The sequence below is a fragment of the Desulforhopalus singaporensis genome (assembly GCF_900104445.1).
GTDB lineage: Bacteria > Desulfobacterota > Desulfobulbia > Desulfobulbales > Desulfocapsaceae > Desulforhopalus_A > Desulforhopalus_A singaporensis.
The window spans coordinates 57,672-115,342 of sequence record NZ_FNJI01000003.1; the positions used below are offsets into that span (position 1 = coordinate 57,672).

At 54.8% G+C, this 57,671-nt stretch carries 49 protein-coding genes (2 of these 49 cut by a window edge); 30 read left to right on the forward strand and 19 right to left on the reverse strand.

Annotated features, from left to right (window positions below; translation table 11 throughout):
• The 4 genes in view from BLQ17_RS02380 to BLQ17_RS02395 are tightly spaced (at most 42 nt apart) and all read right to left on the reverse strand, a layout consistent with a single transcriptional unit that may run on beyond the window.
• Nucleotides 1–517: the 5' portion of an aldehyde ferredoxin oxidoreductase C-terminal domain-containing protein gene (locus tag BLQ17_RS02380; protein ID WP_092219418.1), read on the reverse strand. The gene continues 458 nt to the left of window position 1, outside the view; 517 of the gene's 975 nt are visible here — the first part of the coding sequence; the start codon lies at nt 515–517; its stop codon lies off the left edge, out of view.
• 42 nt (nt 518–559) lie between these two features.
• Nucleotides 560–1,492, reverse strand: a complete 933-nt coding sequence (locus tag BLQ17_RS02385; RefSeq protein WP_176761046.1) for an aldehyde ferredoxin oxidoreductase N-terminal domain-containing protein — start codon at nt 1,490–1,492, stop codon at nt 560–562.
• Nucleotides 1,493–1,520: 28 nt separating this feature from the next.
• A complete protein-coding gene (locus tag BLQ17_RS02390) occupies nt 1,521–2,972 on the reverse strand; it encodes an aldehyde dehydrogenase family protein (protein WP_092219422.1) in 1,452 nt (483 codons plus the stop codon).
• A 41-nt stretch (nt 2,973–3,013) separates the two neighbouring features.
• Nucleotides 3,014–3,748 (reverse strand): aspartate/glutamate racemase family protein, encoded by a 735-nt coding sequence (locus BLQ17_RS02395; RefSeq protein ID WP_092219424.1) that lies wholly within the window; start codon nt 3,746–3,748, stop codon nt 3,014–3,016.
• Nucleotides 3,749–4,124: 376 nt separating this feature from the next.
• On the opposite strand from BLQ17_RS02395, the gene BLQ17_RS02405 reads away from it, so the two are divergent.
• The 7 genes from BLQ17_RS02405 (at nt 4,125) to BLQ17_RS02435 (ending at nt 13,625) form a co-directional block, all read left to right on the forward strand.
• Nucleotides 4,125–6,551, forward strand: a complete 2,427-nt coding sequence (locus BLQ17_RS02405; RefSeq protein ID WP_218121698.1) for a glycyl radical protein — start codon at nt 4,125–4,127, stop codon at nt 6,549–6,551.
• 38 nt (nt 6,552–6,589) lie between these two features.
• On the forward strand, nt 6,590–7,600 hold the full coding sequence (locus tag BLQ17_RS02410) for a glycyl-radical enzyme activating protein (RefSeq protein ID WP_176761047.1): 1,011 nt from the start codon (nt 6,590–6,592) through the stop codon (nt 7,598–7,600).
• A gap of 57 nt (nt 7,601–7,657) precedes the next feature.
• Nucleotides 7,658–7,999: a phenylpyruvate tautomerase MIF-related protein gene (locus tag BLQ17_RS02415; protein ID WP_092219430.1), complete on the forward strand. Its 342-nt coding sequence runs from the start codon at nt 7,658–7,660 to the stop codon at nt 7,997–7,999.
• Nucleotides 8,000–8,035: 36 nt separating this feature from the next.
• Nucleotides 8,036–10,480: a glycyl radical protein gene (locus tag BLQ17_RS02420; RefSeq protein WP_092219432.1), complete on the forward strand. Its 2,445-nt coding sequence runs from the start codon at nt 8,036–8,038 to the stop codon at nt 10,478–10,480.
• A gap of 13 nt (nt 10,481–10,493) precedes the next feature.
• Complete coding sequence (locus BLQ17_RS02425) at nt 10,494–11,507, forward strand: glycyl-radical enzyme activating protein (protein WP_092219434.1); 1,014 nt, start codon at nt 10,494–10,496, stop codon at nt 11,505–11,507.
• Entirely contained in the window at nt 11,494–12,903 is a 1,410-nt protein-coding gene (locus tag BLQ17_RS02430; RefSeq protein ID WP_176761048.1) for a trimethylamine methyltransferase family protein, read from the forward strand. Before BLQ17_RS02425 ends, BLQ17_RS02430 begins: the two co-directional genes overlap by 14 nt.
• 233 nt (nt 12,904–13,136) lie before the next feature.
• Nucleotides 13,137–13,625, forward strand: coding sequence for a prolyl-tRNA synthetase associated domain-containing protein (locus BLQ17_RS02435; RefSeq protein ID WP_092219438.1), 489 nt, complete (start codon nt 13,137–13,139; stop codon nt 13,623–13,625).
• 34 nt (nt 13,626–13,659) lie between these two features.
• On the opposite strand, the gene BLQ17_RS02440 is transcribed toward BLQ17_RS02435, so the two are convergent.
• Both BLQ17_RS02440 and BLQ17_RS02445 read right to left on the reverse strand, forming a co-directional pair.
• The gene (locus BLQ17_RS02440; RefSeq protein WP_092219440.1) at nt 13,660–15,063 is read right to left on the reverse strand and encodes a sigma-54-dependent transcriptional regulator; all 1,404 of its coding nucleotides are present in this window, start codon (nt 15,061–15,063) and stop codon (nt 13,660–13,662) included.
• Entirely contained in the window at nt 15,060–16,277 is a 1,218-nt protein-coding gene (locus BLQ17_RS02445) for a sensor histidine kinase (protein ID WP_092219442.1), read from the reverse strand. The genes BLQ17_RS02440 and BLQ17_RS02445 overlap by 4 nt, the downstream gene beginning before the upstream one ends.
• Nucleotides 16,278–16,762: 485 nt before the next feature.
• Here BLQ17_RS02445 and BLQ17_RS02450 point away from each other — a divergent pair, with 485 nt between their 5' ends.
• From BLQ17_RS02450 to BLQ17_RS02480, 7 genes are all read left to right on the forward strand, one after another.
• Nucleotides 16,763–17,284, forward strand: a complete 522-nt coding sequence (locus tag BLQ17_RS02450; protein ID WP_092219444.1) for a TroA family protein — start codon at nt 16,763–16,765, stop codon at nt 17,282–17,284.
• A gap of 2 nt (nt 17,285–17,286) precedes the next feature.
• Nucleotides 17,287–18,960 (forward strand): sensor histidine kinase, encoded by a 1,674-nt coding sequence (locus BLQ17_RS02455; RefSeq protein ID WP_092219446.1) that lies wholly within the window; start codon nt 17,287–17,289, stop codon nt 18,958–18,960.
• On the forward strand, nt 18,957–19,385 hold the full coding sequence (locus BLQ17_RS02460) for a response regulator (RefSeq protein WP_092219448.1): 429 nt from the start codon (nt 18,957–18,959) through the stop codon (nt 19,383–19,385). The genes BLQ17_RS02455 and BLQ17_RS02460 overlap by 4 nt, the downstream gene beginning before the upstream one ends.
• A gap of 55 nt (nt 19,386–19,440) precedes the next feature.
• Nucleotides 19,441–20,754 (forward strand): sulfite exporter TauE/SafE family protein, encoded by a 1,314-nt coding sequence (locus BLQ17_RS02465; RefSeq protein ID WP_092219449.1) that lies wholly within the window; start codon nt 19,441–19,443, stop codon nt 20,752–20,754.
• On the forward strand, nt 20,733–21,437 hold the full coding sequence (locus tag BLQ17_RS02470; RefSeq protein WP_092219451.1) for a hypothetical protein: 705 nt from the start codon (nt 20,733–20,735) through the stop codon (nt 21,435–21,437). Before BLQ17_RS02465 ends, BLQ17_RS02470 begins: the two co-directional genes overlap by 22 nt.
• Before the next feature lie 74 nt (nt 21,438–21,511).
• Nucleotides 21,512–24,046, forward strand: a complete 2,535-nt coding sequence (locus BLQ17_RS02475; protein ID WP_092219453.1) for a PEP/pyruvate-binding domain-containing protein — start codon at nt 21,512–21,514, stop codon at nt 24,044–24,046.
• A complete protein-coding gene (locus tag BLQ17_RS02480; RefSeq protein ID WP_092219455.1) occupies nt 24,027–24,446 on the forward strand; it encodes a response regulator in 420 nt (139 codons plus the stop codon). Before BLQ17_RS02475 ends, BLQ17_RS02480 begins: the two co-directional genes overlap by 20 nt.
• Before the next feature lie 72 nt (nt 24,447–24,518).
• Here the strand turns inward: BLQ17_RS02480 and BLQ17_RS02485 are convergent, their stop codons facing one another.
• The 6 genes from BLQ17_RS02485 to BLQ17_RS02510 all read right to left on the reverse strand — a co-directional run bounded on the left by BLQ17_RS02485 (nt 24,519) and on the right by BLQ17_RS02510 (nt 34,746).
• Nucleotides 24,519–25,154 carry a GntR family transcriptional regulator gene (locus BLQ17_RS02485; RefSeq protein ID WP_092219457.1) on the reverse strand — a complete coding sequence of 212 codons (636 nt, stop codon included), beginning with the start codon at nt 25,152–25,154 and terminating at the stop codon, nt 24,519–24,521.
• 14 nt (nt 25,155–25,168) lie between these two features.
• Nucleotides 25,169–26,911: a sigma 54-interacting transcriptional regulator gene (locus BLQ17_RS02490; RefSeq protein WP_092219459.1), complete on the reverse strand. Its 1,743-nt coding sequence runs from the start codon at nt 26,909–26,911 to the stop codon at nt 25,169–25,171.
• Between the two features lie 227 nt (nt 26,912–27,138).
• Nucleotides 27,139–29,958, reverse strand: coding sequence for a DUF1638 domain-containing protein (locus tag BLQ17_RS02495; protein WP_092219461.1), 2,820 nt, complete (start codon nt 29,956–29,958; stop codon nt 27,139–27,141).
• A gap of 16 nt (nt 29,959–29,974) precedes the next feature.
• Nucleotides 29,975–31,624 (reverse strand): dihydroxy-acid dehydratase, encoded by a 1,650-nt coding sequence (gene ilvD, locus BLQ17_RS02500; RefSeq protein WP_092219463.1) that lies wholly within the window; start codon nt 31,622–31,624, stop codon nt 29,975–29,977.
• A gap of 18 nt (nt 31,625–31,642) precedes the next feature.
• Nucleotides 31,643–32,746 carry a mandelate racemase/muconate lactonizing enzyme family protein gene (locus BLQ17_RS02505; RefSeq protein ID WP_092219465.1) on the reverse strand — a complete coding sequence of 368 codons (1,104 nt, stop codon included), beginning with the start codon at nt 32,744–32,746 and terminating at the stop codon, nt 31,643–31,645.
• Entirely contained in the window at nt 32,746–34,746 is a 2,001-nt protein-coding gene (locus tag BLQ17_RS02510) for an oxidoreductase (protein WP_092219467.1), read from the reverse strand. The genes BLQ17_RS02505 and BLQ17_RS02510 overlap by 1 nt, the downstream gene beginning before the upstream one ends.
• 367 nt (nt 34,747–35,113) lie before the next feature.
• On the opposite strand from BLQ17_RS02510, the gene pylC reads away from it, so the two are divergent.
• The 7 genes from pylC to BLQ17_RS02545 are packed head-to-tail and all read left to right on the forward strand — an operon-like array spanning nt 35,114 to nt 41,800.
• Nucleotides 35,114–36,286, forward strand: coding sequence for a 3-methylornithine--L-lysine ligase PylC (gene pylC / locus BLQ17_RS02515; RefSeq protein ID WP_176761049.1), 1,173 nt, complete (start codon nt 35,114–35,116; stop codon nt 36,284–36,286).
• Complete coding sequence (pylD, locus tag BLQ17_RS02520) at nt 36,283–37,101, forward strand: 3-methylornithyl-N6-L-lysine dehydrogenase PylD (protein WP_092219471.1); 819 nt, start codon at nt 36,283–36,285, stop codon at nt 37,099–37,101. Before pylC ends, pylD begins: the two co-directional genes overlap by 4 nt.
• A 20-nt stretch (nt 37,102–37,121) precedes the next feature.
• The gene (gene pylSc, locus BLQ17_RS02525) at nt 37,122–37,967 is read left to right on the forward strand and encodes a pyrrolysine--tRNA(Pyl) ligase large subunit (RefSeq protein ID WP_092219473.1); all 846 of its coding nucleotides are present in this window, start codon (nt 37,122–37,124) and stop codon (nt 37,965–37,967) included.
• Between the two features lie 6 nt (nt 37,968–37,973).
• A complete protein-coding gene (locus BLQ17_RS02530; RefSeq protein WP_092219475.1) occupies nt 37,974–38,690 on the forward strand; it encodes a hypothetical protein in 717 nt (238 codons plus the stop codon).
• A gap of 12 nt (nt 38,691–38,702) precedes the next feature.
• Entirely contained in the window at nt 38,703–40,301 is a 1,599-nt protein-coding gene (locus BLQ17_RS02535; protein WP_092219477.1) for an ASKHA domain-containing protein, read from the forward strand.
• 15 nt (nt 40,302–40,316) lie between these two features.
• Nucleotides 40,317–41,186 carry an HD domain-containing protein gene (locus BLQ17_RS02540; RefSeq protein ID WP_092219478.1) on the forward strand — a complete coding sequence of 290 codons (870 nt, stop codon included), beginning with the start codon at nt 40,317–40,319 and terminating at the stop codon, nt 41,184–41,186.
• Between the two features lie 2 nt (nt 41,187–41,188).
• Nucleotides 41,189–41,800: a nucleotidyltransferase family protein gene (locus BLQ17_RS02545; protein WP_176761051.1), complete on the forward strand. Its 612-nt coding sequence runs from the start codon at nt 41,189–41,191 to the stop codon at nt 41,798–41,800.
• 7 nt (nt 41,801–41,807) lie between these two features.
• Here BLQ17_RS02545 and BLQ17_RS02550 read toward each other — a convergent pair whose 3' ends face one another.
• Genes BLQ17_RS02550 through BLQ17_RS22145 form a run of 3 tightly spaced genes read right to left on the reverse strand, consistent with a single transcriptional unit; the run spans nt 41,808 to nt 43,607 of the window.
• On the reverse strand, nt 41,808–42,809 hold the full coding sequence (locus BLQ17_RS02550; RefSeq protein ID WP_092219482.1) for an arsenic resistance protein: 1,002 nt from the start codon (nt 42,807–42,809) through the stop codon (nt 41,808–41,810).
• A 34-nt stretch (nt 42,810–42,843) separates the two neighbouring features.
• Nucleotides 42,844–43,263, reverse strand: coding sequence for a DUF302 domain-containing protein (locus tag BLQ17_RS02555; RefSeq protein ID WP_092219484.1), 420 nt, complete (start codon nt 43,261–43,263; stop codon nt 42,844–42,846).
• Nucleotides 43,264–43,307: 44 nt separating this feature from the next.
• Nucleotides 43,308–43,607, reverse strand: a complete 300-nt coding sequence (locus tag BLQ17_RS22145; protein ID WP_143005417.1) for a hypothetical protein — start codon at nt 43,605–43,607, stop codon at nt 43,308–43,310.
• A gap of 155 nt (nt 43,608–43,762) precedes the next feature.
• Between BLQ17_RS22145 and BLQ17_RS02560 the strand changes: the two genes are divergently transcribed.
• On the forward strand, nt 43,763–45,205 hold the full coding sequence (locus BLQ17_RS02560; RefSeq protein WP_092219486.1) for a sigma-54 interaction domain-containing protein: 1,443 nt from the start codon (nt 43,763–43,765) through the stop codon (nt 45,203–45,205).
• A 36-nt stretch (nt 45,206–45,241) separates the two neighbouring features.
• Here the strand turns inward: BLQ17_RS02560 and BLQ17_RS02565 are convergent, their stop codons facing one another.
• Nucleotides 45,242–46,594, reverse strand: coding sequence for an MATE family efflux transporter (locus tag BLQ17_RS02565; RefSeq protein ID WP_092219488.1), 1,353 nt, complete (start codon nt 46,592–46,594; stop codon nt 45,242–45,244).
• Between the two features lie 480 nt (nt 46,595–47,074).
• Between BLQ17_RS02565 and BLQ17_RS02570 the strand changes: the two genes are divergently transcribed.
• From BLQ17_RS02570 to dctP (BLQ17_RS02605), 8 genes are all read left to right on the forward strand, one after another.
• Nucleotides 47,075–48,196 (forward strand): NAD(P)/FAD-dependent oxidoreductase, encoded by a 1,122-nt coding sequence (locus BLQ17_RS02570; RefSeq protein ID WP_092219490.1) that lies wholly within the window; start codon nt 47,075–47,077, stop codon nt 48,194–48,196.
• Nucleotides 48,189–48,479, forward strand: coding sequence for a 2Fe-2S iron-sulfur cluster-binding protein (locus tag BLQ17_RS02575; RefSeq protein WP_092219492.1), 291 nt, complete (start codon nt 48,189–48,191; stop codon nt 48,477–48,479). The genes BLQ17_RS02570 and BLQ17_RS02575 overlap by 8 nt, the downstream gene beginning before the upstream one ends.
• A 1-nt stretch (nt 48,480) precedes the next feature.
• Nucleotides 48,481–49,908: an FAD/NAD(P)-dependent oxidoreductase gene (locus BLQ17_RS02580; protein WP_092219494.1), complete on the forward strand. Its 1,428-nt coding sequence runs from the start codon at nt 48,481–48,483 to the stop codon at nt 49,906–49,908.
• 15 nt (nt 49,909–49,923) lie between these two features.
• Nucleotides 49,924–50,274 (forward strand): RidA family protein, encoded by a 351-nt coding sequence (locus BLQ17_RS02585; protein WP_092219496.1) that lies wholly within the window; start codon nt 49,924–49,926, stop codon nt 50,272–50,274.
• Between the two features lie 28 nt (nt 50,275–50,302).
• Entirely contained in the window at nt 50,303–50,785 is a 483-nt protein-coding gene (locus BLQ17_RS02590; protein WP_092219498.1) for a TRAP transporter small permease, read from the forward strand.
• 2 nt (nt 50,786–50,787) lie between these two features.
• A complete protein-coding gene (locus BLQ17_RS02595) occupies nt 50,788–52,092 on the forward strand; it encodes a TRAP transporter large permease (protein ID WP_218121699.1) in 1,305 nt (434 codons plus the stop codon).
• Between the two features lie 95 nt (nt 52,093–52,187).
• On the forward strand, nt 52,188–53,189 hold the full coding sequence (gene dctP / locus BLQ17_RS02600; RefSeq protein ID WP_092219500.1) for a TRAP transporter substrate-binding protein DctP: 1,002 nt from the start codon (nt 52,188–52,190) through the stop codon (nt 53,187–53,189).
• A gap of 71 nt (nt 53,190–53,260) precedes the next feature.
• Nucleotides 53,261–54,259 carry a TRAP transporter substrate-binding protein DctP gene (dctP, locus tag BLQ17_RS02605; RefSeq protein ID WP_092219502.1) on the forward strand — a complete coding sequence of 333 codons (999 nt, stop codon included), beginning with the start codon at nt 53,261–53,263 and terminating at the stop codon, nt 54,257–54,259.
• Nucleotides 54,260–54,333: 74 nt separating this feature from the next.
• On the opposite strand, the gene BLQ17_RS02610 is transcribed toward dctP (BLQ17_RS02605), so the two are convergent.
• From BLQ17_RS02610 to BLQ17_RS02620, 3 genes are all read right to left on the reverse strand, one after another.
• Nucleotides 54,334–56,247, reverse strand: a complete 1,914-nt coding sequence (locus BLQ17_RS02610) for a sigma-54-dependent Fis family transcriptional regulator (protein WP_092219504.1) — start codon at nt 56,245–56,247, stop codon at nt 54,334–54,336.
• Between the two features lie 100 nt (nt 56,248–56,347).
• On the reverse strand, nt 56,348–56,743 hold the full coding sequence (locus BLQ17_RS02615) for a response regulator (RefSeq protein WP_092219506.1): 396 nt from the start codon (nt 56,741–56,743) through the stop codon (nt 56,348–56,350).
• Nucleotides 56,736–57,671, reverse strand: the end of a protein-coding gene (locus BLQ17_RS02620) for a PEP/pyruvate-binding domain-containing protein (protein WP_143005418.1). Its footprint extends 1,617 nt past the window's final position; the window shows 936 of its 2,553 coding nt (coding positions 1,618–2,553); its start codon lies off the right edge, out of view — the gene reads right to left on this strand; it ends in the stop codon at nt 56,736–56,738. The genes BLQ17_RS02615 and BLQ17_RS02620 overlap by 8 nt, the downstream gene beginning before the upstream one ends.

The window sequence follows — 57,671 nt, forward strand, 5'->3', positions numbered from 1 at the left end:
CCGGCAGCCCGTTTTTGCGGCTTTCCTCCTGTGCTTTTTCAATTATTGCCATGGCACTTCTGGCTTCCCAGCTGTCCGGTTTTGCCATCCCGGTCATACCGGTATTTTTTCCGGAGCCGAGATTATCAAAGGATCCGTAGCGAGCCCTGTACTCGTCGCCCCCCCTGGGATTGACGATTGCTCCCATGGTTCTTCCACGAAAACTCAGAACGTCGGTACAGCCGACAGGCATTCCCTTGAGATTCAGGGCTTCCTCGACCCCTTCGCCCAGTTCCGCCGCTGCTTCCTGTACATTTTTCGCAAGCGTTGCGCCGAACCCCTCTTTTTTACCGATCTGTCTGATGAGAACTGCAATAGCCTCCTTATTGCCCCAGGTAAGCTCAATACCCCCGGTTTGTTCTTTTGAGATACCCCCCGTTTCATAAAGCTCCATGGCCCAGGCGATCATTCTAGCCGCCGACATGACGTCGATTCCCTGGCGCTGGCAGGTGACGACCAGGTTGTACCAGGAATCCATATCCGCATCTTTGAGCACCCAACACGTGGATGCGTAATGGTTTCAATTGACCACCACCGGCCCGAGATCGGAATTGTCGTAATAATCCATGCACCTGACCTGGCAGTTAAAACATCCTGCAATTCCCAGGCCCTGCCGATTCTTGTGTTTTTCCCAGAACGGTTTGTGGCCGCCGCGAAGCTCTTTCTGCTTCACCCACTGGGTTGCCTCGTAGTTCCCTAGAGTTTCGCCCCAGGACGGCGGGTCGTTACCTATCGCATCGGTGGTTTTAGCCATGCCGATCAACGGTTTCTGCTCCGCCAGCGCTTCCAGGCAGAGCTCCATGAATTTTTCCGGCTGGGCAACCCGTACGCCTCTGGTGCCCCGCACCGCTATCGCCTTGAGGTTCTTCGCCCCCATCACCGTGCCCATCCCGGTCCTGCCTGCGGCGTTGCCCAGGCGGTTCTGCACCGAAGCGTAGCCGATCAGGTTTTCGCCGGCCGGCCCGATACAGACGACCTCTACTTCCGGATCTTTCAGTTCTTCCCGAATCAGGTCCTGGGTCTCAAAGGTATCCTTTCCCGCCAGGTGGGATGCATCCCTGATCTCCACCTTGTCGTTATAGATCGATATATAGACCAGTTTTTCAGCCGCACCTTTTACCACAACGCTGTCGTAGCCTGCATATTTCAGCTCCGGCCCCCAGTAGCCGCCCATATTGGACATTCCCTGAAAGCCGGTAACAGGTGATTTGGCGGCTATTTCCACCCGGCCCGATCCGGGCACCATGGTCCCGGTAAAAGGGCCGATGCTGAATAAAATTACATTTTCCGGCCCCAGCGGGTCGGTATCCCCAGTTGTCTCTTCATACAAGATCCGGGAGTTGATCCCCCGTGCCCCGAGCCACAGGTCGGCATAATCCGCAGTCGGTGTTCTGCGGATCTCACCGGTGCTCAGATCCACACGGAGCAGGGTTCCGCCATACATGTATTCCATTATCATTACCCGTTGTTTGTGGTCACTACTATTTCACCTTTGCCAGATCGAACATGGTCATCTTGACATTGGTCAGTTCGTTGAAAATCCAGTCTGACAGCATTCTGCCCATGCCGCTTTTCTTCACCCCGCCAAAAGGCGACATCTCATCCCAGCAGGAGGTGGCCTCGTTGATGTATACCGAACCTGCCTGGATATTTTCAGAGAGAAAATATGCGTTGGCCAGGCTGGAGGTAAAGGCGCCAACCTGGAACCCGAAACGGGTTGCGTTGGCCTTTTCGACCGCGTCCTCCAGACTTTCAACAACCATAATCGGCACAACCGGGCCCATGGTCGGTTCATTGGTGATGAGCATATCCATGGTTGCATCCTCGATAATGGTCGGTTCGAGATAGAGGCCGCTCGGTTCGCCGCCGCCGGTTATGAACCTGCCGCCCTTGTTGCGCGCATCTTCAAGGTTGGCAAGAGTGTTCTCCAGGATTTTGCTGTTGTTCAGCGGGCCGATATCGGTATCCGGCTCCATCGGGTTGCCAAACTTCATACTTCTGGTCTTGGCCACGAACTTTTCGACAAATTCCCGGTACACGTCTTTATGGACAAGCACCCTGCGGGTGGAAATGGGAGACTGGCCGTTATGGCCGTACGCCCCCTGGGCACACGAGAGAACCGCCTCGTCGATGTTGGCGTCGTCCATGACAATAAATGGATTGTTGGAAACCACCGCAGCAAGGACCTTCTTCATGCCGGCGCGTTGCGTTATTGTTTCGCAGGTGTTCTCCTGACCGAATAGGTTTATTCCCTGGACATCCGGGCTGGTCACCAACTCATCGCCCACCTCGGTGCCATAGCCGGTGACCACGTTAATCGCCCCGGGCGGAAAGCCGGCCTCCTCAAGAGCTTCGGCGATCAGGATTGCACTGATCGGCGCCCCCATGGACGGCTTCACAATGACCGCATTGCCAAGGGCAAGGGCGTATGGAATCGTGCAGTTGGGCATCTCGGAAGGATAGCTGAAAGTGGAGAGGTTCGCGACCACGCCGATCGGCTCGTAGCTGGAAAATATCCGTTTATTGTTGTTGTCTTCCGTAACGTTGGGCAGGGTCAGCCCCCTGTGACTTTTCACGTTATACATCGCCACATGAAAATTGGACCAGCTGTATCCCCCCACCGGACTCGCCTCGCTTACCGACTGCGCCATCGGCTTCCCCGACTCCATGCACATGATATCGCACATCTCGCGATCTCTCTTCTTGGCGATTTCATGGGCTTTATGGAGCAGTTCAATACGCTTTAGAAGCGACATTTTCCGTAGCGCCTTCCGCCCTTCACAGGCGGCAGCTATTGCCTTTTTCGCATCTTCCCTGCCGCAGTTGGCAACCGTACCCACAACCGAGCCATCTCCCGGGGAAACAACCTCAAAACGATCCTTGCTTGCTGCCTCTACCCACTCTCCGCCAATCAGGGCTTTTTTTGCTATCATGGTATCTCCTTCTGGTATTTGGTTGTATCTCTGTGACAATCTCAGGTGTGTCCGTTGAATCTCTTACGGACAGTGGCCGAGTGGACATAGTTGATCATGGTACTGAAATCGTATACCGGAAGCCCGAAAGCTTCCTGCACCGCAGCAGCGTATGGAGGAAGATCGGTGCATTCGAACAGGATGATCTTTATCTCCGGATTCTCTGCTATCATCTTTCCGGTGACCGCAACAACTTCCGATTCCACCTTGGTAAAATCGAGGGTCCCTTTTTCCGCATGGATGGCACCGTAGAACTCTGGCTGATCCTGCATTCCGGTCACCACCATTGGTACTTCCACTCCGCCGGTGGCAATCCGCAAATGATCCTCTGTCAGCGTCTTGCTGTTGGCGGTAACCACACCGATTTTTTCTCCGGGGCGGAGCATTCGCGAAAGAAACGGCAACTGCAGCAGACTCGACATAAATGTCGGCACCGGAAATTCCCTGGTAAGCAGGTCATGGTAGAGCACCATAAACCCGCAGTTGCCGGTAATGGCTTTTACGCCCTCGTTGATGAGCCGCCAGCCGGCGTCGATGAACGGCTGGAGCAATTGCGGATCGCCCTGGTAAACAAGCTTTTCCATATTGGCGCCCTTGACTATCTCATACCTTACCGGGTAGTCGAAGCTGGTTGCGTTACCCGGACACCCCGGTGGAAATGGCATGAAACTCTCCATCAGAATTATGCCGATCGCTTCACCATAACTGGTCTGGCCTTTGTTCGCGTGGTAGATCATTATCTATTCTCCTTCACCTGTTGGTACATAGAACTCATCGGATTCATGGGCCGGAGGTTGCCCTCCCGTAAATCTCAAATCTCGTTTCTTAACCGGTCTGTTTTTTGCAAAAACCAAGCCAATACCGGGCAAGTTCAAAAAGAGTCGGCACCAAAGCCAGCTGCGCTCTCTTTCTCCGGTTACCAGGAGGTCGCCGGCCGATACAGGGTTGAATCGTTTGGCAGGACGGAGCGCAGATATTGAGTCATTCTTGGACGCACCGGTAAAAAACAGCGACCCATAAAAAATAAAACTTGACGGCCGCACCTTGTTTGGATACTTGTATACAAGCAACAAGGTGCAGAGCAATCAAGATTTGCCAAACACGGAGGCAGACATGAATACAATGGCCGCAGAAAGAGTAACAGATCGCCGGCAGACGCCCGAACCAACCGTTTCCGGAGCAAGACGCAAAGCGTTGATGGAACAGTTCAGAAAGGCGAAACCGGCAATCTGCATGGAGCGAACCCTGGCGTTCACCAACTCCCACAAGCAGACCGAGGGACAGCCGGTGATCCTGCGCCGGGCCAAAGCTTTTCGAGCCGTTTGTGAATCGATAACGGTCAGGATCTTTGATCACGAACTGGTTGTCGGTACCCTGGGCAATGGGCACCGGCTCGGTGTTCTCTGTCCCGAGATGTCCTGGAGCTGGCTCAAGGAAGAGATCGACACCATTACCTCCCGTAAAGCAGAGCCATACCAATTCACTGATGAAAACAAAAAACTGTTTGTCGAAGAGATTGTCCCTTACTGGCGAGGACAGTCCCTGGAGGAATTCTGCCTTGAGCGCATGCCCGAGGACCATAAGAACATAGGTATCGGCACCGGGATCATGGACACCGAGATGAAATGGCGCTCGGGGGTCGGCGAAATAACCCCCGACCACCAGGACATACTCTTTGTCAAAGGGTACTCAGGCATTAAAAACGAAGCTCTTGACCAACTGCGGCAGCTCGACAACCTGAGCCGGGAAAACCAGGAAAAAAGAGACTTTTACCGGTCCATGATCGAAATCGCCGAAGCGATGATAACCCTTGGAAAACGCTACTCGACGCTTGCCGAAAGCCTGGCGGAAAACTGCAGCGACCCGGTCCGCAAAAAAGAACTGCTTACGATTGCCCGCACCTGCAGCAACGTTCCCGCCAACGCACCTGCCAGCTTTATTGAAGGATTGCAGATGGTCTTCTTCGTGCAACTCGGCTGTCTGCTTGCGGAGAGTTCTCCGGCATTTAACGTCGGCCGCTTCGATCAGTTCATGTTTCCGCTCTATCAAGCGGATATCGAGGCGGGCAGACTCGACCGGGCCGAAGCGCTGGAGCAGATCGAGTGTTTGTGGATCAAACTTTCCGAAATATTCTGGCTGCTGACCGAAAACGGCGCGAAGTACTACGCCGGCTACTGCGGTTTTCAGAACCTCACCCTCGGCGGACGAAAAAGAAACGGCAGGGATGCCACCAACGAGGTGAGCTACCTCGCCCTTGAAGCGACCGCCAACGTGGGATTGCACCAGCCCTCGGTGAGCGTCTCTATCCACCCGGAAACGCCTGATGAGTTCCTTATCGAGGTCTGTAGGCTTGCCCGTCGCGGTAACGGCATGCCGGCAATCCATAACGATATCATCGCAACCCAGATGATGATGTACAAAGGTCTGCCACCAGATCAGGCACGCGACTGGAACGGGCTCGGCTGCGTCGTCCCGTCGACGAGAAAGGTGTCCGAGTGGACCTACGCCGGTCAATACAACATGGCCGCCTGTCTCGAATGGGCCCTCAACCGGGGAAAAAGTCGGAAAACAGGACAACAGTTCGGTCTGGAAACCAAAGACCCGGCGACTTTCACCAGCTTCGACGACTTGCTGGAAAGTTTCTACGGCCAGGTAAAAAAATTAATAAAAACAGGATACGAAACGACCATAATCCAGCAGCTCGTCCACCAGGAATCGGTCCCGAGGCCATTTTTCTCGGCAATGGTTGAAGGCTGCATGGAAAGCGGCAAAGACCTGACCAGGGGTGGCGCGAAATACAACGCCGGTCCCGGCTGGGTAGTTGTCGGCTGCGCCGACACGGCAAACGGACTTGCAGCCATTAAAAAAATCGTCTTCGACCAGAAGAAGACGACCATGGCAGAACTCTGCAGCGCCCTTGACAACAATTTTGAAGGGTTCGAGGAGTTGCGCCAGCTGTTGGTCAACAGCCCCAAATTTGGTAATGACGACGATTACGTCGACAACCTGCAGGTTGAACTTGCCGATTTCTCAGATCGCGAGTTCAGGCAGTACCGGGACGTTCTGGGGTTGCCGTTTCACAGCGCCATAATGGGCCTCACCTTCAACATTCCCACCGGCAACAGCCTCGGAGCCCTGCCGTGCGGACGATTTGCAGGAGTCCCCCTCGCCGAAGGTTCCTCCCCCCATCCGGGAACGGATATCTCGGGACCAACCGCCTGCATCAAATCCCTTGGCAAAATGAACCACGAAAACCAGCCCGGTGGCACCCTGTTAAACCTGAAGTTCCTGCCCAAAGCCGTTGAAGGCGAGCGCGGCCTTTACGGCCTCTCCGCACTTATCAGGGCATATTTCGAACTCGGCGGCTACCACGTCCAGTTCAACGTCGTCGATGCCCGGAAGCTTCTCGACGCCCAGCTACACCCGGAAAAATACGGATCTTTTGTCGTCCGGGTGGCCGGATACTGTGCAATTTTTACCGAATGCACGAAAGAGGTGCAGAACGAGATCATACGGCGAACGGAACACTGCGCGCTGTGACAGCAGGCACCAGGGGAGCGGCAATACAAGTTTTGGCAATGGATGAAAAAATCATGGAAAGAGCGCAGATAAGCCGGGAGGCGAAACGGACAACCGCCAAGGGTATTATTTTTGAAATAGAACGCTGGTCGCTTTCCGACGGTCCGGGAACGCGAACCGTGGTCTTTTTAAAAGGATGCCCCCTCTCCTGCTGGTGGTGTGCAAACCCCGAATCTCAGTCAGATCGGGTACAGATAGGCGTCTTTACCGGGAAATGCATCGACTGTGACAGGTGCGCCGAGGCGTGTGACAAGGGTCTTGCCCTGCCGGCCGTAAAAGGCGGTTTTTCCGGCAACGGACCGTGCCGCGCATGCAACAGGTGCGTATCCGCATGTCCATCAAAAGCCAGGCGCAGGATGGGGGAGTTCGTAAGCGCCAGCGAGGTGATAAAAGAGATAAAAAAAGACAGCATCTTCTACCGGAAATCGGGCGGAGGGGTCACCTTCAGCGGGGGAGAACCGTTCAGGCAACCTGAATTTTTGGCCGAACTGCTCGCAACATGCAAAAAAGCGGGAATCCACACAGCGGTGGAGACATGCGGGCTCTTCAACTGGGAAACCGCCGCCGACTGCATAGACCTTATCGATTTCGTGATGTTCGACCTCAAACATATGGATGACCGGCACCATCGCAGGCTGACCGGAGCATCGAACAGCCTGGTCCTTGAAAACGCAGAAAAAATGGCACGAGCCGGCGTCGACATGGTGATCAGGATTCCGATCATTCCATCCATAAACGATTCGGAGGAAAATATCAGGGCAACCGCCGGCTTCGTCCGCGAAAAACTCGACACTGCTCTTGGTATCGAGCCGCTCCCTTACCACAGGCTGGGGCTCACCAAATATGCGGCACTGGGATTGGACTACAAGCTTTCAGACATTAGTTCACCCGATGATGATCACATCCAGGCCATTTGCCACCTGATCACGGAAGAAAGAGTAAGGTGCTTCAGCCCCGGCAGCAGATACCAGAAGGAATCGAACCAGTCGCAATTGACACGGATAAAGTAACGAAGCCAACCCCCAAACAGCAGCGGATTATCCGCACGCAAACGAAAAGGAGATGTCATGCCTGTTCTAGATATTGAAACAAACCAGCAAATCACCACGGACCGCTGCCGGGAAATTACCGGTCGGGCGGTCGCAATGTTAGCCGAGATGCTCGACAAACCCAAGGGCGCCATCCTGGTCTTTATCAGATCCAATCCGACCCTCACCTTGGGAGACGACGGCCAGCCCGCAGCCTTTGTCCGGTTCAAGCTGTTCAGCTTTGCCGACCGACAGGCGGAATATGTAGAAAGATTGAGTGAATTTCTTGACACTGAACTCGGCGTAGCCCCGGATCACCAGTTCCAGGAGCTTGTCCGGATGGATCCCAAAATGTTCGGCTACAACGCAAAACTGTGCTAGCAAAGATCCACTTCCAAGCACAACAAGGAGAGCACCATGCTAGAAAATGCATCCATCGCCAACAGACCAGTCCAGCCGGCACAATCTACCGCTGCTTCCAGCAACCAAGAGACGGGAAACGACAGGACCCGGCGGCTGAAAAACGCATATCTGCAGTCCAGGCCGACAATCTGTATGGAACGGGCGGCGGCGTTTACCCGGTCGTTTAAGAAAACCGAAGGGCAAGCCAGGTGTCTGCGCCTTGCCAAGGCTTTTCGTCACGCCTGTGAGACCATTACGATCAACATCTTCGATGACGAACTCGTGGTCGGCACCCATGGTTCGGGCAGGCGCATGGGTGCCCTGGTACCGGAGATTTCGTGGAAATGGCTCAACGAAGAGCTCGACACCATCGAGACCAGGCCCCGCGATCCCTACTACATCTCCCCGGAACATAGAAAACTCTTCCTGGAGGAGATCGTCCCCTACTGGAAGACCAGATCCCTGGAAGAAAAGGCCCTGGCGCAGTTTCCTGCGGAGACCCTGAAAACCGGGGTCAATACCGATATTCTCGACACCGAGATGAAATGGCGAAGCCATGTTGGTGAAATCACACCTGATTTTCAGGACATTGTGTTCCCCAAAGGTTTCAGGAAGATAAGAGACGAGGCCCGCGAGAAACTCGAGGAGCTTAAATATACCGAGATCGAAGACCTTGACAAGATCGAGTATTATCAAAGTTCCATCGAGGCGTGTGAGGGGATAATGACCCTTGGCCGTCGCTATGCGGAGAAAGCCGAAGCCATGGCAAAGGTGCAGACCGACCCGCAGCGGCGGCAAGAGCTTGCGGCCATTGGTGCGAACTGCCGCAGGGTTCCCGCCGAATCGCCAAGAAATTTCTGGGAAGCGGCACAAATGTGCTGGTTTGTGATGATGAGCTGTTTTCTTTCGGAAAACTGCCCCGCCTTCAACGTCGGCCGTTTTGACATGTTCATGAACCCGTTTTTCCAGGATGATCTTGAAACTAAAACGATAACCGGGGAATTTGCCCAGGAAATTATCAACTGTCTGTGGATCAAGATAGCCGAACTGATCTGGCTGCTTCCCAAAAGCGGGAGCAGATACTATGCCGGCTATTCCGGTTTCACCAATCTCAGCGTTGGCGGGCGCAACTTCGACGGCAGCGACGCCGTCAACGAAATCAGCTACATGGCGGTGGAAGCCACATCCCGGGTGGGACTGCCGCAGCCTTCCCTGAGTGTTATCATCCATCCCGACACCCCCGAGGACTTTTTACTGGCATGTTGCCGCCTGGCCCGACAGGGGATAGGGTTTCCGGCGTTTCACAACGACCGGGTAGGGGTGCAGATGATGATGTACGCCGGGTTGCGACCGGACGACGCCAGGGAGTGGACCCTGCTCGGCTGCGTCGTCCCCCACCACCGCAAGGTGTATGAGTGGACCGATGCGGGCGGATACAACATGGCCGCAGCCCTGGAGTGGACCCTGAACCGGGGACGCTCGAGAATTACCGGGGAACAGATGGGGTTGCCCACCAAAGATCCAAGGGAATTCAGCTCCTTTAATGAACTCAAGGAGACTTTTTTTACCCAGGTCAGACACATTCTCAACCACTGCGCCATCTCGACCATAATCGAGCAGCGGCTGCACCGGCAGATGGTCCCCAGACCGTTTCTGTCGCTGCTGGTCGAAGGCTGCATGGAGAGCGGCAGCGACCTGGTAAACGGCGGTGCCAGGTACAACATCGGTCCCGGCTGGATAGTGGTCGGGGCTGCGGACTGCGCGAACGGGCTCGCTGCCATCAGAAAAAACGTCTTCGAAGAAAAGAACATCACCATGGATCAGCTGCTCAAAGCGCTGGATGACGATTTTGTCGGCCATGAAGAGATTCACGAAATGTTGAAAAACAGCCCGAAGTTCGGCAACGACGACGACTACGTTGACCGGCTGCAGGTGGAAATGACCGATTTTAACGACCGGGGCCTGAGCGAGTACACCGACATCCTGGGTAATCCCTTCCATAGCGCTATCATGGGTTTGACCTACAACATTCCCACCGGCTCCGTGGTGGGCGCTTTGCCCTGCGGCAGGAAAGCGACCACGCCGCTGGCGGAAGGCTGCTCCCCCCACCCCGGTACCGACACCAGCGGTCCGACAGCCTCCATGCGTTCCGAGGCCAAGGTCAACCACGAACTGCACCCGGGCGGTACTTTATTGAACCTGAAACTGTTACCGTCGGCCATCGAGGGCCAGCGCGGTCTGGCCGGAATGGCAAACCTTATCCGCTCATATTTCGAGCTGGGTGGATACCACTGCCAGTTCAACGTAATCAGCCAGGAAACATTACGAGACGCCCAGGCAAACCCCGATGACTATCGCGACCTGGTCATCAGGGTAGCCGGTTATTGCGCCATATTCACCGAGCTTTCCCCGGAGGTACAGAACGAGGTCATTCGCCGCACCTCCCACGAGAGCCTGTAGAAACGGAAGAAACATGAACAATTTATCACGAACCGATATCACAGGAACCGTTTTGGAGATTCAGCGCTGGTCTGTCTCCGACGGCCCGGGATCGAGAACGGTGATTTTTTTAAAGGGATGCCCCCTGCACTGCCCCTGGTGCGCCAACCCGGAATCGCAGGATCGCCGGGTGCAGATGGCGATTTTCAGCACCAGATGCGTAAGGTGCGGGGCCTGCGTGAGGGAATGTCCCGAAAACGTGGCCATTCCCGCTGCCGAAGGGGCGTTTGGAACAGACAACTGTACCGGCTGCGGAAACTGTATCAGAAGCTGCCATGGCGGTGCGCGGAGTTGGATGGGGGAAGAGATGACGGCCGGAGAAGTGGTCGATCTTGTCAAAAAGGATATGGTTTTCTACCGGAAATCATCGGGAGGAGTCACCTTCAGCGGCGGCGAACCGCTGACCCATCCGCAATTTCTCGGTGAAATCATCAACCGCTGCATGGATCTCGGGATACATACCGCGGTTGAAACCTGCGGCTACTTCGACTGGAAGGCAGCTGAGAAGACCATCGCTATGCTCGACTTCATCATGTTCGACCTCAAGCACATGGATGAAGCGACCCACAAAAGGCTCACCGGCGTATCAAACAGGCTCATCCTGGAAAATATCCTGAAAATTTCCTCTTTTGGCATACCGATGGTTATCCGCATTCCCGTTATTCCCGGTGTAAACGACGATGAACACAACATCAGGGCAACCGCGGTTTTCGTCCGCGATCATTTGCCCCAGGCGATAGGCATCGAGGCCCTGGCGTACCACAGGCTTGGGGTAAACAAATACCAGGCCCTCGGCATCGAATATCCGCTGGGTCACATCGAACCGCCGAGCGACAGCCGTATGGCGGCTCTGCGCAAGCTTATCACAGATACCGGGGTACCGTCCATCACCGCAGATAACGACTACGACGCCCAGCTTGTCCGCTCAAGACTGAAATCAACACCAAAACATTTGACTAAGGATGGTCCAGACAATGCTCAAACTTGACCTTATCTCGTTGAAACAGCAGGAGGAACTCCATGAAAAAAGCCTCTATCTCCTTGAAAAGACCGGAGTTGCATTCAACTACAAACCGGCTCTGGAACTGCTCGAAAAACACGGCGCAACCATCGACGGCAATATAGCCCGCATCCCCCCGGGACTGGTTACCCGATGCCTTGAAACATGTCCCGCAAGCTTTACCCTTTCGGCCAGGAACCAATCAAGAGACGTCCGGTTCGGAGATAACGACACCTTTATAGTGCTGCCCAACCTCGGTCCGGTATTCATCAGGGAGACGGACGGGAAAAAAAGGCGCGGGACCATGGATGACTTCGTCAATATAACCAAACTGAGTCACGCCTCTTCGGTTATCGATGTCGTCGGGTCGTGCCCCATAGACGCTCATGACGTCGACAACGACACCAAGTTTCTCGCCATGCTCCATCAATCCTTTCGCCATAGCGATAAACCGGTCATGTGCTGCACCGCAGCTCCGCACCTGGTCGACCGGCAGCTGCAATTGATGGAGATCGCCTTTGAGCAGCCGTCAATACTGCGGGAAAAAACCGTCACCGGGACCAGCCTCAGCCCCCTCAGTCCCCTTGGATACAGCGAAGATGCCTGTCACGCTATCATGGCCTTTGGCGGATTACGCCAGATGGTCATTATCGCCGGGGCGCCGATGTCTGGCATCAGTGCTCCGGTATCCATAAGCGGAACCACCTTGATGATCAATTGCGAATTTCTCGCCGGGATGGTCCTGGCCCAGTGTGCGGGGCCGGGTGCTCCGGTGGTCTATGCAACAACCGCATCTGCGGGTAACCTGACAAACGCCACCTATGTTACCGGTATTCCCGAGACCACCCTGCTGAACATCTTTGCCGCGCAGATGGGCGCTTATTACAACGTTCCGACCAGAAGCGTTGGAACGGCAACCGAAGCCAAGCTGGTTGACATGCAGTCCGGGTACGAAGCCATGCAGAACCTGCTGATGACTGCGCTTGGTGGCACCGACGCAATTTACGAGACGCTGGGTACCCTCGATTCCCTTATGACCGTATCCTACGAAAAATTCATGATCGACCAGGAGCTGCTGTCAAGGGTGAAGACCATTGTCGGCGGGGTGAACGAGACCTCCGGCGATCTGATGCTTGAAGATGTGGAGCAACAGGGAATCGGCGGCAACTATCTCTGCACCCGGGCCACTTTTTCCGCATGTAGGCAGCGATGGAACCCGACGGTATCCACCTGGTGTTCCCACGATAAATGGATGGAAAACGGTTCCCGGTCGGTGGAGGACAAGGCCGCCCTCCTCTGGCACCAGACCCTTGAAAACGCTCCCGCTGCAATTCTCAACCAGCAGACCGACAGAGATATTGCAGCATTTATCACCAAGAGCTGAAAAAAAACAGCCTGCTTTTCCGGCGGCACCGAGGCAGCGGTTGGCAGCGCACCTTTGGGTTGGCGAATTCAATTTTCCAATTTTTACTGGTACTATTCTTGTCAGGAGTTACAATTGCCTCTTTGCAAAGGCCCAAAGCCGTCCGTGACAGCTTGAGGCAAAAATCACGTAACCAACCGAATTTGACAGAAAAGTGCTGATCCTTGCGGGGTCAGCACTTCCAAGGGAAGATTATGCTGCAGACACAACAACAGTTGCTGGCCGTACTGGACGAGAATCAGATCGACTACCAGAACCATGAACACCCTGCCGTTTACACCGTTGAAGAGGCGGCCCGGCACAGTGACGGGATAGACGGAGCCCACAGCAAGAATTTGTTTTTAAAAGATAAAAAGAAAAATCTCTTTCTGGTGGTCACCCTGGCGGACAAGCCCGTTGTTCTCAAGGAGGTGGCCACCAAAATCGGCGCCAAGCACCTCTCTTTCGGCAAACCGGAACTGCTGGGGGAGGTTCTTGGCGTGATTCCCGGAGCGGTGACTCCGTTTGCGGTTATAAACAGCAACGGCCACCCGTTGAAGGTTATTCTCGACAGGGAGATGATGGATAGCGGCACGCTGAATTTCCACCCCCTGGAAAATACCGCCACCACCACTATTTCCGCAGAAAATCTTATCAGGTTTATCGAGTACTGCGGGGTAGACTATGAAGTAACCCTTTTGTAATACAGGTTTTCTTCCAGGCTGCAAAAACAGGGACTCACCTGAACTGCTCCAGATCAATGGCGTACTTCTTGATTTTTTCATAGAGGCCTTTGCGTGAAATCCCCATATACTGATGGGCTTTCGTCACCCGTCCCCCGGTCCGGCGCAGAATCTCTTCCAGGTAGCACTGCTCCTGCTGCGCCATGAACTCCTTTAAGCCGGGCAGCTGGCTGCTGCCCTCCGGCACAGCGGGTTCAAGTAATCCCGGCCTGGTATCCGGCGGACTGCAGCTGCCCAGTACGCAGTGCCGGCGAACAACGTTGCGCAACTCCCTGATGTTTCCCGGCCACTCCCTTTTTATCAGCTCGTTGAGCAGATCGGCGGAGACGATTTGCGGCGTATCCGGATTATCGGCGCAATACTCCTGCCAGAAATGGTTCACCAACAGCGGGATGTCCTCTTTTCGTTCACGAAGCGGCGGCAGGTTGATTGGCAGAACGTTGAGCCGGAAATAGAGATCCTGGCGAAAGTTGCCGCGGGCGATCTCCGAAGGCAGGTCGCGGTTGGTTGCGGCGATGATGCGGGCGTTGAGCCTAATGGCGCTGTTTCCGCCAAGGCGGGTGAAACTGCGCTCTTCCAGTACCCGCAGCAGCTTTGCCTGAAGATGCGGTGGCATGGAGCAGATCTCATCGAGAAAAAGCGTGCCGCATCCGGCAAATTCAAACTTGCCCACCTTGCGCTGGATGGCCCCGGTAAAGGCCCCCTTCTCGTGGCCAAAGAGCTCGGATTCTATCATTTCCGCCGGCAGCGCCCCCATGTTGACCGCCAGGTAGGGCGCATCGCTGTCACTGCCGATATCGTGGATAGCCCGGGCTACCAGCTCCTTGCCGGTACCCGTTTCCCCGACGATCAAGACCGGGTCCTCTTCCCTGGCATAGCTGTTTATCACGGCATACAGCTCCTTCATGGCGGGATGACCGCCAACCAGGCCGTAGAACCGGTCGGCATCCATTTTCCTCGCCTGCAGCTGCTGCTGCAGGCTCCGGTTGGTCGACAGCAGCTGCCTGCGCTCGATGGCCCGTTCTATGGTTGCCACGATCACATCTTCGTCCACAGGTTTCTGCAGGAAATGATAGGCGCCTTTTTTCACCGCCTCCACCGCCAGGCTGATGTCACCGTGCCCGGTGATGAGGATAACCGGAAGGTCCGCATCGTATTCGAGAAGATGACCCAGCAGCTCCATACCATCCATCCCGGGCATGCGAATATCCGCCAGCACCGCGGAAAACTGCTTTTCCCTGACCAGCTCCAGAGCCCGAACCGGGCTATCGCTGGTGGTCGGCACGTAGTCGTTTAAAAAAAGCGTCTGGCTGATGGCGGAAAGCAGGAAACGGTCATCGTCAACTACCAGTATCTCATACGGTTTTTTGGGAGAGTGCAGATCTGAAGGATTGGTCATGCCGCCTCCGTTTTCTGCGATCCGGAAAGGTTCCTGGTCTGGGGGATGGCAACCCGGAAACAGGAGCCCCCGCCGACCGTTGAGTCGACCTCGATATATCCGCAAAAACCCCGCACGATCCGCTCAACGATAGACAGGCCCAGCCCCATCCCGGTCCCCGCTTCCCTGGTGGTATAGAAGGGATCGAAAATTTTCTTGCGCTCCTCATCGTCCATACCGTGGCCGTTGTCTTTTATGGATATCTCCACATAAGGTTCGCGCCGCATGGTCTCAGGGTTCACTTTTTTTACCACTCTGGTACCGATCACCAGCTGCGGGGCAGCAACCTTGCCCATAGCCTGGATACCATTCTGAATCAGGTTGAGGAGTACCTGCTCCAGCCGCACCTCCACCGCACACACCGTACAGCCCTCCGGGGCCATCTCTGTTGCAACCTGCACCTCGCCTATACGCAGCTGCGGTTCGAGAAACTGGAGGATTTTTTCGACCAGGGGATTGATCGCCACAGGGTAGAGCTCCTCCTCGGCCTTCCGCCCGAAACTGCGCATGGTATTGATAATGGAGGAGGCTTTATTGACCCGGTCGACAATAACCTCCAGGTTTTTGCGCAGCAGGTCCAGATCCGGCTCCGGTTTCTCCAGAGCCTTTATGCCGTTACGGGCAAAGAGCAGGATGGCATTGAGGGGTTGGGTCAATTCGTGGCCGATACCGGCGGTCATCTCACCAAGACTTGCCAGGCGGCTTGAATGGATAAGCTGTTTCTGCCCCTCTCGCAGCCGGTCCATCAATTCGTAGAATTCACTGCAGTCGGAACAGATCAGCATATGCAGGGTCAAACCGTTGGGGGTTACGTGGGTGGAGCCGCGCACCTTTATCGGCAGCCGCGCCATTTTGCCCTGCAGCTGCGCTTCAAACTCGGCAAATTCGGACGCCGCAAAACCTTCCCTGATTTTGGCCGCGGTCTGCTGATCGAAAATCTGATCCAGGCTGAGGGGAAACCGGGCGACCTCAGGATATCCCGTCTTGGCATAAAACTCACGGCTGGCCTGGATGACGGTGAAGTTTTGATCGACCACCAGGAGCAGTTCGGCAATACCGGAGAGGACACGCTCGGTGAAGGAGCGGCTGGCCTCCACCTCCTCATGTTTTTTCAGCATGCGGACAACCAGGTCCTCCCGCTGCCGCTCCAGAATCTTAATGGTTTCATCGACCATGGTCACTCCTTTGAAGTTGCAAGACAACAGCCGCCCGTCTCAAGAGCAGACCCTGTACCGAAACAAACGTTACCGGGGTCACAAACGTTACAGCTGTCATACTGTCCGACGGGCTGCACCCTGCAGACTGCTCGTTGCAGACAGATCCCTATCCAGCTTTTCTACTCTTATCCCTGCAATTTGTCACCAAAATTGCACATATATCGCCTCCAAACCAGCCTGAACGTAACGAAAACTACACACTATATTTTATTATTTAATTTCAAAACATTACACGACAAAACAAAAAAATCCTGTCACCTCCATTGCACAAAGCCTAACCACACAATTGCCCGCAAAAATCATGGCCGTGCGCCACAACATACTGACATCAAACGTAAAAACAACAAAAACGCCCGATTGTTACCGCAACTGGCCCTGCCCTTGCAGTTAAGGAAATAGAACTGGCCTGTTGTCCATAACATTTTACAGGGGAGCCGACCACCATGCAGAGCACCAACGACAACGAATACCTCACCTTCTCCCGGGCAGCCTCACTGTGCTGCGTTTCTACAACACGATTCAAGCGGTGGACCGAGTCGGGACTGATTCCCGTTGTCGACTGTCATGGCCACTGCTTGATCAGCTCCCACGACCTCATCCGCCATCTGGTCAGGTACAACATGCCCATCCCCAATCTCCTGCTGCAGGGAAGGGTGAAGAAGATCCTGATCGTTTTTCTGCAGCTGATCGTGTCCGGCAAGGTGACCCGGCAGATCGTCCGGGCACTGTACCGGCTAAAGGAAAAGACGTCCTGCATCCTTGAATGTATCAGTTATGACGCCAACACCGAACTCAAGGTCATCACCTTCAACCCTGATGTCATTGTCCTGTTCGGTAAAAAATCCCACGCGGAAAAGATTGTCGACAGAATCAGGTCGATTTTGACCGGTACCGTTAACGTATACTGTTTTTCCCCTGCCCAGACCGTCGAACTGCAAAACACCCTGAAAAGGCTCGGGAGGTAATAATGACCGATCATAAGACCAGATACTACGCCAAACTGCGCAAACTCCTGACGGCGGGATTCTTCCTTTGCGGCATCATCCCCATCCTGATCATAGCCTCTACCTCGATCTACAACTTCAAAGATGTCGCCATCCAGGATATCGAGGTAACCGCAGGCCAGGTCATTACCCATCGACGGGATGTGATCAACAATTTTTTACAGCATCAGGTGGACCTGCTGACCACCCTGATCAGCCTCTACGACAAGGAACATTTCAATACCGTGGAGACCCTGAACGAACTGTTTGTCGCAATCAGCAAGTCGGGCAGCATCGTCGATCTGCAGACCATTGCGACCAGCGGCAAGCAGCTGGCCTATGTCGGCCCCTACCGCGAGCAGGTGACAGGCAAGAATTACCACAACCAGGGGTGGTTCAACGAGGTGCTTGTACGGGGGGTATACGTGAGCGACATCTTCAGCGGGTATCGGGGAGTTCCCCATTTTGTCGTCGCTCTGACCGACCCGCTCAAGAGTTATGTTCTGCGTACCACCATCAATTCAAGCGTGTTCAACTCCCTGCTGCACAGTGCGCAGATAGGTGCGGGCGGCGACGTATTCATCGTCAACAAGAGCGGGGAACTTCAGACCCCGAGCCTGCAGCACCGGGCGACTCTCGATGAAACCGAGAGTAAGCTAATAAAGCATCACGCGGGAACGGAACTAACCCTCATCGGCGAAGAACTCTACGCCACGACCTGGCTCAACACCCGGAACTGGATGCTGATGCTCAAGGTGCACCTGCCAGATATGCTGTCGAGCTACCGGCAGCATGTCTACCGCACCATGCTCATCATCGGGACTACCGCTTCACTTTTTTTGTTCATCGCCTTTTTTCTCAGCCGCTTCATCGTCTCCCACATTGCCAGGACCGACCGTGAATCGGCAGCCCTGGATCAGCAGATGGCCCATATCGAAAAAATGGCCAATATCGGCAGGTTGGCTGCCGGTGTGGCCCATGAGATCAACAACCCCCTGCAGATGATCCTGGCCCAGGTGGGTTGGCTTGAAGAGCTCTTTTCCGACGAAGAGTCCGGAGCACTGAAGAATCATGAGGAATACCAGACCACCATCACCAAGATCAAGCACCACGTTGAACGGGCGGCGGTGATCACCCATCGCCTGCTTGGATTTTCCCGTAAAATCCGGGCGGAACAGGAACAGGTCCAGATCAACGACGTGGTCACGGAGACCCTCTCCTTTCTCGAAAAGGAGGCCCTGCACAACAACATCGGCATAACACTCGACCTGCCCGCGACTCTTCCCGTTACCGTGACCGAGCCCCACCGCCTGCAGCAGGTGCTGCTCAACCTTTTCGACAACGCCCTCGACGCGGTGGGACACGACGGTGAGGTGCAGATCCACACCAGGGCTGAAGGCCAGAAGATAATAATCGAGGTAACCGACAACGGTCAGGGCATAGAAGCGGAGGTGATGAAGCAGATCTGGGACCCCTTTTTCACCACCAAGGAACAGGGCAAAGGAACTGGTCTCGGGCTGTCCATAAGCCAGAACATCATCCGTACCATGGGCGGCACCCTCGAAGCGAAAAACAGAAAAGAAGGTGGGGCAGTGTTCACAGTGAAACTCCCCATTCGACAATCAACATTTTTGAAACAGGAAAGGAGGACGCAATGACTCGATACAGTGTACTGGTGGTCGACGATGAGCAGGATTTTCGTGAGATCATGGTAAAAAAACTGCGGAAAAAAGAGCTCGAATGCGACGGCGCTCCCGACGGGGAAACCGCGCTGCAGATGTTTTCGCCGGGAAAATATGACGTGGTGCTGCTGGATGTAAAAATGCCCGGACGGGACGGCATCGAGATTCTTCAGGAGATGAAGAAAATCGCCCCCATGACCGAGGTGGTGATGTTGACAGGTCATGCGTCGGTGGAATCTGGGATCAACGGCATCAAGTTCGGCGCCTTTGATTACCTGATGAAACCGATGGATATGGAACGGCTGATGGAAAAACTGGATGCAGCCTATGAACGCAAACGTTCCCAGCAGCAGAAAATTGAGATGGCCCAGATCAAGAAAGATATGGCCATGCCCAGTTAACCTGTCGCGACGGTACGATCAACAGCCACCATCAAGCAGACACAAGGAGAACCAGATGAAATTCATGCGAAATCTACACCAGTTCATGATGGCGGGCGCCAGAGCGCAGGCCCGCTGGGAATTGGAAATATCCAACACCATTTTACGCAGCCGCAGACGGCTGGCGATAATCGGCCTGCTGCTTCTCCCCATAATCTTCGGCGGTATCGCCTTTGCCGACAACGTCGGCGGCGCTCTTCCCGCCTTTATCGGAGGTAAATCCGCCTACGGCCCCTCCCATTACACCAACCTTATCTTCGGCGCTTCCATTCTGGTGGGACTCTGCGCCGGACTTATCACCGGCTGCATCGGCGCAGGAGGCGGTTTCATCATCGCCCCCGCTCTTATGAGCGTAGGGGTAAAGGGAATTCTTGCGGTTGGAACTGACCTGTTCCATATTTTCGCCAAGGCTATCATGGGTTCGGTCCTGCACCGCAAGATGGGCAATATTGCCGTTGCCCTGGCGGCAACCTTTCTTATCGGGGCCATCAGCGGTTCAACCCTGGGCGGTTATATCAACCGCGCGCTGTATGAGAAGAATCCGGTCCTCAGCGATATGTTCATCACTGTCATCTACGTGCTGATGCTGGGATTTCTCGCCTTCTACGCCCTGAGCGACTGGTATCGGACCCTGCGCCGCAAAAACGCGGCGGCCGATGTGGCTGAGTCCAGCGGACCGCAGGCCGAGGAAATACCGCCCATCGGCAAAATGGTACAGTCGATCAACCTGCCGCCAATGCTGACTTTCGACCAGGGAGTCACCCCCGGCGGGAGAAAAATTTCCGCATTCTTTCTGGTAATTGCCGGGTTCATCGTCGGTCTCGCCGCAGCGATCATGGGCGTGGGCGGCGGCTTCCTCACCTTTCCGATCTTCGTCTACGGCCTGGGAGTCTCTTCCATGACGACGGTGGGCACTGATATTTTTCAGATCGTTTTCACCGCCGGATACGGCTCCATTACCCAGTATGCCGTCTATGGGTTTATCTTCTATACCCTGGCCATGGGTATGCTGTTGGGCTCGCTCATCGGCATCCAGATCGGTTCCATTGTAACCAAAGTGGTTTCCGGTACAACCATCTGCGCATTCTATGCTGTCACTGTAAGCGCCGGCTTTTTTAACCGAGCCTGCGCTCTACCCGAAAAAATGATGAAAATGGGATACATCGATGTCTCTCCGCAACTGCTGAAACTGCTCAACATCGTAGGAACCTTCGGGTTCTTTATCATCATCATCATTTTTGCAGTGTGGGTGTTCTGGAGCTTTTTTACCAACCTGAAAGTATTACGTGCAGAGGAGGTCCATGAATCATGGGAAACTCAAAACAACTGAAAATACGCGGAATCCTGATGTTGCTGTCTTTTTTTATCGTGCTGATGATCATCTTTCTGCCGCTGCTCCCCGGCGCAGGAGGAAAAAAAGTCAACGGACTCGATTATCTGGATAACTTTTTCAACGAACTGTCAAAAGGCTCAGCCTACCACATCGACAAACAGCTCGAGGACGCCGCACATTATACGGGCAGCAGCTTCAACCACACCCTGATTATGGATTCCCCCCAGCAGGCCCTGCTCGCGGCTAACATGTTGAATATCAACAACTTGCCGGCAACGGTACAGGGGGGAGTGAACCTCACGGTCGACGCAGACTTCGGACAGATCATGACAACGATCCTGCGCGATGCCGATACCATGTACCATAACAACGGCCAGGCGATAACGGACAAGTACGGGGTAGACGAAATGTCGGCTCTTTATTCATGGTACCGGTTGCAAAACGCCATGGCGGCCAAGTTAACAGGGAGCGGCGCTTTCGCCCAGGCGAAGTTTGTTAAAAAATCAATGACCAAAGGCGTTGAACCGGCCTACAATTACTACAAGGTGGAAGTCAAACCCGTACGGGAGGAGATATTCCTGCTGATCGCAGCACTCGTCTTTTACGTGGCCTACACGATATGGTACGGTTTTGGCCTGCTCTATATTTTTGAAGGTCTTGGCATCAAGATTAAACACTGACGCCGGACAATTTCGTACTTTGTCGCTGCCGGACCAGTATACTCCGGCAGCGACAACCTCATTTCGATGGTGCAATGAAAACCTTACTGGCCAGACTCAAGCGCTTGTTTTCTTCTCCTGCCGCCGCCCACCCGACCCTTGAGGAGCTGCAGCATCTTTTCACCAGCAGATACCTTCACTTCCGGGAACTGCTCACGGCCAACAACAATGCGCTGGAAGCCATGGCGGAGATGGAAAAAGCCCTGCTTGACGGGCGCAGTTACTCCATGGCCTTTATCAGGGCAAAATCGACGATCATCACAGTAAATGTATTCAAGATGATCGATAATCTGCGATATATAGCGGACGGCAGATACGGTCAGCTGGTGGTCGCTTATCGCAATATTGAGAAAACAATCGACGAACTCATCGACCAGTCCCGCCCCGCAGTGGAGGGGGACTGGGTCCTGCCGCTGACCCGGGTAAACCGGTCCCTGGTTGAGTTGAGCGGCGAGAAAATGGCCAACCTGGGCGAAGCGGGAACGGTTAAAGACATTCAAATCCCCGAGGGGTTCGTCATCACCAGCGGGGCTGCGCAGGCAGTGTTTTCCCACAACAACCTCTTCACCGAGATCAACCGCATCATTCAGCAGACCGACGCCCGCGACCTGGAAGATCTGCACCGCCGCAGCCACCAAGTACAAAAACTGATCATGGCCTGCTCCCTACCAACAGAGCTGGAACGGTTGATTAAAGAACAGTTTGACCTGCTGGAAAATAAAATCGGCCGCCCCATTGAGGTGGCTGTCCGCTCCAGCGGCCTGGGAGAGGATCTTGGCCGGGCGTCGTTTGCCGGACTGTACCGCACCGAACTGCATATCGACCGCGACCAGCTTATCGACGCTTACAAGGCGGTACTGGCCTCAACCTACTCCGCCAGGGCCATGACCTACCGGTTGACCAAAGGGTACCGTCACGAACAGATGCTGATGGGGGTAGGCTGCCTGCTCATGGTAGAGGCGGCGGTAAGCGGGGTCTGTTACTCCCGGTCAATGACCGGGGAACGGCAATGCATGGAGATTTTCTGGGCTCCGGGGAGCGGCAAAGGCGTTGTCGAAGGCACAAAAGATACCGGACGGCTGCTGGTAAAACGGCACTACCCGTTTGAAATAATCGAGAAAAAGGGCACTCCCCTTTCTGTTTTATCCGATAAACAGGTTACTCAGATCAGCGAAGCGGCCATGAAGCTTGAAGCCCGTTTCGGCACGGAGCAGGACATTGAATGGTCCATCGACTCCTCCGGCAGCCTCTTTATCCTGCAGAGCAGGCCTATATCTGTCAGCCCCTGGGCACAGAGCCAGCCAGATCCTGCCCCACTCGCCGATCAACAGCTCCTGCTGCGAGGTGGGGTTACCGCCTGCCCCGGCGCAGAGGCGGGGCAGGTATGGGTGGTTCGCTCGACCGTCGACCTGCTCGGGTTTCCCCACGGAGCCGTGCTGGTGGTGGAACATCCGCTGCCCGAATGGGCGCCGCTGCTGAGACGGGCCTCCGCCCTGATTGCGACAACCGGAAGTGTCGCCGGGCATCTGGCGACCATCGCCAGGGAATTTAACTGTCCTGCACTTCTTGGCGTCAGGGACGCTCTTAATGTTTTGCAAAACGGACAGGTTGTAACCGTCGACGCCACCAGCCGCTTTATCTATGGTGACCGGGTCGACCAGGTTATATCCTGCAACGTTGACAAACAAAATCCCATGCACAACAGCCCGGTCGAGCAGACCCTGAAGGCGGTCCTCAGTCGCATCACCCCGCTGACCCTTACCGATCCGACCTCACCTTTTTTTCGTTCTTCCCGGTGCCGGACCCTGCACGACATCACCCGGTTTTGTCACGAAAAAGCTGTGGTGGACATGTTCGGGTTCGGCGAAAGATACCGCTATGTAAAAGGTGCAGCCAAGAGGCTGGTGGGCAATATGCCCATGGAGTGGTGGGTAATAAACCTGGCCGACGGTTTTGCCGCAACCTACGATGCCAGCAACAAGTACATACTGATCGATGAAATCACCTGCGAACCGATGCTGGCAATCTGGCAGGGTATGCATGCCATTCCCTGGGCGGGACCTCCCCGGGTCAACGTTCGTGGCATGGGGGCGATTCTGTTCCAGTCCACCCGCAATCCGGGCCTTGACCCCGCCGCGCCTTCAGCGATGGTGCAGAAAAATTATTTCCTGATCTCAAAGAATTACTGCAACCTGAGTTTTCGACTGGGCTATCATTACGCAACGATCGAGGCATACATCTCCAGCCTGCGGACGGAACGCTACGTCACCTTTCGTTTCAAGGGGGGAGCGGCGGATGAATCCCGCCGGATCGCCAGGGTCGAACTCCTTGCCGAACTTCTTGTGCGTCACCAGTTCCGGGTGGAAAAAATCGGTGATTCCCTCGCGGCACGGGTTGAAAAACGATCGCAGAATGTCTTATATAACTGTCTGAAGATACTTGGTTATCTGTCAATACATACCCGACAGATCGACATGGTGATGTCGGCTCCCGGCCAGATGATGCGGTATCGCAACAAGTTTAACAAAGAAATCAAGGAAATGCTCAGCCATGGAAAACGAGAAAATTGATTCCCTGGAAGCCGCCTCGGGAATAACGGTCCTCATCGTCGACGATGAAACGGATTTTTTGGAAATTATGAACAAGCACCTCTGTCGGCTGGGGCTGAAGGTGGAAACGGCTGGAGGATGCAGGGCAGCCATATCCTCAATGGAGACCAGCCCCAAAGAAGTGGTGATCATGGATGTCAGTATGCCGGAAATCGACGGTATCCGGTGTTTGCAGTTGGTCAAGGAGCTGTGGCCCGATACTGAGATAATAATCCTCACCGGCCACGCTTCGGTCAAATCGGGGGTAGAAGGGATGCAGAACGGCGCCTTCGACTACTGCCTCAAACCGATAGACACCAGGGAACTGGTTGAAAAAATCGAACTGGCGGCAAGAAAAGCGCTGGTGAACAGGCGTAGCTGACGATCCCTTCACTCCTCCGGGAAACCCTGGGGAACCCTTGTGAAGAGGTACGGGCGGGCCCTGTTTCATCCATCAGATTTCATGCTTGTGGTACAGCTCCAGCACCCTGTCAATATGCTGGTAGATTGCTTTTCTCGCCCTGTCGGGATCGCCATCTTCTATGGCCCTTATAATTTGCCGGTGTTCCTCAAGAGACTGACTGCGCTGGCTGGACACTTGGAATCTTTTCCTTGCAAAAAGCGCAATTGAAAGGCGCAGGTCGCCGTACAGCTCGATCAGCCGCTGATTGTCCGTGGCTTTCACGAGGTCCTCGTGAAATTTGCGATCTTCTTCCTGAAATTGCTGTAATCCTTCGGATTCGCACACCTTTTGCTGATACATCAGGTGATTGTTGAACAAGTCGGGATCAAATTTTTTATTGGTGGCGGCCAGAAGTTCTGCGGCAAAACCTTCAATAGCCTTGCGCATGGCGAACAGTTCCTCGATATCCCTGAGATCGAATTCATTCACCTGAAAGCCCCGCTGCGGCAGCCTGGTGACCAGACCTTCCTTCTCCAGCCGCTGGATCGCCCCCCGAATCGGAGTCCTGGAGATATTAAGCTGTTTTGAAAGAGCAACCTCGCTGTATAATTTCCCGGGAGTGAGCTCTCCGGTCCGGATCAGTTCCTGGCACTTGACGTAAGCAAAATCCTGTAGTGATATTTTCATGGGAACTTCTCTTTCTACCTGGTGGACAATCCATATTTCTTCAGCTTGCGAACAATTGTCGGTTGACTGATATTGAGATATTTCGCCAGCTCACGGGTTGAATTATACTGGGCTATAGCATTCTTTATAATCTGTTTCTCGAAAATAGCCATGATATCGTCAAGACTCTTTATCCGGCTGTCCTGCTCCGACGCCTTGGCCACCTCCTCCATCACGTCTTTACCGATACACTCTATCACCACCCTGTCGATAAATTCCGATTCACTCATCACAACCCCCTTGTTGATTATATTTTTCAACTCACGAACATTGCCTGGGAACGAATAGGTCTGCATCATGGCAATGATCATGGGGTTGATCTTGTTGTTGGTGCCGAACTTCTCATTGGCTTTTCCGAGAAACTGGTTGGTCAGCTCAAAAAGGTCCTCGGGCCTCTCCCTGAGCGGCGGGATGGTCAGCTGGAGACTGTTCAGGCGATAATACAGATCGGCCCTGAATTTTTTTTCCTCGATCAGCTTCTCAAGGTCCTGGTTGGTCGCGGCGATAATTATACAGTCCACCTTGCGCTGGGTCGTCCCTCCTATCCGCATGACTTGGTGATCATCGAGGTACTTCAGCAGTTTCGCCTGTCCGGCAGGGGGAAGCTCGCCAATCTCATCCAAAAAAAGGGTGCCTTCGTCGGCCAGTTCAATGAGTCCGGGCTTGCCGCTTTCCTTGGCTCCGGTAAACGCACCTTTATCGTAACCGAAAAGCTCCGCCTCAAGGATCGCCTCCGGAATTGCCGCGCAGTTGATCTGTATAAAAGGTTTTGCAGAACGTTTGCCGCATGAGTGGATGAATTTTGCCGCAAGCCCCTTGCCAGTTCCCGATTCACCCTGGATAAGAATATCCGAGGCGTCCATTTTGGCAAACTTGAGGGCGGTCTGCATGATGGAGCGCATTTTATGATTTTCAGCGACGACCTCATTTTCCTGCAGTTCATGCATCACCAGCAGTGCCAGCTCATCCTTATACCGTTCCTTCTCCCTTGTCACTTCGTCCAGTTCCTGCTGTATCGCTATGAGCCTGGAGATGTCCCTTTCGTTGACGACGACCATGGCCACTTCGCCGTTTTTATCAAGCACCGGTATACCGGTACAGAGGATCTGTTTCTTCGTCATCAGCGCCGTCTGCAGCTGCGACACCTTCTTTCGCGTCCTGACCACCTCCTCGGTAAGGGTCATGTTGTAAAAACCCCGCTTGACAAAGGTCTGGACATGCTGTCCGATAACCTCCGACTTCTTCATCCCAAGGCTCTTTTCCACAGCATTGTTGATCAGGATGACCTTGCCGTCACTGCCGATCAGCCACAAACCGTCGAAGGAAACGTCAAAAACCGTCTCGAATTTCCTGTCATCCAGATCAATGAAGTCGAGGTTGCGGGCAACACTCTCAAACTCCTTCATATCGACAAAACTGCAGACCGTGCCGATGACTTTTTCGTCTTTTTGGATAACATTGATGGAGACGATAAGATGTTCCTCCTTTCCTTCCACCTGATATCCGAAATAGGGTTTACGCTTTTCGATGACCTTGAAAATGAGTTTTCCGGTTTCCGGCAACACCTCCAGGACACTGACGCCTTCAACGAGGCGATCGGATTTTTTGACTATATTCCTGGCTGAATCGTTGACGTGGGTGACTTTCCCGTCCACATCGGTGCCGATTATGCCATGGACACAGTGCTTGAAAATCTGTTCGGTATCAGGAAGCTGCATTTTGAAGGTATCCTTTTCGGGTTAATAATGTACAGAAGCATCAACTGTCGATTATACCAGGCCGACCCCTTTCCGCATCAATTTGCATTACAGGTTATCACTGAAATTTCGCTTTCTTCAGCCACCATGTGGGAACAAACAAAAAGCACCACATCTCCTGTTGAAGAAGAAATGGTGCTGCTGGTGATGCATTGAGCGCGACAGCCAGGGGCCGCCTGCTGCCACCATCACCCGGGGGATACGGTTTCAGAGGTGTAGTCAGGCCTGCCCACCAGTTTAGCGGCGAGCCGGCGTTCGAGGAAAATAGGCGTTCCTCCGCCTGCCTGCACAACCTTGTCGCTGATCTCTATTGACACGACACTGTTTGAGGTTCCCGCATTGCGCGCCTGCTCCCGAACCTCGTTTTTCAGATAGCCTACCCCCCAGGCCTCGGCCTCGTCGATACTCTTGAAACGTTTGCCTCCGGAAACCCCCTGCAGGTTAAACCCGCCAAGCTGGTCCGGACGAATAAGCAGCTGCTGCCTTATAACCACGTTACTGGTTATCGCGCCGAGCGCGTTAGCCACATCGGCATCTTCGGGGATCACCACTTCCGCGCCCAGCATCTTGCCCGCATTGGGCAGGAAATAGTGCACCGGCGCGCCGATTCCGACAATGGGCTGTTCCAGCGAAAAGCGGACCTTGTACCGTCTGTTGCTGCCGGTGAGGATCGATTCGATCAAGTGATTCGCCAGCTTGTCGCCGTTGAGGAAATCCACGTCCACATCATGGGACAGCTGCTTGGCCAGGAGTTCCCGGGCCAGATCTTTTTCAAATTTGGCGAAGACCTGCCCGATAAACTGCTCGGGTGTCGTCTGGGTGAGGACTGAAAAAATGTTCACCAGACGCTCTGCCGCCGTCGATTCCCACCTGGTGAACCGGCCGCTTACCTGCAGAAGATCAGTAGGAGTAAGCCCGCATCGCTGTACCAGACCGCACTCTTCCAGGCGTGCGGTATTGAGAAAACGGCTGCTGATAAGGTCAAGCTTTATCGCCAGTTCATCAAGGCAGTGGGGACGCTGCCTGAGCAGGTCGTAAATTTTCTGTTCTTCCCTGGACGGTGCAAAGGGGAATTCGCCCTCCATGGCGATGAAAAACGTCTGGGAATATAGCAGCGTTTCCGTTACCGCCAGCTTTTCCTCAAGAAAACGAAGCGCTTTGTCCAGCCCGGCCGCCGACTGCAGGTCCGCCCACACGGCGGGCGCCACCCTTCTCGGCCCCAGCTGCAGCTGGTTTTTCTGCCACTGGATATGGCTGTCGCCGCCAAGACCTATGGTGCGCATGTCAAGCGCCTTGACATGGGTGGCAAACCCTCCGACCCTGGCGCCGGTCTCGCACACCTCAACCAGTCCCTCGGCCAGGTCCGCGGTGTCCGTGGTGGTACCGCCGATATCGACTACCATCGCCTCGTCAAGTCCCGTCAGCAGCCGGGCACCCGCGACACTTGCCGCCGGACCGGACAAAATGGTCTCGACGGGACGCTCCCAGGTCATGGCGGCGGACATCAGGGTGCCGTCTCCTTTTACGACCATCACCGGAGCGTTGATGTTTCTTCTTTCGAGAACCTCTTCGAGTTCCCCGAAAAACTTTATCATTCTCGGGATAATTCTGGCGTTGAGAACAGCTGTCTGCGCCCGCACCGCAAAATTGAGCAGATCGGAGAACTCATGTCCGCAGCAGACCACCATTCCGGTCTCCTGTCTGAGAATTTTTTTAACCTCAAGCTCATGGGCCGGATTGACGGAGCCGCCGAAACCGGAGACGGCAAAGGCGGTCACACCATGATGCTCTATCATGGTGCGGGCGGCTCTTATGACCTCCTCCGGGTCTATGGGAGCCCGCTCCTTGCCGGAAATTGAGATACGGCCGGAAATCACCGCCTTGGGGGAGTGCGACAACAAATTTTCAGGTATCCCGCCGGGACCGGGCATAATGAGAAGTCCCGGCTGCTGCCCTTCACCCTCGACAATCGCGTTGGTGGCAAGGGTGGTGGAAACGGCCACCATCTCGATCTTGTCAAAGACAGACTGGTCCAGTCCACCAAGCGCCCCGTCGATCCCCAGGGAAAAGTTCCATTTTGTCGTCAGCGACTTGTTCTTGGATTGTATCGAGTTCTGCGCAAAATCATAAATTGCTGCATCGGTATAAGTACCTCCGGCGTCGATCCCAAGTCCGTAACGGGGCTGCGGTTCATCGCCGGTCACAAGCTCGTCGAAGACAACCAGCCGCGGCCGGTCCGGACTGTCGTTTGCCGAGCTCGGGGTGGACGCGGACAGACCGTTTGCAATAGGGGAGTAGATGGTCACGTAACCAGGGGGCACGACCAGGATCTGATCGTCGGATTCCTGCTGGGTGAGCAGCCGTTTTATGAGGGCGAGACTTCCCGTTATTTCCTCATATCGCCAGCCGTATTTCTCCGCCATGGCCCTGGCATGTTCCCGGTAGTGGGCTCCGCCGGGCGTGCCGGTGTCGATAAAGGCGGCACGCTGGTAATTTTTCTGCCAGGTTGAGAAAAAATCAATAATTTCTTTACCGCTCTTTTCCCCATATTTCCGGGTAATCTCACCGCATCCCATGGCCTGATCACCGATCCAGACCTGCTCCTTGCCATCTTCCCCCGGTCTTTTCTTTTCCCGGTACCAGCCGGCAGAGAGATAAAATGTTCCGGGAAATTTGGCGAACTGCTCCTTGTATGCCCGGTCACTTCCCAGAAAAAGCGCGATACAGTCGTGGACCTTGGGGAATACAAGTTCGACACCGGGCGCCGCTATTCCGACCGTTCCCCGGCCGCACAGACCGTACCCGATGACGATCCTGCTGCAGTCGGGCTCGGCCGCCACCTCGTCAATCGCCTGCTGCAGCCTGCTCCGGAGTTCGCCGGGATAGTTGTGCAACCCCCCCGGGAGCATTTTTCTCTTCACATGAAGCCCAAGTTCATCAGCTACATGGATCACATCCGGGCCGAGCACTCCGCAACCGATAAAATAAACCGTATTCCCGCATTCCATAAACTTCTTTTCACCCCTACCAGGGCTGCATGGCAGCCCCCTTGCTGGCGGAACAACAGGTTGCGCTGTACAATCCGAGCCAGCCGGTTTTCACCTTATGCTCAGGCTGCCTGAACTCGGCACGGCGCTCTGCCAACGTTTGGTCATCAAGATCAACCCTGAGCACTCTGCTGTCAATATCCATCGAAACAGTGTCTCCCTCACAGACAAGGGCCAGAGGGCCTCCGTCAAACGCTTCCGGACAAACGTGGCCGACAATCGGACCGTGGTTAAACCCGGAAAAGCGGCCGTCGGTTACCAGGCCAACGCTTTTGTGCAGACCCAGACCGACCAGCACCTGGCAGGATGCCTGGGCATACATCATTCCAGGCGCACCTTTTGGCCCCATGTAGCGGAGAACAATAACATCTCCAGGTAAAATTGCACCGCTTTTCATAGCCGAAATTGCATCTTTTTCATCATCAAATACCCTTGCAGGACCGCTAAATGACTTCATCTCTTCAGGAACCCCGCTGGGTCTTACGATGGCTCCTTCCGGGGCCAGGTTGCCTTTGAGCACGGCAAGTCCCGAGCTTTTGCTCACCGGTTGTTCAAGGGTGGCGAGAACCTCGCCTGCAACGCGCTTGACCGGCGCAAGTACTTCGCCCAGAGTGAATCCGCTCACCCCGATCACGCCCAAGTCGAGCAGCGGTTCAAGCTCTTTTTGCACAGCCGGGACACCGCCCGCCCCATGCAGGTCGACAATGTTGCAGGGTCCGTTGGGCCTGACCGCCAGGATGCAGGATACTTTTCTGCTGATCCGGTCGAAATCATCCATTTCAAGCCCCACTCCGACCTCCCGCGCAAGAGCCAGCAGGTGCAGGATGGCGTTGGTCGACCCGCCTATGCCGAGATACACGACAATGGCGTTGAGTATTGCCTGCCTGGTGATGATCCGCCGGGAGGTGATCCCGCGCTCGGCAAGCCTCACCGCCGCCCTCCCCGCTTCCCTGGCACCTCTTATCTTGTCAGCCATCACCGCCGGAATCGTGGTCGTCCCGGGCAGGGCCAGCCCCAGCGCTTCCACCAGGATCTGCATGGTATTGGCGGTGCCCATCACCCCGCATGAACCGAATCCGGGGCAGGCAGCATCCTCGAGTTTTGCAAAATCCTCGGATTCAGTGCCCGAAAATGCGGCCTCCTCGATATCCGGTGCCAGTACCTTTTTCCCGTTGTGACACCCGGGCATCATCGGCCCCCCGGTCACCATGACCGCAGGGATATCGACCCGCCCCACCCCAAGCAGGGAGCCGGCGAGGATATCATCGCAGGAGGACAAAGTGACCAGTCCGTCAAAATTATTTATTCTTGATACCACTTCAATGGAGCCGCACACCAGGTCGCGCTCGGCCAGCTCATACCTGCAGTTGTCATGGCCGACTGCGATGTTACCGCACAATCCGGGAACGCCGAATTCAAAAGGGACTCCTCCCGCAGACCAGATGCCCTGCTTGACCGCCTCCCCCAGCATCCTGAGGTGGGCGGTTGCCGGCGAGGCATCAGAAAAGGTATTTGCCACCCCGATATGGAGTCGATTCTTTATGTCGTCATCGGAATACCCGGCGCCTTTATACATGATCCTTCTGTGCGCGGCGGCGTTGCCGTTCCAATATTCTTTGTTGGACATCTTTTTTCTCCTTGTCGATCAACAATAACTTGCCACAACCTCTCCCAGTACACGCGGGTCGGGCTCCACCCCCAGCCCGAAACCGGAGGTATGTTCGAGAAAACCGTCTGCGATCCCTGCCGCTTCCCTTACCACCTTAACCCCATTGTTTTCACTGCAATCCCAGATTGAATGCACATAAGCCGATCTCGTAGAGGCAGCCAGATGGGTTATGGCGGCCCGGGTTATTTCACTGCCGCCGCAGCACTGAATCGAAAGCACCAGTCCATGCTCCTGGCAGATGTCCCGGATGAGCCTGGCCTTGCTTAATCCTCCGACCTTGGCGATCTTGAGGTTGATCATCTCACATGATTTGTCGCCAATTACCCGCCACATAGTCTCCATCCCGGAAAATATTTCATCTATCATCAACGGCACCGTGGTACGGTGTCTCAACGCCGCAAACTCCTCATAGCTTTTCACCGGCTGTTCGAAAACCACATCATAGCCGCTCAGGATATTGGCGCAGCGAAGTGCATCAGCCAGGGTGTATCCCCTGTTGGCGTCGAAGATATATTTTTCACCGGGCCTGCATCTTTCCATAAGAGCCTCGATTGCCGGAAAATCGTTGTTGGGATCACCGCTCAATTTGCAGGAAAAAACTGCATAGCCATGCTCGCTGCGAAACTTCTCGACCGTACTGACCATGGTTTTGGCACTTCCGCTGGGAACACTTGCGACAACCGCAAGACGAACATTTCGCGTCCCCCCCAGCAGGACACTGAGCGGCAGCTGCACACTCTTGCCCCAGACATCCCAGCACGCCATATCAACTGCATGCTTTACATACCCGTGCCCGGCCAGATTTTGATCCATCAATTCATTGACAATGTCAATCTCGTTGGCTTTTGCCCCGATCAGCGAAGGAGCCAACTCCTCAAGTCCGGCGCGCACCCCCAGTGCAAATCCCGGCAGATAATTTGGTCCCCACGGGCAACTCTCTCCCCAGCCGACAAAACCCGATCGGGTGACGACCTTTACGACAGTTGAGTCAAGCCTGTTCCAGGTCCTGCCGCCAGACATGGTGTACTGGTGGAGCATGGGAATATCCACCCGGTAGACATCGATCCTGACAATTTCCATCACAACCTCCTCGCGACTTCATACCCATCCCAGATTGCCCCCTGAATATTGCGCACCTCAAGACAGTCGCCTATTCTCCGGACATTCTTGAACAGTTTTTCCGCTTCAAGAAAAAGCCGGTCGTCCTTTTTCATCCCGGCCGCAACCACCAGGTTGTCATACTCCATCCTCGACTGGTTGAACCCGCTGTCCATAAGATACAGCTGGTCGTCCGTCACCCGGCTGACGGTGGACAGGAGCCGGATCTCTATATTGTTGAGTGCCAGCAGATCAATGGTCATCTGCCTGTTTTCTTTTGATACGGTCGGCCCCGACGACATCAACGCCTCCAGTCTCTCCACAATAGTGATCTTTCTTCCCCCGCCCGCAGCCCAGAGCGCAATCTCGCAGCCGACCAGACCGCCGCCGATGACAACAACATTTTTTCCCAGGGTAACTTCGCCGTTCAATACATCGATGCAGTGGGCTGTCTTGGGATTGTCGATCCCCTCGATAGAGGGCACAAGCGGCACCGAACCGGTGCAGAACAAAATCTCGTCCGGTCTCTGCCGCTCTATGGTCTCAAGTCCTGCCGGGGTGGAGGTGAGAACGGTAACGCCGAGCTGTCTGAGCTGGATCTCATACCACGACATCAGTTTTCTGATATCTTTTTTGAATTCAGGTACGCTGCCGGCCACCAAGTGACCGCCCAATTTTTCCCGGGTCTCGAAAAGAGTGACGTCGTGTCCCCTCATGGCTCCCACCCGCGCCGCTTCCATGCCTGCCGGTCCACCGCCGATTATCATGATTTTTTTAGGCTCCGGAGCCTTGTGAATCTGGTAGTCCAGTTCACGGCCAACGGTCGGATTTACTGCGCAGCACATCGGTTTACCGTTGAAAAGCCGTCCGGTGCAGGCATCGTGGCAGCCCAGACACGGCCTGATCTGATCGACCTCGCCATACCTGACCTTGTTGGCCCAGTGAGCATCGGCAAGAAACCCTCTGCCAACGGCTACGATATCGGCTTTGTCCTTATCGATGACCTCAAGCGCCACCTCCGGATCATCGAGCCTTCCCACAGCTATGACCGGAATATTCACCTCCTTTTTGACCTGTGCCGCCAGCTCGGCCATACAGCCGTGCTGCATATAATTGGGAGGGTGCGGCCAGTACCAGGAGTCGTAACAGCCGGCATCTACGTGCAACGCATCGAACCCGTCCCGTTCAAGGATTTTAGCCATCTCCAGACCCTCTTCAAGAGTGCGTCCGAACTCCTTGAAATCCTCTCCCGGAACAGCCCCTTTAAAGTATCCCTTCATGTAATGTTTGAGACCGTAACGGTACACCACCGGAAAATTGTCGCCGGCACTGGCCTTAATCGCATGAAGAATCTCCCTGGCAAAGGTGAGACGCCCTTCCAGATCGCCGCCGTATTTATCGGTGCGTTTGTTGAACACGGCACAGGAAAACTGATCGAACAGGTATCCCTCATGGGCATGAAGCTCAACCCCGTCGACACCGGCCTTTTTCAACTCACCGGCCCAGAAACCGAACTTCTCCACCAGGGTGTCGATTTCCCCGGTACTGAGTTCACGGCAGGTAACTTTGGGATCCCAGAAGGCTGGCAGCGCGGAAGGTGCAACGGGCTGCCCCCCTCCCGGAGGATGCGGGCTGCCGACGCGGCCGAATCCGGCAGTGAGCTGATAGAAAACTTTTGCGCCGAAAGAGTGTAGTATTTCATTGAGTTCGACAATCGAGTAAAGCGCTCCCCGGGTCAGGATATTACAGTGAAAATGGTGCATCGGCTCAATATCCTCATCGACCCGCCAGCAAGAGACGATCATCAGCCCCACCCCGCCCATAGCTCTCTGCACCAGATACTCCTTACAGCGATTGTCCAGATAACTGTTTTCAAAAGGAGTAATGCTTTCCAGTGACATGGGAGCAAGCGCCACCCTGTTTCTCATCTCGACACTTCCTATCCGTATCGGGGTAAACATTTTACCGCTACTGTTTATCATGGTATCTTCTCCTTTGCATTTCACTGTTGTGGGCCTGGTCGGCCCCGCCTGACCGTGCGGTCTTTTTCCCGGGTGCAGGCTAAAATCATTGCAATCTCTATTCCGTTTGGGCAATTGAAAAAAAATGATGGATATCTTGAATCGACTGCTCTATGTTCAGCCTCGTACGATTCACTTCTAAATCGCAGCAACGGGGAAAATGGTTTTGGATGAAACACATTTGACTTATACAATCCACAACATCATGACAGGACAGCCCTTGTCTTTTTTGTCTGCCGCCAAATACCCTCTTGAGAAGGGGCAGCAAAAAGCAGGGGAGGCCTGACGATTTCAAATAGAATTGGCATATTAAATGCAAAATAGTGACATGAGCCAAACAGAGCACAAACCAGCGGTAATTGCCGTAGTCGGGGGAAAGCTGCAGGGCATCGAGGTCCTCTACCTCGCAGCAAAGGCGGGCTACCGGACCGTTCTTCTGGATAAGAACAGCACCCCCCCGGCACTGCTGTTATGCGATCACTTTGTCCAGCACCACTTTTCCGGTGCCACCCCTGTTCCCGGGAACTGTCCGGAAATAGATCTGATTGTTCCGGCCATCGAGGACGACGAGGTCCTGTCGGCGCTCAAGGTCTGGTCTGATCAGAGCGGTATCCCCCTGGCCTTCGATCTTGACGCCTACGCAATATCGAGTTCCAAATTAAAGTCGGACGAGCTCTTTTGCCAGCTGCAGCTGCCGAAGCCGAAGCCGTGGCCGGAATGCGGTTTTCCGCTGCTGATAAAACCGGACAGTGACAGCGGCAGCCGCGGTGTCACGGTGTGCTGCAACGAGGACGAGCTCGCCAGGTACCGAAACGACGCCTCCGGGACCAGTCCTCAAGTGATGCAGGAATACCTTGAGGGTCCGTCATATTCGATTGAGATAATCGGGACTCCGGGCAACTACCTGCCACTTGCCATAACCGAGATCCATATGGATTCGGTTTACGATTGCAAGAGAGTGACCGCCCCGGTAGAAATTCCGGAAAGCAGCCGGCAGGAGCTTGAGGCCATGGCGGTAACCCTGGCTGACACGGTTAAACTCAAGGGTATCATGGACCTGGAAGTCATTTGCCATCAAGGGGTGATGAAACCGCTTGAAATCGACGCCCGGTTCCCGAGCCAAACCCCCATAGCGGTATATTGGGCGACCGGGCTGAATATGGTAAAAATTCTTTGCGATATTTTTATTAGTAACCATACTATTGGGGAATATTGCATAGATTACAGGCGCTGTGCAAGTTTTGAGCACATCCTCGTCAAGGACGGTCAGGTGGAGGTACTGGGCGAACACATCATGGCGACCGGCACGCCGCTTTGGCTGGCACGTGATTTTTTCGGAGCGGACGAAGCGCTCACTACCTACCGGCCCGGCCTGCGGAGCTGGGTTGCGACGATGATATTTACCGGAAATTCCCAGGAGGCTATTTCCGTCAAACGAGAAAAAGCTTACGCCCGGATTAAAGCCCTGGGTGAGGGCAATACCCTGGAGACAAAACCCTGACCAGATTACTACCGGACGATATACGGACTGTGGGCGCGCAACTTGCGGATTACGACCGCCGGCTGCGGCTGGCTACCGGCAGAGGAATTCTGGGAGTCGCCTGCCACAGTTACGGTGTCGCTGAAGAAAAAATCAGAAAAAGAGCGGAACAACAATCCTGTTATGTGATCCCGGTAACCGCCGGCCAGGGAGTCATTTCCGGTTTCAGCAAAACGGTCTGCGCCATTCTTGGGTTTATCGGCTGCAACAGCGTCGTCGCCGACTCAAGCGATACCGGCGGAATCTTCCAGGCCTTTGAGGCCGGTGCCGACATAATGTTTATGGCCGATGATTTCACTTTCGCCGGTTTCAACCTCCGCCGGGGAACCGTTGTTGACAACAGCAAGGCCACCGGCGGGGTTTTCGGCGGTGCCCTTGACCTTATGGCGGGGGGGCTCAACGGGAACGACGCCCTGGTACTTGGCTGCGGACCGGTCGGTGAAGCCGCCTGCCGCAAACTGCTCTGGTACGGGGCAACGTTGGCCGTGTACGACACTTCCCCTGACGCCGCCGCGGCCCTTGCCGACAAACTGGACGGCAAAGTACACGTAGAGCCGGACCTGGCTACGGCGCTCAGCCGCCACCGATATATCCTCGACGCCACCCCCGCCGGAGAATTCATAGGCGAAGAATATATCACGAAAGCAACGTTTGTCGCCGCACCGGGGGTTCCACTGGGTGTTTCTCCCCAGGCCGAAACCCTTCTTGGGAAAAGGCTGGTGCACGACAAGCTTGAACTGGGTGTTGCCGCGATGGCGGTTGCCCTGCTTCGTTAACATCAAAACCGGAGATAATAGTGAAAGAAGAAGGCTGGACCATAACCCAGGAGAGAAGACTGAGAGAACTGGGTGTCGGGCAATCCGAGCTGGTCAGGACATTTGATGATGCTGCGGAGCGCAACAGAGCTTTCCAGCAGCTTGAACAGCAACGGATACAGCAGGAAAAAAAGCGACTGCAAAATTTTCTGCAGCAGGGCGGCCGGGTAGCGCTGGAAGAACTGACCGAAAAACTGACCAGTGCGCTATGCAATATAGGGTTCACCAGGGTAACCACCCCGGTAATCATTTCAAAATCGGCGCTTGCAAAGATGACGGTGGATGACGACCACCCTCTGAGTCAGCAGGTCTACTGGATCAACAGCAATCAGTGTCTGCGCCCCATGCTCGCGCCGAACCTATACAGCCTGATGGTGGATTTCGCCCGGTGCGGCCAGCGCGAGATCCGCTTTTTTGAAATCGGCCCCTGCTTTCGCAAGGAATCGGACGGTGCCAGGCACAACTCGGAATTCACCATGCTCAACCTCGTGGAGATGGGCACCCCCGAAGAGAAAAGACTTGAGCGGCTGCAGGAATTCGCAGAGATTGTCGCACAGACTGCAGGCCTTGAAGACTATCGTTTTGAAAGTGAGGAGTCAAAGGTGTACGGGACCACTGTCGATCTCGTGGTCGGAGCAGAAGACATCGAAGTCGCCTCGGGTGCGGTGGGACCACACCCGCTCGATATTGCCTGGGGGGTACAGGGCACCTGGGTAGGCATAGGCTTCGGTCTGGAAAGACTCCTTATGGCCGGAGCGAAAGAGACCTCCATCAGCCGTTGGGGCAAGAATCTTTCGTACCTCAACGGGATCAACCTCAAGTTATAGAAAGATATGACACTATCCCTTGAAACAGAACCGCAGTCGCTCAGGGAACTGACCGTCAACGTCCTGTTTGACGAACTGGCTGCCAAAATTAAAACCGGAAAAACCCGGCCCGCCATCCTTGATGAAGCCAGGCGGAGCCTGGTGGCGATCGACGGCTGCTGGAGCCCTGCCATCACCTACCGGTGGGTAAAGTGCCGGTGTACGCCGGACGACGGCAAAACCGTACTGCTTCCGGAAAACGAAACGCCGGTGCAGCTCGACCTGGGCCACTCCACCAGTTTTACCAGAAACAGTGAATATGCACTGATCGCGGCGTATACCGCGGGATACGAGATCGACCTCAAGACCCAGGAGGCAACCGACAGCGAGCAGCTGCTGTTCGCCTATATGCTTGACCTGATCGGTTTGCTGGTTCTGGAGAAAGTGGGAGATACGGTGACGGCGATAGCGGAAGAAAAAGCCCGAGAATTCGGGTGGGGGGTCAGTCCTTTCCTCAGTCCCGGCTCCGTTCACGGCTGGGACCTCATAGAACAGGTGAAGCTGTGCTCCCTGCTGCCCCTTGACACAGTGAACATAACAGTGAGAAACGATGCCGTCCTCACCCCTTTCAAATCTCTCTCCTGTATGATCTGCATAGGAAGAGGGTATAAACAAAACCGGGTGGGAACAACCTGCCAGGTCTGTTCCAGAAACAACAATTGCGAAATGCAGCAACACCAGTGACGAAAAATAATCATGACAGAACAATATAGTGTACAGATTCTACCCAACGGCCGGAACATCAATGTAAAAGAAGGCCGTACGCTGATGGAGGCGCTCGTTGGTCAATCGATCTTCCTGCGTTCTGACTGCGGCGGACGCGGAACCTGCGGCAAGTGTGCGGTCAAAATCACGGCAGAAGACGGCTCCGCCGACACCGTGACGTCCTGCAATTACCTGGTTGAAAAGAACATCAGCATCGAGATTCCCGAAACCTCAATGCTGTCAAGCCACGTGATCAGCAAAGCTCCGGTAAGTTTTCCCGACTCTTTCATAAAGAGAAAAGCGGCTGCGGCAGGAGAAGACCGATACGGCATCGCTTGCGACCTGGGCACCACCACCATCGCTATCTATCTCTGCAATACAGTAAACGGGGAGATTCTCTCGTCGATGGCGGTAAAAAATCCTCAGGCACTCTACGGGGACGACGTAATGAGCCGTATCGGCGCGGTAAACCAGGAAGAAAACAATCTGCAACGGCTCCAGAACCTTGTGGTGAAAGCCATTGAATGGGGAATAGCTAACCTGCTTAAAAACCAGTCGCTGGAACATGACCGGCTGCATTCGATAACAGTCGTGGGCAATCCCACCATGATGCATATCCTTGCCGGGGTCGACCCTTCATCCATAGGAACTTTTCCCTATATGCCGGAATTTTTCGACGCGATCACGCGCAGCAGCGCCGAGCTCGGCTTCGGTTTTAACGATATTCCGCTGCAGCTCCTGCCACAGATATCAGGCTTTATCGGAGGGGATATCCTCAGCGCGGCGCTGGCGGTCGACTTCGACAGCCAGCCGGAAGGGACCCTGGTCATCGACCTGGGAACCAACGGAGAGTTGCTGCTCAAAGGCAAGGATAAAATTTATGCCACCTCTTGCGCCACCGGCCCAGCGTTTGAAGGAGCATCCCTTTCCTGCGGCACCCAGGCCATCCCCGGGGCGATAAACAGAGTATCGATCGACACCCGGACCGAGTTCTGTAACTATTCCATCATCAATCCGAAAAACAGATCGTCGCTCAAGCCTTTTGGCGTCTGCGGTACCGGCGTCATCAGCGCCGTCGCCGAATTCTGCCGCAAACTCATCATTGAACCGGGCGGAGCTTTCGTCAAAGACCAGGACATAACCCCTCTCGTGGCCGATGAAGCGGGCAAGATCCGTTATCTTCTCGTCCCCGAGGAGGCCACCCAGGACGGTGGTCCGGTATACATCAGCCAGAAAGATATCCGCTCGGTACAGCTGGGCAAGGCCGCCCTGATTACCGGTATAGAATTCCTGCTCAAGGCGGCGGGATACGAGCAGGCGGAAAAAATAATAATCGCCGGGGCATTCGGCACCCATATCGAGAAAGAAGACATGCTGACCCTGGGGATGATTCCGGAGATAGACCCGGAAAAAATAATAATCGCCGGCAACTCGGCGGGAGCCGGGGCGGTGATGGTCCTGAGCGATTCCGCCTATCTCGAAAAATCCATTGCCATGGCGGAAACGATCGAGACGGTCGACCTGGCAACGGATCTGAAATTCCAGGAAGTGTTCGTTGAGAAGCTGAGCTTTCCGTTCATGAAAAACTAGACCGACAGCGCCCCCATGAAGACACCTCCATCGACCATTTTTCCACACCTTGACCGGGCTGAAACGGCACTCAAGAACAAGATCCGCAGGGAGGAAGCACAATACGGCAGAAACGGCAAGGCGCCGGACAGCCTGTGGAACCATGTCCTCAGGGTGGCCCGGCTGGCACAGCGGCTCGGCGTAAGCGAAGGGGTAGACCCCCTGGCGTGCAGACTGGCCGGAATTTTCCACGATGCCGGAAAGTTCCGCGGAGGCGCCTACCACCATGACGACCGGCCGGAGGAGGAATGGTCGGTCACCACCCTTCGGGAAATCACCGGTAATCTCGGTTTCGAGCCGTCGCTCATCGAACAGGTGGAGGACGCGATTCTCCAGCTCTACAGAAACGATCCGGAGCCGACTCCGTTGACCCGGATTCTGTTTGACGCAGACAATCTCGACAAACTCGGCCGCCTGGGGGTTGCCAACTACTTTATCAAGGAAGGTCTTCGCGGCAGAGGGATCTCCGCGTCCATGCTCTACCGGATAACCATCGAGCTCACCTACGCGCGGCACGCTCCGCACTGTCTCGCCACCGCGACAGGGCGGCAGATGGCCGCGGCCAGGGCACCGGAAACCAGAGAATTTTTCAGCTATTTCCTCGATAGCATCAGGCAGGACGGCCTGTATGACTTTATCATCGAAGAAGTCGATTTCAACAATCTCACAATCGATGTCGTAGCACCTCGTGCCTGTGAATGCGGCAACCCCATAGCGCGGAGAATCTGGGAAATTCCCGGTATAAAATGTTCCGAGATCCACCTTGAACACAGCTGCACCGGATGCAGCTCGGTTCACGAACTGAAGTTCTGCCGCCCCCGGCTGGCAGGACAGGCTGGCTGCTGAAGATGGCCCCCCGTTTGAATTTCCAGGCCGTAATCCTCGGTGCCGGCAGTTCGTCGCGCATGGGCTGCCCCAAGCAGCTGCTCGAGGTCGACGGTATCACCATGCTCGACCGCACAATCTCAGCGGTACTGCAGGCGGGCCTTACCCGCCCCGTTCTGGTTCTTGGCGCCCACCGCAGCAAAATTCTCCAATCGGCAGCCCTTGCGTCCTGCTGCCGGATAATCGTTAACGAACAGTACGAGACGGGACAGGCAAGCTCTCTTATAGCCGGCGTAAACGGCTTGCACAGCAGCTGTGATGCCGCCATTTTCCTGCTCTGCGACCAGCCGTTGCTGACAGGCGGCCTCATTGGCGAACTGGTGGCAGAGTTTGACCGAATCAGGCCTGATATACTCTACCCCCTCTTCCGAAAACAGCGGGGTAATCCCGTTATCCTCGCCAAGTCGACCTTCCCCAGACTGCTGCAGGCCAGGGGTGACCGCGGAGCGAGATTTCTCTTCAACGCCCCGGACCTCACCATCCACCCCTGCGAGGTAGACGATGAGGCGGTGATCATCGATGTCGATACCCCTGAAGAATACAGGGCCCTGGTGAACAGCCGGACCATTGTTTAGCCATTGTTTATCCCGCCGCCTCTTCACCTGGTGACACCACCAACGCCCCGAACAGGGTGTCGGTCATCCGCACATACCAGGCGGCCGACTGCACCTGTACGATATAGGCCAGTGCAATCACCAGCGCCGCATTTGCACCCGCTTCACCAAAAACATTGATAGCGATGGCCAGCGCTATGGAGAGATTTCGCATGACCGTGCCGTAGACCAGGGCTATGGAGTCGCCCCGGCTGAAGAAGAATCTTCCGGCCAGGGTGGAGAGGGTGAAATTAAACAGATAAAGGACCAGGAGAGGCACAAATATCATCAACAGCCGGGCAGGGTTTGCCACGATGGTATCAGCCTTGAGCGACATCGCCACAAAAACTATGCCCAGTACGCCAACTGTCGACAGGGCCGGAAAACGGGGAGCGATCCGCTGTTTAAATTCGGACATCCCATATCTTTTCAGCAACCACTGCCTGGTGACAAACCCCAGCCCCATGGGCAGAAACACGATAATTGCTATCTGCTGCATCACTTGAAAAAAATCGACCTCAACCACTGCACCAAGCAGCCAGCTGACATAAAAAGGCGTCGCCAGAGAGCCGAGGGTCAGGCCGATGACCGTCATATTAATCGCCGCTCCCATATTGCCTCTGGCAAAACCGGTCCAGGAGATGGTCATCCCGCTGGTCGGCAGCAAAGATGCCAGCAAAAGCCCCAGGGCCATGTAAGGCTGATCGCCAAAAAACAGTCTTCCCAGATAGTATGCCGCAAAGGGGATAATGGCAAAGTTTATAAACAGTGCGCTTCCCTGAATCCCCGGCTGCAGTCCCTGCCTGAGATGCTTGATGTTCAGCGTGACCATCATCGGGTAGACCATGAGAAAGGTCAACGGAACTATCAGCACCTTCATGAAAGCCGCCTGTGACCGGTCGATGATGGTGCCGAACAACAGCCCCGCTATCATGAGTGTTGGAATGGCGTATACGAGATTTTTATTTATCCTGACCAGCAGCTTCCACATACTGTTTTCCTCCAATATTCTCTTGATAATCCGGCTACTTCCTGGCCTCATCGATCATCGCCCGTATTGTGCCAAACGTCTGCGCCAGCGAATCCGGGAAAGCACTATCATCTTTGACCATAGAGGCGATATAGGCAGGGCTGTACCCAAGGTAACGCACCTGGGTCCTGTTGTTTTTCGTAAAGACATGGACAAACTTGGGCATAAGGATCGCCCGTTCCGGATTGGCGGCAAGACTCTTGTCCGCCTTGGTCGGCTTGCAGATCTGAATCATATGCAGGTCGAAATCCTCCGACACGCTGCCGCCATGGGCCTGGAATGTTTTTTTCATATCCATGGTCGCCCTGTTATTGATGACAAAGCCGTTGGATGCGGCAACGGCTGCAAAATCCTCGACGAAGCCGGTTACGCTTTTGTCGCTCTCAACCGCATAAAGAGTTTCTTCCGGATTCATGATCTTTTCCTTTTCAGTTGTTATTGATAATAAAGAGCGTTTTTTTACGACAGACTGTTTTCCTTATCCCTCTTGGTCGCAAACCAGATGATGCAGGACGAACGATACCTGCAATAGATATGGGGGTCCCTGCAGGCCAGACACTTCCTGCAAAGCCATACCTTGTGCTTGTGACATTGATAACTGGTGTCGCGCTCCGGATGTACCGTACATTTTGCCATGATGCGCTCTCTCTTCCGGCCATATGCCGCTTTTTTTCCGGGACAATGTCGGCGCAACAGCCTTGTGCTGTTACCGATTACTCGACTCTGTTCATCATCCCTTCCTGCGACAATTATTGCCACAATCGTGCCAGCAGACACCAAAAACAGTAACACTATAAAATTACAAAACAATCAACCAGACATTGACGTCATCGAAGATTGTTACTATAGCTAAGTAACAACAGGTAACGTTACCCAGGGTAACAGTAATGTTTCACCTGGCAGGGAGGAGTGGGATGTCGCATACCAGGCACGAAAAGTTGAATCATCAGTTTATAAGCCGCATAATCGACTCCATGGCGGACGGCGTTTTCACCCTGGACAAAGGCGGCAGGATCGCCTCCTGGAACAGGTCCATGGAAAAAATAAGCGGATACAGTGCCGCGGAAGCGTTGGGCCAGACATGCGCCCTGCTCAACTGCAGCCGCTGTTTCGGCACCAGCTGTCCTGCGGATATCGGCAGGTGCAGGATTTTCGAAAAAGGTTCGTCCGGGGCAAAGGAGTGTCAGCTGCAGCACAAGAACGGCCACGACGTACCTGTCATCAAACACGCAAGCGTGGTCAGGGGTGATGACGGAGAGATTCTGGGGGTTGTGGAAACCGTTACCGACATCAGCGAGCTGAACAGAGCCCGCAGGATGGCCGAGGAGGCGTCGCTCAGGCTTGGCGAGATCCACCGCCTCGACAACATCATCGGCAAAAGCGAACCGATGGTCCAGGCTTTTGAATCAGTCAGGGTGGCGGCGGCAAGCGACGTTTCCGTCCTTATCCAGGGAGAGAGCGGCACCGGCAAAGAACTCATCGCCGGCGCCATCCATTACAACAGTGACCGCAGGTCCGGGCCGCTGGTGACGGTGAACTGCAGCGCCCTGCCGGAAACCCTGCTGGAAAGCGAGCTTTTCGGTCATGTCAAGGGCGCCTACACCGGCGCCATACGCTCCCGCACCGGCAGGTTTGAAGAGGCGGCCGACGGTACGGTTTTTTTAGATGAAATCGGTGAGTTGAGCCCTTTTATCCAGGTCAAGCTCCTGCGGGTTCTTCAGGAGAGAGAGATCGAGCGAATCGGCGAGTCCCAGAAACGAAAAATCAACATTCGCATCGTCACCGCCACCCATCAGGATCTGCGGAGCCTGGTGGCTGAAGGGAAATTCAGGGAAGACCTCTACTACCGGCTCAACGTGTTCCCCATAAAAGTTCCTTCCCTCAGGGAGCGCAAAGAGGATATCCCGCTGCTCACAAGTCACTTTATCCAGATGATGAACCGCAAGACAGGCAAACAAATCGTCGATGCCTCCAGGGAGGTGATGCGGATATTCATGGATTACCGCTGGCCGGGCAATGTGCGGGAGCTGGAAAACGCCCTTGAACATTCGTTTGTACTCTGCAACCGCGACAGAATAGAAAAAGAGGACCTCCCCGAACAGCTCAGGTCGGGGGAAGGCAGGAATGCGACAAACGAGTCCGCGTCACTCCGACCGGCTGGTTACCGGCGGAGAAAAGTGTCGAAAGACCAGCTGCTGACATTGCTTGTCGACTGTAGCTGGAACAAGTCAGAGGTCGCAAGAAGGCTCGGTCTCAGCCACACATCGGTCTGGAAGTATATGAAAAAATGGGGTATTCCTCTTGCAAAAAGCGACCCCCGGACACCGCCCGTACAGGATAAGCAACCAGGTTCCTGAACATTGAGGATTTCTGAGATATGCGGCCGTCCCGGACTATCCTTCCATGACCGGAGCCCTGTTCAGGGGGCTGCGGGCTGTTCCCGGCCATAAGCGCAACACCCCCAGCACCGCCCGGATGAACACCCATGCCCCGGTTATCCACCAGATCGCGGTAAGGCTCGTCACACCGAGCATATCCATAATAACGATCGCCAGACTTCCGCAGCAGGTGGCCAGCACCACCACATTTCGTAAAAACACAAAATCTCCTGTCCCCCAGTGAATCCCGTCGGTGACAAACGCCAGGGCGGCAATCGGCTGAACCATGGCGGAAACCATCCAGGCAGGAGCGAAAAGGACAAGTCCGGAAGCCGGAACGAGGATGGCGCCGGCCAGGGTTGTACCGGCAGCCATCACCGCCAGTAGCACGCAGCCTATCATGAAGCTGATCACCGAGACCAGTTTCGCCACCTGTTTTGCCCTGACAAAGCTGCCCGAACCGAAAAAATAACCGACGACGGACTGGGCGGTCACCGCCGACGCATCAAGAAACAGGTTGGTAAAAATCCAGACCTGCCTGATAGCCTGGTGCGCCGCCCCGGCGTCGGCCCCGAGCCGGGTGGCGGACCGGGTTGCAAGGAGTAGAAACAGAATCAGCGACCCGGTTCTGACGAACATGTCACGCCCTATGGACATCAGCTTGCGGACGTCATCGGTTGTAACCCGGGTGGTGAATCCCAGCTGTTTTTTGATCCGTGCAAGACACCAGACCGCCCCCACCCACTGGCTGATGGAACTTGCCAGGGCCGCCCCCTCCACCCCCATCGACGGGAAAGGACCAATGCCGAAAATGAGCAGCCAGTCCAGCAGGATATTCATGGTGTTGACACAGACTGCCACCAGTAGCGGCGAGCGCATATCGGCCAGACCGTAAAGAATGCCAAACGAGGCCATGGTAACCAGCACCGCGGGACCTCCCAGCGCGCGCAGCCTGATATACGCGACACTATACTCCTGCAGCCGGCCACTGCCGCCCATAAGCGCCGTTATCTCTGAAGCCGTCGAAGATACCAGAAGAGCCATGCACAGACCAATCGCCGCCGCGAGAAATATTGCCAGACTGCCGAACCTCTTAGCCCTGTCGAAATCATTTCGGCCACCGGCCTGGGACACTTCGGTCTGGCTGCCGACCGCGAGAAAATTAAAAAGCCATAATCCGCTTGTCAGCACGACAGTCCCGATACCGAGCGCCGCCAGCTGTTCGGAGCCGAGCCGGGCGACAAACGCCGTATCGACAAGACCGGTCAGCGGCTCGGCGACCATGGAAAACAGCACCGGAACCCAGAGCATGAAAAATGACCGCACAGGGTTCCGGGTAAACTGCCGGACGCAGGAAGATGAAGACATTGCATACCTCGCTAAATAATTCCGGTCCGAATCCGGCCGGTTTGTATGGTGACTTGGTGCCCTCTGACGCGCACACCACTGTTTTATTTTGACACATGTCTATTTATAAAACAGTTGCAGGGTAACCCCGCATGACAGATGGTTTTTCGCGACCTGGCACCAAACACTGTTTCATAATGAGACACTTTTTTCCTTGAAGGGAAGGAGTGAAAAAAACAGCTCAAACGGTTAGATGCGCTTTTTTTTGCGCTTTTCCGCTACTTCCGGAATCACATATTTTAATCATATATATACAAATAGTTAGATTTTTTTTATGCCGCCGTTTTTCTCCGGTGTCGCCATGATGGCGGGAGTCATTTTCCCTCTACCATACAGGCTGGCACGGATCTCGCTAGACAAGTGCAGACAGACAACGGGTAGCGGCACCTGCTCCAACACAGGCAAGCTCTACCGTCAGATTAATTTCCTGGAGGATTATTCGTGATCTCGGCAGACGTAATAGTGATCGGCGGCGGCATCAGCGGTGCTGCCACCGCTCTGGGCCTGGTAAAGTCGGGGGCCGGAAAGGTTCTGGTTTTTGACGAGCAACTTCCTGCACAACGCCCTTCCCGCGGCAACTTCGGCTTGACATGGTTCATGTGCAAGGGAGCCAACAATCCCAGTTATGCCAGATGGTGCCGGATGGCAATCGACCAGTGGCCGGACTTCGCCGCGGAGCTTGAGCAGGAGACCGGTTACGACCTGGAACTGGAATGGACCGGCGGCGCCATCCAAGCTTTTGACGATGAACAGTACCAGGCCCATGCCAAGTCCATCGAGATTCTGAAAAACATCTGCGCTGAAGTCGATCTCGACTACCCGGTACAAATGTTTTCAAGAGAGGGATTCGCTGACATGATACCGGATATTGAACTGGGCCGGGACGTGACCGGGGTGATGTATACCGACCGGCAGGGCCATGTCAACCCCCTCAAACTGCTTGCCGCGGTCCGGTGCGCTCTGCAGCAAAAGGGAGGAGAGTATTTCGCGGCCCACACCGTATCGCGGATCGTTCCCGAAAAAGAAGGCGCCATCAGGGTTGAGACAACCAAGGGAAATTTCCGCTGCGGCCGCCTGGTTGTTGCCGCCGGACATGGAATCCCAAAACTCCTGGCTCCCCTCGGAGCAAAGGTGCCGATCTACCCCCAGCGCGGGCAGCTCATGGTTTCCGAGAGATACGACAGAGTTCTCGACATCCCGTTTCTCTGCACCCGCCAGACCCCGGACGGAACCTTCGTCATAGGTCTTTCCACTGAAGATACCGGTCTTGACGACAGCGTCACCATGGCGGCCATGAAAAGCCAGGCGGCAAACGCCATACGCCTTTTTCCGATCCTGAAAAACCTCAACTGGGTCAGGTCGTGGGGGGCAATACGGATCATGACACCAGACGGCGCGCCAATCTATACAAAACTGACAGATTATCCCAACATTACGGTTCTTGCACTGCACAGCGCGGTCTCCCTGGCACCCCTGAACATCAGTGAAATTGCGCCATGGATCCTGGAACAGCAGGAATCATCAATGATCAACCATTTCCGCAACGAGCGCTTCAATGTTTAAAAGAGATCAGCATACTGACAATGAAAATGTTGCCGTGATTCTTGATGGTGAAACGACAAACCTCCCGGGAAACATGAGCGTGGCGGCCTCTCTTTTGAGTGAAGGCAGGATCGTCGCAAAGATCTCACCGGCATCCAAAAAGCCCTGTTCTCCCCATTGCCTGATGGGGGTATGCTACGAGTGCTTGATGGAGATCGACGGCGTTAAGCAGCAGGCCTGCATGGTGGAGATACAGGAAGGCATGGTCATCAACCGCCGGCTGGGCACCATGGAGGAGGATTAATATGAGCAGCTACTACGACAGTGCAGTTATCGGTGCGGGACCTGCAGGGCTTGCCGCGGCGAGCAGGATGGCCGAGCTGGGCCTTAAGGTGCTGGTGCTCGACGAACAGCCGAGACCCGGCGGACAGATATACAGAAACGTGGAAAACGCATCGCCTGCCACCCTGCAACTCATGGGCGAAGATTACCGCCGGGGCCTGGACCTCATAAAGCGGTTCAACCATTCAAGCGCACACTATGAGTCGAATGCGATGGTCTGGCAGACATCAAGCGATGGTCGAATCTGCTATTCCCGCAACCGCAAGTCCAGGGAGATAAAAGCGGGACATATCGTGGTGGCCACGGGCGCCATGGAGAGGCCCTGTCCCATTCCCGGCTGGAACCTGCCGGGGGTCATGGGAGCCGGCGCGGCCAACAACCTTGCCAAGGAAGCTGGGCTCACCCCATCGGGCCGGGTGGTGCTTGCCGGCAGCGGTCCGCTGCTTCTTCTGGAGGCCAGCCTGCTGATTGAAAAAGGTGTCGAGATCGCCGCGATTCTGGAAACTACCCCGAAGCTGCCGTCTCCGAATACACTTGTCCACCTGATACCGGCATTGCGCCGCACCGACTTTCTCGCAAAGGGGCTGAAAATGGTGCGCACCATTAAAAAGTCCGGCATTTTGCATCACAAGGCCGTCACCAAACTAAGGGCTGTCGGCGGCGACAGACTCAAACGGGTGGAAGCCGTTGCAAACGGAAAGACAGTCGCTTTTGAGGCCGAACTTCTGCTGCTGCATTTCGGGGTAATCCCCAGCACCCACCTGTTTCGCCTCATGGGCTGTACCATGGAATACAACGACAGACAGCGCTACTGGTATCCGGTTTGCGACAGCTGGGGAAGGACAAATCATGAAAATGTTTTTGCAACCGGCGACGGCTCCGGGGTCAGGGGAGCCCTCGCGGCTGAGTACAAAGGCGAACTGGCGGCCCTGGAAATAGGTCACTGCTGTGGTATTATTCCCCATTATGAGCGGGACGAGCTGGCGTCACCGATACGGGCCATGCTGTATAGTGACAATCTGCCGCGGCCGCTGGTTGACGAAATCTACGCCCCCGCAGCCGGCGCACACTTTTTCGAAGATGAAACAGTTCTCTGCCGCTGCGAGAATGTGACGGTCGGCGACGTGCGCAAAGCTGTAAAAGAAGGGGTGCGTAACGTCAACGAGGTGAAAATCGTCACCAGATGCGGCATGGGCCCCTGCCAGGGACGAATGTGCGGTCCGGCTCTTGCGGAAATAGTAGCCGCCGAGGCAAAAACAGAAGTGGAACAAGTCGGTCTGTTGACCGTCCGTCCGCCGTTAAAGCCGATTCCTCTTGGCGAAGTGGCGGAAATGGAGCTGGAACTCGGCTCCCAGGAACAGGCGGATCTATTTAAAAATATGCGAAAATAACAAAAGGAGCGGATTATGACTGTCAACCGGATGGAAACAGCGGAGCGCATGAGTAAAATCGTGATCCACAACGAGACCATATATCTTTGCGGTCAGGTTGCGGACAACACCGGGGAATCGGTTGGGCCCCAGACGGAAAACATGCTGGCCAAGGTGGACAATCTTTTGGAAATGGCGGGCAGCAACCGGAAAAATATCCTCAGTGCCACCATTTACCTTCGGGATATGAAGGACTTTGCGGAAATGAACAGCGTCTGGGACAAATGGGTGCCCGCCGGTCACGCCCCCGCCAGGGCATGCGTCGAGGCGAGAATGGCCCGTCCCGACCTGCTGGTGGAAATTTCCGTGATAGCGGCAAAAATTTAATCCTGTCCAAGATCAGGGAGGAGAAACAGTGGAGCGTTTTTTCAAATACACACTGACCATTCTGGTAAGCACCGTTGCGGCGATGGAATTCTATCAGGTGATTATGCGTTATATCCTGGAAATTCCGGTCATGGGGCTGGAAGAATTGCTGGTATACCCAACGCTCTGGCTCTACTTTCTCGGCAGCGTCAACGCCTCCCGGGAGGATACCCAGATCAAGGCTAACGTCCTCGATGTTTTTCTCAAGACCGACCGGGCGAAACTGAAAGTTCGGGTGGTCGCAGACTTCATGTCGGTCGTCGTTTCCGCGTGGCTCACCTACTGGGCCTGGGATTATTTTCGTTACGCCCTGCGCGTCTGGAAGGAAAGTCCAACCCTCTACATCCCCACCTTCTACGCGGAATGCGCCGTTTTCATCGGCCTCGTGGCGATGACGATCTTTGCCTTGAAATACCTGATTAAACACGGCCGCCAGCTTTTCGCCGGCAACCGGACTGAACAAGGAGCATAATCATGGAGATAGTAACCGTCTCTCTCATATCCCTTGGTATCCTTATCGTTTTGCTCAGTTTCGGCGTTCCCCTGCCTTTCTGTTTCGGCGGGGCGCTGATGACCATGTGCATGTTCGGCGGAGCCACCATGAAGGGCACAATGGTCTGGGGCTACACCCAGCTTGCCAACCCGGTTTTGCTCTGTATCCCGCTCTTTGTATTTGCCGGAACAATCATGAGTGAAAGCGGAATCGCCGCAAGCCTGCTCAGATTCGTCAACATCTTCGTCGGTCGTATCCGTGGCGGACTTGGCGTCGTCGCCTCGGTGAGTTGTGCGATTATCGGCGCCATTTCCGGCTCCGGCCTCACCGGTGTTGCGGCAACCGGACCGCTTCTTATTCCGGAGATGGCGGCCAAAGGATACCCGCGCGGCTACGCCACGGCCCTGGTAGCCAATTCATCCATTCTCGGCCTGCTGATCCCACCGTCGGTTACCATGATCATTTACGGCTGGGTAACGGACACCTCGATACTTGCCTGCTTCCTGGCAACTCTTGGTCCCGGCCTGTTGATCACCTCGCTTTTTTCCGGGGTGAACCTGGTCATGGCCAGGAAGTTCCCCTTGGTCCTCGACCCGCCGAAACCGGTTGAGGAAACGGTCAGGGAAGGGGTCGCCTGTACCACCAGGGCTATCCCCGCGCTGGTCATGCCGCTGATCATTCTCGGCGGTATCTACGGTGGCATCATGACCCCGACGGAAGCCGCAGCGGTTGCGGTCATCTACTCGCTGCCGGTCGGATTCCTCATCTACCGGGGACTGACAATGAGTACTTTTCTCAGGGCTGCAAAAAATTCCGCCACCGCCGTCGGGGCAATCATGGTCATGATCATCTTCAGCCTCATGCTGAGCCAGATTTTCGTCATGGAAGATGTTCCGCAGGCCCTGGTCGAAGGTGTCTTCAACATCACCCAGAACAAGATCCTGCTGCTGATCCTGGTCAACTTCCTGCTGTTTTTCGTCGGCATGATCGTCAACGACATCACCGCTATCATCCTCATCGCCCCGCTGCTGCTGCCCCTTATGGAAGCAATAGGTGTAAGCCCCGTTCAGTTTGCGGCAATCATGGGTGTAAATACCGCCATGGGAGGAGTTACCCCACCCTATGCTTCGATCCTCTATCTCGGCATGCGTATCGGCGAAGTCGAATTCTCCGAGGTCATCAAGCCCGCTATGATCCTGATCATCTTCGGCTATGTCCCGGTAGTTTTTCTTACATCTTTATGGCCAAATCTGTCCCTGTTCTTCCCGGGACTGTTCGGGTACTGATCCCGATAATCAAAGAGATGCATTTCAGAATCGGGGCTGCCGCGGCAAACACGATCCTGGGACGCTATCCAACATAAAACAAGGAGATCTACGAAATGAAAAAAAGATTTATAAAACTCAGCCTCGCTGCAATTATCATCTCCAGTCTCTGTATAGGGAGCATGGCAACCGCCAAAACCTTGAAAATCTCTCACGTAAGACCGCAGGACACTGCAATTGACAAAGACCTGAAGTGGTTTTCGGAAACACTGAAAGAGGTATCCGGAGGCAAGGTGAAGACCAAGATCTATCCGGCAAGCGCCCTTGGCGATTACACCGTCGTCCAGGAGAGGGTCGGTCTCGGTGCCGTGGATATGGCTTGTCAGCCGCCAGCTTCCGCCGCCGATAAGAGATTCCAGGTGGTCTATTTCCCCTACATGGTGAAAAACTGGGCCCAGGCAAAGAAAAATTATGAGCCGGGCGCCCCGCTGAGAAAAGTTGTGGAAGATCTGTACGAAAAGCAGAACATCCATCTGCTGGCGGCATGGCCGGTATACTTCGGGGGCATTGCGCTGAACCGGGAACCCGTCGCTCCCGGCGACCCTGATGGTGCAAAAGGCATCAAACTGCGCGTCCCGCCGATGAAAACCTTCCAGCTGATGGCCGACAATACCGGCTACCTCGGCACCCCGATCCCGTTTTCCGACGCTTTCACCGCAGTACAGACCGGCGTGGTTGACGGTGTCATCGGCTCCGGTGCGGAAGGCTATTACTCCTCTTTCAGGGACGTAACCAAGTACTACATCCCGGCAAACACCCACTTCGAGGTCTGGTATCTCATCATCAACAAGGAATATTTCGACAACATGAAAGAAGACCAGAGGGAAAAACTCGTGGATGTTGCCGCCCAGTTTGAACAGAGGCGCTGGGATAGTGCCGAAGCTGATCAGGCCGCAAACGAGAAGCGGCTGGCCGACTACGGCGCCAAGATCATCCCCCTGTCCAACGAGGAAATCGATGCTATCGCCGACAAGGTTCACAAAACGGTATGGCCCACCGTACTCAACGATGTCGGCGTAGAATGGGGACAATCCGTCATTGACAACATCGTGGAATAATAAACCCGCAAAGCGCCTTGCAAGACTGTCCCTGCGGGGCGCATCATCCCGGCCCGTTAAATGAGGATGTTATGAAGAAACTTCTTGCATGCGCACTATGCTGCGTCGCCGCACTGTCCATCCTGGTACAGTCTTCGCTTGCCGGAGACACCTGGAAAATAGGCCACGTACGGCCGACCGGTTCCGCAGTGGACAAAGATCTGCAAAAATTCACGGCAACGGTTCGCCAACAGAGCGGAGACAAAATTAAGTTCAATATCTACGCCGCAAACAAACTTGGGGATTACTCCGTCGTCCAGGAACGGGTGGCATTCGGTGAAGTGGAGATGTTTCTCGGTCCTTTCGGAACGGCGGTCGACCGGCGGGTATCGCTGGCATGGACTCCGTTTCTTGTCGAGACATGGGAACAGGCTGAAAAAATGTATTCCCCTGACAGTCCGCTGATAAAGTATATGGAGTCATACCTGAAAGCCCAGAACATCAAGATTATCGGGGGCTGGCCGGTATACTTCGGCGGCATAGGACTCACCGGCAAGCCACGTTTTCCGGCCGATCCGGATGTAAAAAAGAACGTCATCATCAGGGTACCACCGATTCGCAGTTTCGAGATCACCGCCAGAGAACTCGGCTTTACGCCCTACCCGATAACCTGGAAATATGCCCAGATGGGTCTCAAGACCGGCATGGTTGGAGGGCTGATCGGCGGCGGTGCAGAAGGATATGCGGCGCTGTCGGAAAATATCCGCTACTATCTTCCGGTCAAGGACCATTTCGAGTACTGGTTTCTCTATATTAACCTGGACCTGTGGAACTCACTTTCCGATGAACATCGCGAAATCCTGACAGGGGCCGCACGAACCATGGAAGAAGAGCGGTTTCGCGTCGCCAGCAAGCAGGAGAAGGCCAGTTTCGCAGAATTGAACATACGCGGCGTCACCATCCTTGAAATAAGCGATAAGCAGTACGGCTACATGCGGGACAAGGTCCGCGCCGCAGTCTGGCCTTCGTTAAGAGATGACCTTGGCCCTGCTTTTGACAAGGTCGTGGAATTCCTCAAAGAAGAAAAGTGACGGGAGCATACCGCGGACAACACTCCGTTCCGGCACCCTCTTCTCAAGCGGAACAGGTACCGGAGCGGGTCTGCTCACCTGAAATCTTCACAATCCATGCCATACTCCTTTACCTTGCGGTAAAGGGTTGCACGCGATATCCCGAGATCTCTTGAGCTCTTCGCCATATTTCCCTCGTTTCTTGACATGGTATTGCCGATGAGTTTGCGCTCCATTTCCCGGATAGTACCCGTATCAACAGTCCTCCGGGCATCCCTGGCAGCAGAGATGCCCAGGTGTGAAGCCAGGATCTCCCCGTCGTTGGAGAGATGGATCGCCCGCTGCACGCAGTTTTCAAGTTCGCGGACGTTTCCCGGCCAGTGGTACTCTTTCATCAGCGCCATGGCATCAGGGCTTATCCGGTTTTCCGGACCGTAACGGCTGACGAAATGGCGCGCCAGCAGTTCGATGTCCTCACCTCCCCGCTCGCGCAGAGGAGGAATGATGATTTCGATGATATTGAGGCGATAAAACAGATCCTTGCGGAATCTGTTCAGCGCCACCTGCTGGTAGAGGTCCACATGGGTTGCGGCGATAACCCGGGCGTTGGTGTGGATCACCCGCTGTGCGCCGATGCGCTGCACTTCTCCGGTCTGCAGTACCCGCAGCAGTTTTACCTGCATATCATGGGGCATGTCGCCGATTTCATCGAGCAGGATCGTCCCGCCGTCGGCCAGCTCGAATTTGCCCGGCCGTCCTTTTCTCGATGCGCCGGTAAATGCGCCGTCCACATAGCCAAAGAGCTCGCTCTCCAGCAGTTCGCCTGGAATAGCGCCGCAGTTGAGGGGCACAAATGACTGGCCTGCACGGCGCCCGCCCTTGTGAATTGCCTGGGCGAACAGCTCCTTGCCAGTTCCGGTCTCCCCCAGCAGCAGAACCGTTGACGAAGACCCGGCGGCACGGACACCCAGCTCGACCGCTTCACGAAAAGCCTTCGACCTGCCGACGAGCAGGTCGAAGGTAAATATCGGCTCGGTGCCGGAGATGCGATCGGCGAGCTTTCTGAGATCGTTGAACTCCTCAAACACCATCACCGCCCCGAGCAGCTCGTCACTTTCCGAAACCACCGGTTTTGCCGAGTAGTAGCAGTGCACTTCGCGGTTGTCCACCTGCAGCCTGACCTCCCGCTCTTTCCACGCCTCGGGATTCCTGTGAATTTCCCTGAGATCCAGGTCGAGCCCCCTGAGCACTGAAACCGGCTTACCTTCCAGATCGTTTTGTTTGAGAATGATTTTGCCTTTGCGGTTGGTTTTCCAGATCCGCTTGTCGGTATCCAGCGTGAGCAACCCGGTCTCCGCCGATTCGATCACCCGGTTGAGAAAGCCGGTATACAGCGACATCTCCCGGTTACGCCGAAGCAGCCTCATCTGCTTTTCCACGGAACGGGCAGCCATGGTTATCATGATCAGGGTATGGGAATGAACCAGGCGGCTGGTGCCGGAAACCACCAGGACCCCGGCCAGCTCTTTATTCTTGCCGAAAATAGGTGCGGCAGAACTTGTAAAGCCGTGCGCCTGCCGACAGTAGTGATCTTCTTCGTTGAGCTGCACGGGAAACCGCATTGCAAGGCAGAGGCTGATGGCCGATGTCCCCACATCCCGCTCGGTCCATCGGTATCCGACCGCACAGTTGCCCTCGGCAAAAAGCTCCTTGACTGTGCTGCCGCCGTCCACCTTGAGGATATATCCGTCGCTGTCGGCAAAGGCGATGATAAAATCGTCCGGCGACAGCAGCCCGTAAAACTCGTCTATATGGGAAATGACAACCTCAAGGAGGTCTTGCTGTGCAGCGCATCGCGCCTCAAGTTCGGCCGCGGACAGCCGCTCCTGGTTTTCATTTCTTCTGTCGGCGCTGATCCGGTATTTTCTCGACCGCTCATGGGAGGCACGAATCTCCTTGCGCATCTGCTCGCTTGTGGGGATAATCCCAATGGAATTCACAGGTTCCATAAATCCTCACCGATTCATCCGGTATCCGGCACAAAATGTATAATTATGACACATACGGCAACATACCAGATCTGCATCGCATTGACAAACGGCCCTTTTCCTATTGCGACTCCTTGTTGTTAATATGGAGCACCGCCTTGTCGATGGCGGCCAGCAGTTCGCCGAAGGTAAACGGCTTGGCTATAAAATCGAGAACCCCCTTGCGGAAAGATTCCTTTGCGGTCTGCATTGTCGCAAACCCGGTTATGACGATCACCTCCGTCTCCGGCCGCATGCTTTTCACTTCACTGAGAAGTTCCATCCCGTCGATCCCTTCCATCTTGAGATCGGTTATGATCAGGTCGAAAGGATGCTTCCTGAACCTGTCCAGTGCGTCGATACTTTTGAGAAAAGTTTCGACATAATATCCCTTCCGTTCGAGAATGGGCTTCAAACGCTTGGTCACAATAGGCTCATCGTCCAGTACTAAGATTTTTATCTTTTCACTACTATCCATCTTCCTTCTCCAACCCCACCTTCCTGTATCGCTGCATGAGCGTTGTAAATTGGCTGACATAGTTGCTTATCATGTACTCGTCCACCAGTTTGACATCGAGCTGTCTGGTATAGGATACCAGCGCGCCCAGGATAAATATTTTTTCCCGGATGGCTTTGCTGGAAGCACCCTTGAGACGCCCCACCACCAGGTCGCCTTTGCTCGACACCATAAAATCATTTGCCATCAAAATCTGCTGAATCATCCTCCCTCTGCGGGATCGCCTTTTCGGATCGGTCACACCGCCAAAAAACCTGAAATAGACATAATTGTCTATTTCCTTTCCCGAGCAGATACTGTCTATCATGGAAAAATGATAACCAAGACGTAGACTGACGTTCATATAATCGCCGGAGGTTACCGCCAGGTTCTGCCCGACAAACCTGGGATCGGAGACATTTGTGGCAAAGGTTTTCGTCATGCTCGACATGAAACTTTTCATATCCACCTCCACCGGTTCCCGCTCCCAGAGTCCCTCGGCACACATTCCCCTGGCCAGCGCTTTCAAGGGGACACTTTTGATTTCATGCAGCTGCAGACGGGACGGCAGTCTTTTTGTCCGGCAAAGGGCGAAATCGATAACGGTCAGGTCCAGCGGGATGGTCAGCTGCAGCCTCCTCGCGTGTTCCTTTAAAAAGATATCGTTGGCAAAATTCCGATCAACCAGTACCTCGACAGATTTTTCATGCACGAACCGAAGCAGGTCGTGCAACGTCCGGCACGCTTCCGCCCTGAACGTAGCCGCGGCAGGATCCACCAGTTTCAGCGGACTGATCTTTTTCAAGAGCCTGCGCAGCAGCCGGAATTCATAGGTCTGCTCAAAAGGATCCTCGGCAAATTCATAGTAGCACAGTTCGGGCATCAACCCTTCATAGATCTTGTGCTCCTG

What these genes read in the sequence shown, in the direction of transcription:
- BLQ17_RS02555 (WP_092219484.1), bottom strand. Translation starts at nt 43,263, where the DNA reads ATGAATCCGGAAGAAACTCTTTATGCGGTTGAGAGCGACAAAAGCGTA.
- BLQ17_RS02560 (WP_092219486.1), top strand. Translation starts at nt 43,763, where the DNA reads ATGTCGCATACCAGGCACGAAAAGTTGAATCATCAGTTTATAAGCCGC.
- dctP (WP_092219502.1), top strand. Translation starts at nt 53,261, where the DNA reads ATGAAGAAACTTCTTGCATGCGCACTATGCTGCGTCGCCGCACTGTCC.
- BLQ17_RS02575 (WP_092219492.1), top strand. Translation starts at nt 48,189, where the DNA reads ATGTTTAAAAGAGATCAGCATACTGACAATGAAAATGTTGCCGTGATT.
- BLQ17_RS02450 (WP_092219444.1), top strand. Translation starts at nt 16,763, where the DNA reads ATGCAGAGCACCAACGACAACGAATACCTCACCTTCTCCCGGGCAGCC.
- BLQ17_RS02535 (WP_092219477.1), top strand. Translation starts at nt 38,703, where the DNA reads ATGACAGAACAATATAGTGTACAGATTCTACCCAACGGCCGGAACATC.
- BLQ17_RS02550 (WP_092219482.1), bottom strand. Translation starts at nt 42,809, where the DNA reads ATGTGGAAGCTGCTGGTCAGGATAAATAAAAATCTCGTATACGCCATT.
- BLQ17_RS02545 (WP_176761051.1), top strand. Translation starts at nt 41,189, where the DNA reads ATGGCCCCCCGTTTGAATTTCCAGGCCGTAATCCTCGGTGCCGGCAGT.
- BLQ17_RS02410 (WP_176761047.1), top strand. Translation starts at nt 6,590, where the DNA reads ATGGATGAAAAAATCATGGAAAGAGCGCAGATAAGCCGGGAGGCGAAA.
- BLQ17_RS02435 (WP_092219438.1), top strand. Translation starts at nt 13,137, where the DNA reads ATGCTGCAGACACAACAACAGTTGCTGGCCGTACTGGACGAGAATCAG.
- BLQ17_RS02610 (WP_092219504.1), bottom strand. Translation starts at nt 56,247, where the DNA reads ATGGAACCTGTGAATTCCATTGGGATTATCCCCACAAGCGAGCAGATG.
- BLQ17_RS02475 (WP_092219453.1), top strand. Translation starts at nt 21,512, where the DNA reads ATGAAAACCTTACTGGCCAGACTCAAGCGCTTGTTTTCTTCTCCTGCC.
- BLQ17_RS02495 (WP_092219461.1), bottom strand. Translation starts at nt 29,958, where the DNA reads ATGGAATGCGGGAATACGGTTTATTTTATCGGTTGCGGAGTGCTCGGC.
- BLQ17_RS02445 (WP_092219442.1), bottom strand. Translation starts at nt 16,277, where the DNA reads ATGGTCGATGAAACCATTAAGATTCTGGAGCGGCAGCGGGAGGACCTG.
- BLQ17_RS02565 (WP_092219488.1), bottom strand. Translation starts at nt 46,594, where the DNA reads ATGTCTTCATCTTCCTGCGTCCGGCAGTTTACCCGGAACCCTGTGCGG.
- BLQ17_RS02455 (WP_092219446.1), top strand. Translation starts at nt 17,287, where the DNA reads ATGACCGATCATAAGACCAGATACTACGCCAAACTGCGCAAACTCCTG.
- ilvD (WP_092219463.1), bottom strand. Translation starts at nt 31,624, where the DNA reads ATGTCCAACAAAGAATATTGGAACGGCAACGCCGCCGCGCACAGAAGG.
- BLQ17_RS02580 (WP_092219494.1), top strand. Translation starts at nt 48,481, where the DNA reads ATGAGCAGCTACTACGACAGTGCAGTTATCGGTGCGGGACCTGCAGGG.
- BLQ17_RS02420 (WP_092219432.1), top strand. Translation starts at nt 8,036, where the DNA reads ATGCTAGAAAATGCATCCATCGCCAACAGACCAGTCCAGCCGGCACAA.
- BLQ17_RS02595 (WP_218121699.1), top strand. Translation starts at nt 50,788, where the DNA reads ATGGAGATAGTAACCGTCTCTCTCATATCCCTTGGTATCCTTATCGTT.
- BLQ17_RS02490 (WP_092219459.1), bottom strand. Translation starts at nt 26,911, where the DNA reads ATGCAGCTTCCTGATACCGAACAGATTTTCAAGCACTGTGTCCATGGC.
- BLQ17_RS02465 (WP_092219449.1), top strand. Translation starts at nt 19,441, where the DNA reads ATGAAATTCATGCGAAATCTACACCAGTTCATGATGGCGGGCGCCAGA.
- BLQ17_RS02480 (WP_092219455.1), top strand. Translation starts at nt 24,027, where the DNA reads ATGGAAAACGAGAAAATTGATTCCCTGGAAGCCGCCTCGGGAATAACG.
- BLQ17_RS02615 (WP_092219506.1), bottom strand. Translation starts at nt 56,743, where the DNA reads ATGGATAGTAGTGAAAAGATAAAAATCTTAGTACTGGACGATGAGCCT.
- BLQ17_RS02430 (WP_176761048.1), top strand. Translation starts at nt 11,494, where the DNA reads ATGCTCAAACTTGACCTTATCTCGTTGAAACAGCAGGAGGAACTCCAT.
- BLQ17_RS02460 (WP_092219448.1), top strand. Translation starts at nt 18,957, where the DNA reads ATGACTCGATACAGTGTACTGGTGGTCGACGATGAGCAGGATTTTCGT.
- BLQ17_RS02385 (WP_176761046.1), bottom strand. Translation starts at nt 1,492, where the DNA reads ATGGAATACATGTATGGCGGAACCCTGCTCCGTGTGGATCTGAGCACC.
- BLQ17_RS02510 (WP_092219467.1), bottom strand. Translation starts at nt 34,746, where the DNA reads ATGATAAACAGTAGCGGTAAAATGTTTACCCCGATACGGATAGGAAGT.
- BLQ17_RS02395 (WP_092219424.1), bottom strand. Translation starts at nt 3,748, where the DNA reads ATGATCTACCACGCGAACAAAGGCCAGACCAGTTATGGTGAAGCGATC.
- BLQ17_RS02585 (WP_092219496.1), top strand. Translation starts at nt 49,924, where the DNA reads ATGACTGTCAACCGGATGGAAACAGCGGAGCGCATGAGTAAAATCGTG.
- pylC (WP_176761049.1), top strand. Translation starts at nt 35,114, where the DNA reads ATGAGCCAAACAGAGCACAAACCAGCGGTAATTGCCGTAGTCGGGGGA.
- BLQ17_RS02390 (WP_092219422.1), bottom strand. Translation starts at nt 2,972, where the DNA reads ATGATAGCAAAAAAAGCCCTGATTGGCGGAGAGTGGGTAGAGGCAGCA.
- BLQ17_RS02485 (WP_092219457.1), bottom strand. Translation starts at nt 25,154, where the DNA reads ATGAAAATATCACTACAGGATTTTGCTTACGTCAAGTGCCAGGAACTG.
- BLQ17_RS02405 (WP_218121698.1), top strand. Translation starts at nt 4,125, where the DNA reads ATGAATACAATGGCCGCAGAAAGAGTAACAGATCGCCGGCAGACGCCC.
- BLQ17_RS02425 (WP_092219434.1), top strand. Translation starts at nt 10,494, where the DNA reads ATGAACAATTTATCACGAACCGATATCACAGGAACCGTTTTGGAGATT.
- BLQ17_RS02440 (WP_092219440.1), bottom strand. Translation starts at nt 15,063, where the DNA reads ATGACCAATCCTTCAGATCTGCACTCTCCCAAAAAACCGTATGAGATA.
- BLQ17_RS02530 (WP_092219475.1), top strand. Translation starts at nt 37,974, where the DNA reads ATGACACTATCCCTTGAAACAGAACCGCAGTCGCTCAGGGAACTGACC.
- BLQ17_RS02415 (WP_092219430.1), top strand. Translation starts at nt 7,658, where the DNA reads ATGCCTGTTCTAGATATTGAAACAAACCAGCAAATCACCACGGACCGC.
- BLQ17_RS02505 (WP_092219465.1), bottom strand. Translation starts at nt 32,746, where the DNA reads ATGGAAATTGTCAGGATCGATGTCTACCGGGTGGATATTCCCATGCTC.
- dctP (WP_092219500.1), top strand. Translation starts at nt 52,188, where the DNA reads ATGAAAAAAAGATTTATAAAACTCAGCCTCGCTGCAATTATCATCTCC.
- BLQ17_RS02540 (WP_092219478.1), top strand. Translation starts at nt 40,317, where the DNA reads ATGAAGACACCTCCATCGACCATTTTTCCACACCTTGACCGGGCTGAA.
- BLQ17_RS02470 (WP_092219451.1), top strand. Translation starts at nt 20,733, where the DNA reads ATGGGAAACTCAAAACAACTGAAAATACGCGGAATCCTGATGTTGCTG.